Genomic DNA, 55,268 nt, shown 5'->3' with positions numbered 1-55,268 from the left:
CGATTTATGCGACCCATCTGATGCTATATTTGTATAGCACTCTGAGGAGGGATTCCATATGCCGCAAATCAATCTCCGCGTTGACGATGAAACGGATCATCGCCTGCAATATCTGTCGGAGCGCACTGGGCGGTCGAAAACGTTTTATGCGACCGAAGCATTGACCCAGTATCTGGACGAGAACGAAGACTATCTCTTGGCCAAGGATGCGCTCGAGGAATTCACTCAGTCCAACGACGACGCCATTGACCTCGCCGATGTGGTCTGGCCTGTGTGAGCTACACGATCAGATTCACCCCGAGAGCTGCAAAACAGGTCAGGAAACTCGACTCGGCCGCCGCGAAACGGATTCGTGATTTTCTTGAGCAGAAGCTTTCCGTACTAGACAATCCGCGCCAGCTCGGTAAAAAGCTCGTCAACGAAGAATTCTGGCGTTACCGGGTCGGCGATTACCGAATCCTCACAAATATTGACGACGATCAAATCCTCATCCTCATTGTCGAGGTTGCACATCGTCGCGAGGTCTACAACAGGCTCTAAACACATCAGCAGCGCCGCTCGACGCACCAAGTGCGATATGGCCAGCGAAACGAGACGTGTCCCGCAGAGCGTTCGGCTCGTGGGCGGGGAGCAAGGATTCCTCTCACGTCCGTTGGATTCAGGGCCGGTGCGCTCGTATGTCGTTTGTGAGTGGTCGGGCCACTGCTGTTCGGCTCTCAGATCGGGTCGCAAACTCTATGGACGGCGCAGGAACAGCGGGATGATCGCCAATACGAGCATCGGAAGATAGAACACTGCCATGGTCTGTGTCGGGATGAGGAAGAGCGTGAGGGGGAAGGCGAAGCTGTTCATCGCGATACTCAGGACTCCTGCGGTCACGAGAAACGCCGTCAGGGCAGTGGCGCAAATGGCCGATACGAGCAGCCAGCGTGGCCCGCGAGTGAGCAGGGGAACAAGTGTCAGCGCCAGCGGGGGAAGGGCGGACAGCAAAATGGGGACCGTCAGACTCGGCTGAGCTGAGAAGAAGCCTCCCAAGAGGACCACGAGCAGTGCGACGGCGAACGACCACACCTGCAGTTTGCGACCTCGGGTCGAGGAGGTCGGATGCGCGAATCGACCCGATTCCTCATCGAGGCCATGCATGGCCTGGGCGGCCACGACGGATGGTGTGCCGAGTTGGTCGAGGATAGCGGCTACGCCCACATCGCCGCGCTCCAGAGCGTCGCTGATGTGGGTTCGAATGCCGTCGAGGACTTCCGTACGGTACTTCTTGGGAACGCTCGCCAGCTCTTTTGCCAGTTGAGCTAAGTACCGCCTGTCCTGCGTTGCGCGTGAGCTGGTCTTCAGGTTCATGACTTCGTCTCCAAGATGTTGTCGACCGTGCTTCGGAACGGACCCCAAACCTCCGAGAACGCCCGCAGATTGTCGCGGCCGAGATCGGTCAGGGTGTAATACCGTCGGGGGCGACCAGCGTCGGATTCACTCCACTCAGTGGTGACCAAGCCCGACCGGCGAAGGCGGGACAGAAGCGGGTAGACCGTACCTTCGCCGGCCAGGAGTCCTCGCTCGCTGAGGCGGCGAGCGATGTCCAGCCCGTACCACTCCCCTTCACGCAGCAGCGCGAGCAGGCAGAATTCCAGGACGCCCTTCCGCAGGTTCGTTAGGACTTTATCTTCGGGTATACCCATGCATAGCACCATACCGGGTAATGCAAGGTTAGATCAACTGGACCGCTGCGGACAGCAGTCGTGGCCGCAATAGGGGATTGCGCCCGTAGGGGGTTCGGCTTACGGGTACGTGTGCATCCATTGGGTCGATATGGACGGGTGCAGTTGCGGTGAGTTCGTGGCCGAGGTAGCCATTCGAGGTGACACCGAGATATCATGTACATGACGTACTCAGTGTACGTTTGCACGCGCGGGTTCGCCTGCGCAGGAAGGTTGAAATGCCACTCGTCGCCGATTACAGGTCCTTTACAGACGCGCGCTCGCATCTCAAGGAGGTGTTCGATGCGACCGCTCGCGGGCGAACCGTCACCGTGCAGCGCGATGGTCAGCTCTCTGCGGTCATGCCGTTGGATCGACTCCGGGCATACTTCTCTCGAACTGTATCGCCGCGCGTTCGCGTCACTCGGGAAGATGATCGCACTATTGCGTTGATGGATGGTCGCCCCTTCGTGTCTGAGGGTACGGATGTTGACGGCGCCCTCGCTGACCTCGCTCTGTCGCTTCGTGAGTACGCCGAAGACTGGGACGACCGACTGGACCGTGCTCCGAATCACGCCGGCAACTGGGCACTCGTGCAGCTCATCAAACTTTCAACCGACGAGCAGCTCCTCGAATGGCTTGAGCGCGGCGGTGAGTAAGTACCCGGCCGCGACCCGCGAGGACCACGATGATTTCTGCGTGGTGGAGAAGTGGCAGCTCGTACGCGGCGCGTCAGGACAGCCTGTCAGGCATCACCGCACCTATGAGTTGGCGCTCTGGGACGGGCAGATCCTCCGCACTCGAATCTCCCGACCCGTCGACAGGTCTACGTACTCTGCCGGGATGTGGAACCACATTCTGCGAACCCAGCTCGCCGTTGACGCTGAGGCGTTCTGGGCCTGTGTTCGTGAGAAGAAGTTGCCGACCCGCGGGGCACCCGAAACCGTGACCCAGAGGGAGCCATTACCGCTGTATCTTGTTCGGGCGCTCAACGAACTCGGCGTTGAGGAAAGTGAGAGCCTGGCACTCACCGCGGCGGAAGCAGCGCAGCTGCTCTCCGAGAAGATGGCGGAGCGCTACGGGCATCAACGCAGTTCGTGAGTGATTCGACAGCTACTGGACGGATGAGGCTTCGGGAAGGGTCACCGTGCTGGTGACAGCGACTCTCTATGGCCTGATTTTGCTGAACTGCAGAGACGCCGGACGCCGACTGGTTCACCGTGTTGAACGTCCCGTAAGAGGTCCGTCTTACGGGCACCGCAGGAGCTGCAAAGTTGTGACCGGTCGCGGTGAGATGCTAGTTCTGTGGAATTGGACAAAAGCAGGGATACGCAGGCCGTTGCCATTCGTCCGTACGGTCATGCGGATGCCGCAGGCACATTGGCAATATTTCTTGCCGCGGTGACCGAGACCGCTGCCGCCGACTATTCGCCGGAGCAGATTCAAGCCTGGGCTCGGCCAGAAGATCGCGACCTGTCCACCTGGCATGCGGCTATGCAGGCGCGGAACAGTTACGTGGCGACCATCGATGGCGCACCGGCCGGTTTCTCTGACGTGAACCCTGCGGGGTACATCGACATGCTGTTCGTCGCCCCGCGACATCAGAGACAAGGGGTAGCGCGACAGCTGATCGGCTACGTGGAGGCTCACGCGCGTAAGGCGCACATGGCAGCGCTAACGGCCGACGTCAGCGTTACAGCCCGCCCGTTCTTCGAACGCTACGGATTCACCGTCGAGGCAGAACAGCACCCAGTGAAGGCCGGCGTGCAGCTGACCAACTACAAGATGAAAAAGAACCTACTCGGCTCTGAGGTGCGCCTGACCGGGCAGCTTGTTTGCCACACCGAGGACCAGATGGCCACTGTGCGGGATCACCTGCCACTGCATCTTTCCCTGACCCGCGATGAACCGGGATGCCGATCCTTTATCGTCACGACGACGAACAATCCGCTGATATGGCAGGTCGAGGAGCGCTTCGAGGATGCAGCCGCCTTCGAGGCTCACCGGGAACGGGGCGCCGGCAGTGCGTGGGGCCACGCGACTTCAGAAATCGAACGCCGCTACTCCGTGACCGGACGGTAGCCCCACGCCGTCTCAGCACCTGAACCTGCGATGAGAGCTGGGCTTGTCCAGGGAAGCGATCCCGCGTAGAGGGTTGGTCGACCGACACCGTGAACAGGGTTGCACGTCAGGGGACTCAATAGAGCTATCGAGCGCAGTTCTGCTCGCGTGTAATCTTCCAATGACTCACGTCTTCGGTATCGAATGGCAGTTCAATCATCCCCAACTTCGCCGCGACGCGCTTGGAGACCTCGTTCTCCGGCTCGATCGTCGCCGAGATGGAGCCCAGTGATGAGATGCGAAACACGTGGTCGAGCATGCCGATCCCGATTTCCGTTGCATAACCGTTGCCCCAAGCCTTCTGATGCAAGACATACGTGAGTTCATCGAAGTCTCGATCCGGCGCTCGAATCACGCCACAGTAGCCTACAAACTCGCCAGATCGCGCGTCGAAGACGGCCGAGGTACCGTAACCGCGATCGACGTACTTTCGCTCGCAGATTTCGATCCACTGCGATACTTCGGGGCGGCTGAGGACGGTCCCGTCCCCGACAAATCGCATCACGTTCGGGTCCGCGCAGAGGGCTGAGAAGTCGTTGAGGTCGTCGTGGCGAAACTGTCGCACCGATAGATGTTCGGTCTGGAATAGCATCGGACCAGCCTATCCACGCCCACAGGTCGTTCTTTTTGCCGGCGTTATGTACGTGCGTGGCGATCCGATCCTCTGATTCAATGACTGGATGCGCACATTCACTAACGTCCCCAAGGCCACTGTCGGCGATCGAGTCGCGATCCTATCCCCGGCGTTCGCGGCTCCGGCGGTGTCCGAGGACGTTCACGAGCAGGCGATGCGACGCCTCACAGAAGTCACTGGGCTTGTGCCGGTTGAGTATCCAACGACACGGCAGCTCGGTGCGAGCGCCGAGGCGCGAGCTGCCGATATTGAGGCGGCGTTCGCTGATCCGAGTATTCGGGCGGTTCTGGCAACGATCGGAGGGGATGATCAGATAACCGTCATCCCACATATCGACACCGACATCCTTGCCTCAAACCCCAAACCGTTCTTCGGATACAGTGACAACACGAACCTGCACAACCTTCTCTGGAACCTCGGGGTGCCCAGCTACTACGGTGGCTCAACACAAGTTCACCTCGGACCAGGCCCGCATGTCGATGACGTGCATGTGGCTTCACTTCGTGCGGCGCTTCTTGACGGAGGCATTATCGACCTCACCGATCCGGGCGAGTCCGAAGACTTCGGCGTCTCGTGGACGGATCGCCGCGCCCTGAGGGAATTCGGTATTCGTGAACCGACCGAACCGTGGGCATGGGCGGGCGCAAATACTGTGGCCGAAGGTCCGACGTGGGGTGGATGCATCGAAGTCATAGATCAAATCGCTCTCGCCAACCGGATGCCCGACGTCACCGACCTGGACGGAGCGATTCTCTTGCTCGAAACGAGCGAGGAACTCCCAAATACCGACACCGTGAAGCGTTGGGTGCGGGCCTTGGGCGAGCGAGGAGTTCTCGATGCCGTCGCCGGTGTTCTCGTCGCCCGGCCACCCGTCAGCGAACTGAATTCAGCCGTCCCGTTAGCGAACGAGCGCGCTCGACTGCGCGCAGTTCAGCGCGACACCATCATCGAGCAAGTCGCGCGATATAACTCCGGATCCGTGATCTGCGTTGGAGTGCCATTCGGACACACCAGACCGCAGTGGATCGTCCCGCACGGCAACACGATCCGGCTCGACGGCATAGCCCGCAAAGTCAGCGCCGACTACAGCTGAAGTCAACGCACTACGTTTTTAGCCGTCGGCCGCAACTGATGGTGGCGACTCCAACCTTGTTGTCGTCCGGCACAGGGTTCGCCTTTCGGGCACTGGCCCGCAGGCTGCTGCACTATGGGGCGATTGTGGTGGCCTGCGACCAGCAGACCATCCAATGGCCATCTTGATGCTCGTAAACATCAGTGTGCCAGGCGCGGAATTCAAGCTCATCGGCTATGCCGACGCTGAGGACTATTCGTGCGATGTATCTCAGAATCATAAGGTTCCCCGACGATTTAACGGAGATTTCTGATTCGGCCTCGAACACGAGGTACTCGAGTCGCTTCGATTCCACGTCGCTGAGATAGGTCGATTTTGTCCGTGTGGATCCGTTGGGCGTCACAAGTTGGTAATCGGGCGCATGGAGGCGCTCCGCAACGGCCATGTCGCGTTCGACGAGCGCGCGAAGTCTCTCTCGCTCGATATTCACCACGGTCGCAGGATCGATGTTCATAAGTCCTGTCTAACAGCAACGGCGACTGCCAGCCTGTACCGCGGGTGATTGACATACTCGACGCCGTTTAGCGTTGCCCCAGGGGGCCGACCGGGACCTTCTCAAATTCACATGGTGCATGATGAGAGGGATGTTCACTCCTACCCGAGCTGCCGGCCTCGAAACCCTCGGCCTGTTCGTCCCTCATGCAGGGTTGGATTACACGCGAGACCGCAATCACGACACTGGACCCTCCCGTGAAAACGTCTCCGGTCTCTCTCCGTACCTCCGCCACAGACTCCTGACCGAGCGCGAAGTGGTTTCGGCTGTGCTTGAACGGCATCGGTTCGGTGCATGCGAGAAATTTGTGCAGGAAGTCTTCTGGCGGACGTACTGGAAGGGATGGCTCGAGCAGAATCCCGAGGTGTGGCGACGGTATCGCCGCGATGTGGCCGAGCTCGGGCTCGCGAGTGACACACGCTCCGGAGGTTACCGCGAAGCTATCGCTGGGCACACCGGCATTGATGCGATGGATGCGTGGGTGCGTGAGCTTGTGGACACCGGATACCTGCACAACCACACCCGCATGTGGTTTGCGAGCATCTGGATCTTCACGCTCGGCCTGCCGTGGCAACTCGGTGCGGACTTCTTCTACCGACACCTTCTTGATGGCGATGCCGCCTCCAACACGCTCTCCTGGCGGTGGGTTGCCGGGCTTCAGACCGCCGGAAAGACCTACCTCGCGACGGCATCGAACATTTCTCGCTACACCGAGGGCCGGTTCTCGCCATCGGGACTCGCCACGTCGGCACGAGCGATCATCGAAGAGCCACTGCCAACGCGGGCACCGATTGCTCCCGCCGAGTCCACCCCATTGGGCGCCCGAGTGGGGCTGTTGCTGCACGAAGAGGATCTGGACGCGGCAAGCCTGCGCGCCGAGCTTTCCTGGTTGGATTCGAACAGCCGACTCGTGGCTATCGCCGGATCCACCGATCCCGACGAGCGCTCGCCCTCCGGCGCCTCGGATGCAGTGCGTCGATTCACGGCATCAGCCCTCGATGACGCTGCCAAGCGGGCCTTAGACGCCCTCGGGCGACCGGCGAGAGTGCTACCCGACGCGCTCCCCTCCACGGTTCTGAAGTGGGCGGAGTCCGAACGCCTCGATACGGTGGTTATGCCGAACGCACCGGTAGGCCCGGTGCAGAAACGGATGCTGACGCTCGGCGCCGCTCTCGCCTCGGAGGGAGTAACGGTCACGATCGTCAGGCGGCGCTGGGACGCGCTCGCTTGGCCCTACGCCGCGCGCGGGTTCTTCCCTTTCCGCGAGCGGATTCCTGAACTGCTGCGCCAGCAGGGCTTGTAGACCCGGGACCCTGACACAGGGCGACACGATCAGCAGAGTCGAGCATCCGCCGGACACATCACGCGGCACAATGCCCAGAGCGTCGGTAACTGCTTACTAGTCGGTTCAGTCAATACTGCGATGTATTTCACAACGCCGTACCCACATTGGAGGAGCACGCGGAGAGTCTCGTGATTACCTCACATCGTCGACGAAATGCCCTGTCACCAATGTTTTCAGGGGGATTTCGGCTACTGTCACCTAACCGTGCAGCAGACCCCTCAAGGGTTACGCTTGCGGGATGGGCAGCAAGACTGACCTTCATTGGGTTAGTGGCGGTCAGCGTCCGAGGCAAGAATGGGCCCACTGCGCAAATCGAGTGCCGCGGAGCGGAGCGCGACACCTACCTGTGGATAGACAAAATAGAGGGGCAGCCCATGTGTGCTGCCCCTCTTCAAAAATGGGAAGGGTCGTCAGCGCCCCTTCGGACCCGCAGGGTTCTCGCGTTTGAAGAACCAGCGGCCCAGAAGGGTAACCAAGATTCCAATAAGCACGACGTCGGCGACGATCAGAAACGCGCGCATCCCATCACTGGACGCGATCGTGGCGGCATTAACGAAGGCCAGCAACCCGCAGAACACGATCGCGACCCAGCCCACGATCTGACGGCCGCTTGGCCGCTTGGCCTGACCTTCCCGTCTTTCGGTCACGGTGTTCTCCTTCAGTTTTGTATTCATCAGTAGGCGAAATTCCCGGCCTTGTCGCGCTTCTCTTGGCTCACACTACCGAGGTAGGCCGGCATGCGGCCGCCGCCGCCCACGGGCTAGTCGCGGAAGCGATTAGAGCCCCAGAGAAGCCGCCAATCAGTCTTTCGGCCTGAGCCCAGAACGGCCCAAGATCCCGCGCAGACCGAATGGCCGTCGCAGCCGAGGCCACAGCTGAGGTCGCATGAGTCGTGACTACGGTCGAGGATGCGGAGGAAACCGAGTGGGTAGACGCCATGGCCGGGGCATCAGTTGCCACCATTGCAATGACGAGTGCCCCACCAGCGCGCGTCGTTCTGTACCCGCGGTCGATCTACTCGAGACCCGTTAAACGTTCGGCTTACGGGCAACGGCCATGGCTGTGGTGGGATAGAAGAATGATTTCCTCTGAACGTTCAGACATCGAAATCCGGACATACCCAGATTTGGCAAACCTGCCGAGAGTCGAAGTAATCGAGGAGTTGTATGCATCGGCTTCTCGCCTGCCACCACTGAGCGAGGCCCCGGAGGTCGCACATTCATTTGCTCGGCTTTATGGGTATGCGCGTCAACGGAATGACGTCGTTGGAGTGGGTGTCCTGGTCAGTGGGAATCTTGTTGGATTCGCCTATGGCCATCCGTGGTCGTGGGAATCCGAAACGGACGTTTGGTCGCAGCAACTCCGCCATAGACTTGGCCCTGATTCCGCGGCTCTGATCGACGAATCGTTTGCCGTATTGCTGCTTGCCGTACATCCGGTGGCCGGGCGTCGTGGCCTGGGGGCCGTGCTCCTTGAATCGCTCATGAATGGATCCAATGCCCAGACGCACTGGCTTCAGACGACAGACTTTGAAACGCCAGCGCTGCGGCTCTACCTGCGAATGAGATACCGCAGCTTGGGACATGGACCGGACGCGCCAAATGGGAAACCTGGGCTGGTTCTGATTCACACACAAAACGACGCCCGGTAGGGGTTCGGCTATCGGGTTGTATTTTCACACCTCCGTCAGTAGCTCGCGCAGACGGCTTCGTTCGTCCTGCGAAAGGCCAATGGTGTCGAAAACAGCGTCGGTGTTAGCTGCCGCCTCCCGAACGATCGAAGCAGTCTCGGCAATCCATTGGTCGGCTTCCGTGACCGACCACGATGCCTGCCGATCATGGGTTGGTGCGTGGGTTTTCGCGCCGGCCATTGCTCGCACCGATTCCGCATAGTCGCCTGCCACATCATCGGGCGAGACGCCCGCGTTGCCCAGGAGCAGAGCGCTGATCATCCCGGTGCGATCACGGCCTGCACTGCAATGGATGAGCACCCCCGTTTCAGCGTTCGCGATAGCTTGCATCGTTTCACGGACCAGATTTGGGAGTATTCGCCAGTTGTGTCGCCAGTATTCGGGCGAATCAAGAATTGGAAAGCAAACTTCACGGAACTCGGGGTTGTTCTGATCCTCAGTCGGTGCGCTCACTATCACCAGGCTGGAGTGTGTGAAGTTGTCGATCACGGGGTCACCCTCTCGACCTCCAACCTCATGCGTGCAGCGCAGATCCACCACTGTCGATAGCCCCCACTGGCGTGCTTCAGCCCAACCCGAATCAGTGAGCATTTCCTGACGCGGACCCCGAGCTACGCGCTTGAAGACTGTCGATCCGGTGGCCGAGAGCGGCGTGGGTAGGCCACCGAGATCGCGGGCGTTGAAGTAGCCGTTCCAGTTGAGGTTTCGCATCGTGCCAATCTAGTTGCCGAAGGGCATTCGGTCGGAAGTCGAATCCCGAGGTATTCAGTCATTCAGGGGCAGTGGGAGTCGTCCCGCAGGGGGGTCCTCTTGCTGGCTTGCAATTCTCTTGCCGGCCGTTAGGCGAAATAGCCATGATTGCGGCGTTTGCATGTGCTCGTTGTCCCTTCCCATCATCGGGAAGTTTGCGCGCGCATCCTCCGTCGTGCGCGTGACTCTGACGCCCGCACGACGCTCTCGCTCCGAATGCCCGCTGACGCGCGCTCGTCCCTGCCCCGTTGGCTCCTACAGTCTCGAGCAAGTGCGTCGAAAAGTCGTCAGCGGAGGTTTGGCATACGCCGAAGGTAGCTGTGCAACGTATGCGGGTTTCTTACCCGCGGGTAGCCTGCTCCGAGGACGAGGTGCGAAATGACATGTGAACCTAGTGCCGCGGCGAACAGAAGCGCCCCGCCACGCACGGTGTCAGACGACGACAGCGGTGAGCCGCTTCGACGGAGTTGAGCCCGCGCTACTCGTGCCCCGGGCAACATCACCAACGGCGCCGTGATGAGACCCGCTGTGTAGCTCTTGAAGGAGACCGAAGTCGCGACGTGCGTGACCACATGAACTTCCAATCCGCCTAACACCGCTCGGTAGAGACGTGATTTTCCTTGGGAGCGTGCGCCGCGAACACAGGCCGCGCCAACCAGCACTCCCATGAGCGCGATGGCGAGTACAGATTGCGCCGGAGAAACGACCACCCGGTCGCTGCCCAGACGTGCGGCGAGCAGCCTAGACGTGGCCGGGAAGGTAAACACTTCCTCGACATCGTGCACAAGCCAAGCGGCGAAGAGTGCCACCGCAGCGATCCGGGTTCCAGTTGGCTCGATCGACACAACGAAATCATAGCGGCCCCCGCCACCCGAACTTTTGCTTGCAGTGCCGGCGCAAATTTCGTGCCCGTTCGGAGCCCCGCAAGGGGTTTCCGTTGCCGGACTAGATAGTCCGGCAACGAGATTTCAATCGATGCCCTTCTCAAAGGCTAGATTCGAACTGACGTTGGATAGTGCGGTAAACGGTCGACCGCGCGACGTTGAAGAGTTCCGCAAGTTCCGCGCTGGAGTGAAGGCCGGCGTTGTGGACTTCGATCAAGTGTTTCTGCTGTGGCACCGACAGTTTGGGCTGCCTACCGCGAAGATGCCCTTTCGCTTTGGCCACCTGCATTCCTTCGCGCGTTCTGGCGCGGATCAGATCCGACTCGAATTCGGCGACCATCGCCAGGACGTTGAAGAGGAGGCGCCCGACCGGATCGTTCGGATCATGCACCGATCCGCCGATACTCAGCGTGACGTCTTTGGCTGTCAGCTCGTCAATGATGTCTTTCGCATCCCTGAGCGACCGTGCGAGTCTGTCGAGTTTGGCGACGACGAGGGTGTCTCCAGCACGGCAGGCGGCCAAAGCTTCGCGGAGCCCGGGCCGAGCTCGGTTCGTTCCGGTCAGACCATGATCGGTATAGATCAGTGACGATCTAACGCCCAATCGTTCTTGGGCATTTTGTTGGGCGGTGAGATCTTGTTCATCTGTGGAAACGCATGCGTATCCAATTAGGAATCCATTCATGGCGAAACTGTTCCGCTTTGCGGTGAGCGGGTCAATAATCGTCGCAGTCGGGGTCCGGCTTGCCGGCGGCGTTCGGCGCAGCACTCCGGGCTGCGACGTTACTCGGGGCGATTGAGCACGTCGCCATCCCCCGTCAGGTCGGCGTCGGTTCGGACCGGGAGGACCTCGAGACCCGGAGTCCGCACGAGCTCACGGATGAGCGCCGTCGTCCCGGCAACGAGCGTCGAGTCAAAGTCGATTTCGGTGGCGAGCACCCAGGAATGATCGTCAGGCCACAGGATGCTTCGCGATTGCGCCCACATCACGCCGTCGACCCAAGGCGCACGCCCGGGCCACGCAGCATCCGCGAAGGTGTTAGCGCCGGCCTCGAACAGAACGTAGTGCCGTCCAGTGCCTCCGTGTAGGTCGAAACGTGGCCCGGCTGCGGCTTCAAGAGTGAGCACGCCTGAGCCTGGTTCCGGCTCTGGGCGGGCACGGCCAGGAAGAGCGTCGATGACGGAACGCGCCCCGGCGATCCCCTGCCGGGCGGCCGTGAAAAGTCGCTCCCGAAGCGTCGGATCAGCGATATGCGCTGCATCCTCTTCGGCATTGCGGGCGGACGCGTCGTCGCTCGATTCGGGCCCGAAGTGTGCAATCCCTGCCGAGCTCACCAGACCGCCCCACCCCTCCCAGATCGCGGCGATACCCGCATCCGGAGTCGTGGTGTGACGGGCAAGAACAGTGGATGCCATCGTCAACGAGGCTGCATCACGACAACCCTCAAACGTGTCTCCATAGCGCCAACCATCTGCCCCGATCGCGCCGTCGGCAGTGCCATAATCTCGCCGCAACAGCCGCGCGTACTGTGCCTCGGCGTGCATGGTCGTGCGGAACGAAGCCGCAGATTGTGCCCACGTGCTGCGCTCCCTCTCAAGCGACGCCTCGACGTCATCGACACCCTCGAAGTACGTCGCGGCATCGACACCCTGCCACGTCTTCGTATCGCGCGGGCCATCGCGATCGACAGGATGAAACACGCGCGCGTACGCCTCGAAACCACGAGGAACAATTGACAGGATGCTGCCAAACGGCTCAGCTTCCAGAGGGCGAAGCCACTCACCCCGCCCAATGTCGGGCACCCACTCGAATTCTTCCGGCATACACCCATTCCCCCTAGACGCAACTGCCCGGCTTACTCGCTCGCACCGTACCGGGTATTGCAAGGCTTCACCGATTAGGCCTGTGCACGCCAGTCCCTTACCTGTCGCGTCGCAACCCGCAGCCTGAGTCAGCAGAAGACTGCAACGGATCATGGCCAGGCTGGTGTGGCGTAGCCGTGGGACCGTGAGGACGTCCCGTACACGGTGCCGCTTGCGGGCGCTCTCAACCTCTGTTCCGATTGAGTTCGGAAACGGCGTTTTCTGATCTTCCCAGGCGCGGCGGTCCACTGTCGTTTGCCATGAATTGGGACCGCTGTAGGCGGCTTTCTGCCAGGTTCATGGGATCACCTGAATGGCGAGTTATGGGACCACCCGGGAAGCCTTGCCGGCGGGTCCTCGGTCCGCTTGTTTGATCTTCGCGTCAGATATTTCGACGGGGAGGTCATTGACGTTGGGATTCAGGGGGGTCAGTGTGAAAGAGACCAGGGAAGTGTTGCGAGGCTGGCTCGACGCGGTCGAACTGCGCGTCGTCGCGGAGCGAGCGAGTGTGGATCGGAAGACCGCGCGTCGCTATGTGATGGCCGTGTAAGCGGCCGAATTGGAACGCACCGCGCGGCTCGCGGCGATGACGGACGAAGTCGTCGGCGGGGGGGACTTGGGCATGAGCGCATCAAAGCCGACTCGATGGAGATTTGCAGGGACCGCGATGGGTGGTTATCCCGCAGAACTCGGGCCGGTTCATCCACCGGAAAGTTCGGAGGGCTTTGTTGCTCCGGAAAGCTCGAGGAGTACATTCGGTTCATCTCCCACAACCCATGCATCGTGGCCCGGCTGGATGATTGCGAGGTCGCCTGGACCAAACTCCAGTTCTGTACCATCGTCCATGAGCACCATTTGCCGCCCGGAGAGAAAGTACTTCACATGGTATTTCTGGCAGGTCTCAGTGTTCACGACTGGCTTGACGTGTTCCGACCATTTCCACCCCGGCTCGAGCGTCTCCCGGGTCAGGTCGAGACCGCCGATGGTTACCGACTCAATGGTTCCCTTGGCGAAAGGCTTCTTCGTCTCATCCGGGGACGAAAAACTCTTCTTCACAATTGTTTTCATGATTTCCTCAGCCGCTTTGGAGGTTATGAAGTTCAGGATCTCTGCCCAGATGTCGGTTGCCAGCGATATGGGACCACGTCGTTGACAGGAGCATGAGACCACTTGGACGTGTCACCGAGCATCGCGGACTTCGCTTTCGGAGTCAAGGTCGCCGCGCATCGACTTTGAAGTCGCGGTCGATAACCGGTGAGCCTTCGGCCTACGGGCGCCGAGTTACGAGCAGGTACCCGGTCGTGTAGCAAAGACACGTCCGGGCTGGCACTATGGCAGGCATGGCTGATGATGCTCTTCTCTCAGTGGCGCTGCGAAACCGTGTGACCGTGTTCGTCAGAGAACACGTGCGGATTGCGCCGGGTCTGCTCGACCGTGTCATCGTCATCGGGTCTGCCGTCGTCGGCGACTGGTGGGAAGGAATCAGCGACATCGACCTCGTGCTGGTCACGCGACGTTCGCTCAGGCACGACGAACTCGTCGTGCTTGGTGACCTGCATCGATCTACGATTTCGGAAGGACCGATCGACGGTGTTTACCTGACCGAACAGCAGTTGGATGCGGGGCTGGAACGGATCGGGGTCGCCCCGCAGGTTATCGACGGCGAACTCGACGAGCAGGCACACGGAGCGCACCTCAGTTGGGTCACGTGGCGAGAAGTCGAATCGGGCATCGAGGGTTTCGTCGGCACCGCCGGTGCCATCGCCTGGTCACCCTCGACCCGGCGCTTCCCCCGCGTCGAGGAAGGCGTGCGAGCGTTTTCGCGGCAGAACCTCCGTGACTACTGGCGACCCCTCGGAGCTGGGGCGCGGGCTCAACTCTCGCCACGTCCTGATGGAGATCCCGTTGACGCTGTGACTCTGCGCTGGATCGCGCTTGGTCCGGCACGCCTCGTCGCGACGCTCGAAACCGGAAATATCATTTCGAAGTCGGCGAGTGGAACATTCGCGGCGCAACGCTGGCCAGAGTACGTCGAGTTGCTTTCGCGAGCAGTCGCGTCACGAACTGGGATAAACGAATCGTTCACCGCGGCGGATGAACGCGCAGCCCTCAACCTGCTGGACAAATGCGTGGCAGTGGCCGAAGTCGACAGCCGCTCACGCAAGCCTTAGCTCGGAGTGTTCGCAAGTCGTTCCGCCTCTGGGTGCTGCCCCGTCGCACAGTCGCTTCGCTGGGTGTCAGGATGAGGTCATGCACCGACTTGAAACTGTCAACGATTTCGCCGCGATCCGGGAGATTGAGCGCGAAGCGGGACAAGCGTTTCGAACAGTTGGCATGGACAGCGTCACTGACGATGATCCGGTCAGCGCCTCAACGTTCGAGGACTTTCTCGCTCGAGAAGGAGCGTGGGTGACGGTAGCTGACGACGATTCGGTGATTGCCTATTTACTGATCGAATCACTTGACGTTGCCATGCATGTCGAATAGATCACAGTGCATCCTCCGAGTGCGCGTCAAGGTGTTGGGGCGGGGCTTCTCGATGTTGCAAGTGAGTGTGCTGTGCAGAGAAATATGACCGCGGTAACTCTGACCACTTTTCGTGACGTCCCTTGGAACGCACCGTATTACGCGCGTCTCGGTTTCATTGTGATGGCCGAAGGGCGATGGGGACCGGCGTTGCGAGACAAAGTCGCGACGGAAGAGAAGAATGGCTTGGAAAAGTGGCCCCGCGTCGTCAGGCAGCGACTCGCCGGCTGAGTGCCGTACAGGGTTCCTCTACGGGCATCGGAACGCAGCCTGCTTCCCTATGGAACGATTGTGGTGGCCTGCGACCAGACGACCATCCAATGGCCATCTTGATACTCGTAAACATCCGTGTGCCAAGCGCGGAATTCAAGCTCATCGGCGGTGCCGACGCTGAGAACTATTCGTGCGATGTACTTCAGAATCGTCAGCTTTCCAGACGATCTGACGGAGATTTCTGACTCGGGCTCGAATACGAGGTACTCGAGTCGCTTCGATTCCACGTCGCTGAGATAAGCCGATTTTTTTTCCGTGTGGACCCGTTGGGCGTCACAAGTTGGTAATCGGGTGCATGGAGGCCCTCCGCAACGACCATGTCGCGTTCGACGAGCGCGCGAAGTCTCGCTCGTTCGATATTCACCACCGTCGCAGGATCTATGTTCATGTGCCCTGTCTAACAGCAGCGGCGGCCGCCGCCGGCCTGTACCGAGGGGACCAACCCGCAGGTGCTAGAAGACATACTCGGCGTCGTTTAGCGTTTCCCTATGGGCGGTCTTCGAATCTCACTTCGTTTGGGCTGCAATCCATTCGGCGAAGCGTGGTCCGAGCTGTTCAACGTCGCAGTTCGGCACTAATCCGCCATCACGGATGGCGCGCCGCGTAGCGCCGGGAATCCGCAGGGGCCCCGCACGATGCCGTTGCAAATACAGGGCTTACCAGCCTGGTCCCGGCTTGGAAGCTTAACTACTCAAGTCTCGCGTCGAAGGGCAGTGATTCCCACATAGGCGAGCAGTGCCGTCCCGAACGTTCCGAGGAGACCAGCGAGGAATGCCGCATCAACGCCGAACCCTCCACTGAAGCTGATGACGACGTACCCGACAACCGCGAGCAGCACGAGGGCGACGTAGGACAGTCGAACGAGCCAACCCACCGGTGAGCGAACGACGGACATGAGAATCACCGCCGCCAACGGTGCAAGCATCATCCCGCCGAAAAGCAGAGCCGGCGCCACCCGCACATCGCGGCCAGAGCAGGGACCCATGAGGTTGCACGCCGTGGGGAATCCTTGCGCCATCCAGAATACGAGCCAAGTAACGACCACAATGGCCACCGCGGGAAACAGTAATCCGAGGCGACTTTTCAACCAAATATGGGAAGTCATGTCACGAGTGTGGCATTTCGGCGCGCAGAATGAAGCACTACAGAGCCGTATGATGACAACTCGTTACCGCTCAGGCCGGGTGAACAACTCCACGGGTCCAAAGACGCTTTTAACCAAGGCGGACGAGCGCCAAGCTCCGGAACCTCCAGCGCCACGAGCGGAGCGGTCGTGGTGCGGCGGCTCAACATCGCTAGAAAACTCGGCGTCCCGTAGAGGGGTCGGAGAAGGCGGATTCCACTCGGCCACCCCCGGCGGAATTCTTAGGCTCCTTGACCGGTATGACGTCGCCCTTGCCGGCGTCAAGACGGTCGTGGTTGGGCGAAGCCCCATCCTTGGCCGGCCGGTTGGGATGCTCCTCCTTGCCCGCGATGCGACGGTGACGTTCTGCCATTCGAAGACAAGAGAGCTCGCAGATGCAGTTCGCGACGCGGGTATTGTGATCGCCGCAGTGGGACGACCGGAACTCATCCGTGGAGCCTGGATCAAGCCAGACGCAGTCGTTATCGATGCTGGGTACAACCCCGGCAACGTTGGAGACGTCGAGTTCGCGGGCGCAGCGTCGCGAGCCAGACTCATCACGCCCGTACCGGGCGGCGTGGGCCCAATGACAATCGCGGTTCTACTCGATCAGACTCTCGATGCCGCCCGAAGCACCGGCTGAGCTGTTGAGTCAGCTTTCACACGACTCCTTCTGGGAGCCATGAACGGGTCCTCAAACGGGCGAGTGAACCGCCGAGTCCTGCGTTGCCAGCATGCAGCATCCTGATTCCCAGGAGAGCCCCGCAGAGGGTTCCGCTTACAGCCTTTAGGTTGGAAGGATGGATGAAGAGGTGTTAGCCGGGGGAAACTCAAGCACGGTCGTGCGGGTAGGCGACACGGTTCACCGCCCAGCAGGACTATGGACTCCCGCGGTGCATCAACTCCTGACCACACTCCGCGCGGCGGGAGTGACGGAAGTACCCGAGCCCTTCGGCCTGGACGAGCAGGGCCGCGAAGTGCTCTCCTACCTCCCTGGAATCGTCGGCAACTACCCAGTGCCAAGCTGGATCTGGTCGCCGACGATGCTGCACGAGGCTGGATCTTTGCTCCGACGGGTACATGACGCCGACGCGCCACTCGCACACCGGGCCGCCACGTGGCAGCTGCCGGCGCACGAGCCAATCGAGGTGGTGTGCCTGAACGACGTCGCTCCCTACAACATGGTCTTCCAAGACGGGCACATCACGGGACTTATCGACGTCGACATGGCTTCTCCGGGGCCTCGGATTTGGGATCTCGCTTACCTCGCATATCGGCTCGTACCGCTCGGCGAGTACACAGACCATGACGTTCCGGGAGAGGATGCTCGCCCCGGTCGGCTCGATGCACTCATTCGTTCCTACGGATATGACTTCGACCAGGCCGCCGTCCTCCTTACGGCAGCGGATCGAATGGAGGATCTGGCCATTTTCACGGATCAACGTGCCGCCGACACAGGTCGCAATGACTTCATCGAACACGCCGCACTCTACCGACGCGATCGCGCCCGACTTCTCGAAATGAGCGCGAGCCTGTAGCTACGGGTTTTGAAGACCCTTTAGCCGTTTCTCCGCGGACCAGTTCGCGGGCTGCCTCCGCGTCTACGATGCCGTCTAATCTTGGGCCATGGTTGATCAATCCGTTGTGACTCTGATCACGGGCGCCGAACACCGGCTGCTACTTCCTTCGGTGCGCCGACGCGGCTCAGAGGTAGATTCCTTACCCCAGGCTGCGGCGCCGTGTTCGGCGAAACAGCTCTGTCCGCTGGCGGTAGAAACGGGCAGCGCCTACTACCCGGGCGGGAAGTGATGAGCCGGCTGGACGGGGAGACCAACGGAACCTCCACGAGATGAACGCCGGCGAGCTACTGGAGGCGATCGACGCCCACGACGAGACGCTCAGCATCGGGTTGCCGTTCGAGGACCGCGTCCGGTTGGCGGTGGAGGACGTCTACTCGTCGTTCACGGACTCCACGGTCGCGGGTCTGATCCGGCGGGCGGGGCTGCGTTACCCGAACGCTGACCTGCGCCGCATCGACTTGCTCGACGAGTGCGACCCTGAACCGGCAGCTCCTGGCCCTGCTCGGCACCTGCCCTTCCAAAGGTTCACCGGGTCGGGGAAGTCGTATCTGGGTGGCGCGCTGCCCAGGGCGGATAGGACGGCGAGGCTGGGCTCGGGCATCGCGTGGAGGCGCGGCAGGAAGTAGAGGGCGGTGCCACTGACCCCCAAGGCTGAACATTGGGCTGTATCACAGCAGCCCGCGAAGCGCAGTCCCCTCATGAGCCGACGTGTGATCATCTGCGGCAAGTCATACCTTTCAATTGCACCTGTGTTGAACGCTCAATATGGGCAAAGTCATTGGTGACTACTTGGCAATCCACTACCCACAAGGAAAAGGATTTTTCATGCTTAAAAGATTTTCGGAACAGATGCGTCTCAAGCTTTTCACCGCAGCGGCTGCCTCGTCGGCGATCCTGATCGGCATGACCGGACTGGCCCATAGCACGCCCGCTTCGGCCGCTCCCGCCCCACAAGCCAACGGTACCGCTGCTGCCGCAGTCCCCGGCGAGCTCGTCGTCGGCTACGTGGCCGGCGCCTCTGCCGACCAGCGCGAGCGTGCCCGCGGGCAAGCCTCGGCCCACTTCGCCGAGCGGATCGTCGCCGCGGCCGCCGACCGCACCGAGGTCGAGCTCGTCCGTCTGCCGCAGGGCAAGAACCTGAACCAGGCGATCGCGCAGCTGAAGAGTGACCCCGCCGTCGCCTACGTCGAGCCGAACTACGTCATGACCCACCAGGCCACCGCCACCGACCCCATCTTCACCAGCACTAATACCTCCCAGGACCTCTGGGGCATGTACGGCGACGCATCGACCCCCGCCAACGCCTACGGCAGCCAGGCCGCCGAGGCCTGGACCGCCGGCCACACGGGGTCGAAGAGCGTCTACGTCGGGATCATCGACGAGGGCATCCAGTACACCCACCCCGAGCTCTCCGGGCAGGTCTGGACCAACCCCTACGAGACCGCGGCGGACGGCGTGGACAACGACGGCAACGGCTATGTCGACGACGTCAACGGCTGGGACTTCGCCAACAGCGACAACACCATCTATGACGGTGGCTCCAGCGGCTCGCTCGACGACCACGGCACGCACGTGTCCGGGACCATCGGCGCCAAGGCCAACAACGGGCAAGGCGTAGCCGGCATGAACTGGGACGTGACCCTGATCAGCGGCAAGTTCCTCGGCCGCCAGGGCGGATCCCTGGCCGACGCGGTCAAGTCGGTCGACTACTTCACCGACCTCAAGACCCGCCACGGCCTGAACATCGTGGCGACCAACAACAGCTGGGGCGGCGGCGCCTTCTCCCAGACCCTGCTCGACGCCATCACGCGCGCCAACGCCGCGAACATCCTGTTCGTCGCGGCCGCTGGCAACAGCGGCACGAACAACGACACGACGGCGTCCTACCCGTCCAACTACGACGTCGCCAACGTCATCGCAGTCGCCGCCATCGACCGCAATGGGGCGCTGGCGTCCTTCAGCCAGTACGGCGCCGCGACCGTCGACCTCGGCGCCCCCGGAGTCGGTGTCTGGTCGACGACCGCCTTCAACAGCTACTCGTCCTACAACGGCACCTCAATGGCCACGCCACACGTCACGGGCGCGGCCGCCCTCTACGCCTCCACGCACCCCGGTGCGACAGCGGCGCAGATCAAGAGCGCGATCCTGAGCTCGGTCGTCCCGACGGCCTCCCTCAGCGGCAAGACGGTCACCGGCGGACGGCTCAACGTCAGCGGCTTCTGACCTAGAAGACGGTCAGCGGGTGTGGTCGGGGCGAGAGCCCGGACCACACCCGCTTCTCGTTGCCGAGCGCCGTCTCCAAGACTCACTGACAGTTCACGACGCCACGCTCAACAACGGGCTCGTCGTACACCACGTCCGCGGACTCAACTAGCCGTCATTGCGGCTCTTCTCAGTTTGGTGTTCGGCGCCACAGCGGCGAGTGCCAATCACTCATGGGCGGCTATCACTGGGCTCGAACCAGTAACCCTTTCACTTTGAAACTCGGCGACAATGTGACCTCTGCCTGGGACTCCTACCTGGCGACCACGTCAAGTGATTGGACCCAATCGCATGTTCTCCCTCTCTGTCAGGCTGAGATGAGACACCCCGTTCGTTGAGGGGTGACCTTTTGAGAGGGCGGGGATCGAACATAATCATGTTGAATCCACAAGCCCCAGAACCATCGCTGGTCGATGGTGTTGATCCGGCACCGAAGCTGACTCGGCAGTCCTTCACCGCGGAGTACCGGGAAGGTGTTTTGGTCTAGTGCGAGGCGGCTCCTCATGGGGGAAGTCCGCAGTGCTGCGGCGTGAGGGGATCCATCAGACCCAGGTTGCCGAGTGGGCCAGGGCCCGGGATTCGGCGGCGGCCGGCGAACCGTAACCCCGGTCGAAGGACTCGTCAGCGTCGGCCAAGTTGGTAAAGTCCGAGGCCGAGAACAAGCGCCTGGCCCGGCAGTTGGAACAGACCCAAGCACCGCTCGACGTGATCGGAAAAGCGCACAGGCTCTTGGAGCTGCTCTCGATGAGCGACGACGAGAGCCACCCGCAGGCGAGGAACCGGCGGTGAGCGGCGCGACGATTCTGGATGGGGCGTTCACCGCGTTGATCGCCCTGTCGGTCACCGCGGTGATGGCGTGCGCGTTGACCGGCCGGTCCCGGGCCACCCATTACCGGCGGGCGAATCCGCCGGCACCAAAGACGAACCCGGTGGCCCAGGCCGAGCGGGCCAAACCGCCGTCGACGCTGTCTGAGGACGAACGGGCAGGCGTGTTGGCGGTGATCAACTCGGCGCAGTATGCGGATTTGTCGATCTGTCAGACCTGGGCTCGTGAGCTCGACGAGGACCGGTATCACGGGTCAATGTCGACCATGTATCGGATCGCGTGGGCTGCCGGGCAGACCCGCGAACGCAGACGTCTGGCGACGCCTCCGGCGAAGGTCAAACCCGAACTCCTGGCCACCGGGCCCTCGCAAGTCTGGTCGTGTTATGCCGACATTGTGACTATGCCGATGTTGGTCTCCGATGCCAGGTTTCGGGCGTGACGCGTGCCGGGTGCTCGGCCTGAGCACGCCGCTCCCCGGTCTCACCGTAGGCCCGCAACAGGCGATACATCGTCGCTACCGAGCACAGGTAGGTGCCCTCGTCGAGGAGAATCGCCTGGATCTCTGCCGGAGTCTTGTCCACGAACCGGTCCGACCGCAGCACCTCCAGAACAGCGGCACGCTCAGGCTCGGTCAGCGCGCGCGGTTGCTTCATCGGCTCCGGCCGGGGCCGCGGCGAAGACCGGGGCCGCGGCGAGCGGGGGTGGTGACGGTAGTGCGTCGCCCGCGACCGTCCCACGGCCAGGCACGCGTTTCGCATGCCGACGAGGGGGACGAGCTCGGTGACGGTGGCGTCGATTATTTCTCGGTGCTCGTCGCGCTGCTGTTGGTTGAGAGTTGATCCAACAGAGCCGAGAGTTTTCCCTGGATCGCGATCACCTGCCTCGCCGTATCCAACTCGCCCGACAGTCGCAGATTCTCTTTCCGCAGCCGGGCCGCGTCCTTCTCCGCGATGCTGGCGGGTGGCGCGCCCGCCGGCCGTGCCAACGCCACCAGAACTCCCTTGTCGCGCTGATCACGCCACTTGCCAACCAAGGAGGTATACAGCTTTTCTCGGCGGAGCAGCGCGCCGCCGCCCTGCCGATCGAGGCTGTCGTACTCGGTCAGAAAGTCGCGTTTGTACTTGGCCTTATAGGTCCGCCGCCGAGCACGCTCGGGAACCTGGGGATCGGGGACATCTTCCATCCCTACGGCCTGCCCGGTCGAGCTGAGATCTGCCATATTTGCATTCGTCAAGGAAAACTCTTCCCCGACCTCTACGACACTATTCGGGACGATCCCGGTGCCCTATACAAGGTTGACAGAGAGGGGTTCGCCAAACCAGAGGCGTCGTTCCATCTCGCGTCGTTTCAGATGACTGAGCAGGACGTTGTGGAACTTGCCGACGCAGTGTTCCTCTTGACCTACTGCCTCTAGGTGGGGCCCAATTGGACGCGACGTTGCTCGGTTTGGAAGATCGTCGACGGCAAGCCGCGACTCGTATTCCACCAGGGAACCAACATCCCGTCCGGACTCTGACGTCCGCTCAAGGTTCCCCTGTGACACAACGTCGGCGCACTCGGGCGCCAGATGGTTTGGCCCCCGATCTGTCGTGGTCGACGTCCCCCTTGCGTGCGTCCAGGGCGATGGCGATAAGTCATTACGGTGGATGATATGACCCATCTAGTGATCGTTGCTCCCTTGGAATCACTCACTGTGGGCGATAGCTTCCCGGTGTCGCGGTTTCCGCTTCACTTGACTGTCCTACCGCCGTTCCTCGTGAATATTGACCTGGCGGCGCTCTGGCAGGTTGTGGCAGCGGTGTCGGAGTCAACGGAGCCCTTACTCGCCGAGGTCACGGGGCAGGGAGGATTCGGCGCAAACGGGGAAATAGCTGTTGGCCTGATTCGTCCAATCGCATCACTCTTGGAGGCACACTCGCGGCTGACCGAGGCCTTGATGCCGCTCGGCTGGGTAGCGAAGGAGCCGCAATACAGTGGCGAAGGCTATCGGCCACACATCACCGGCAACAATGAAAGAGCTGTCCGGTCCGGTGAGGTGTTCATCTTGCAGGAGTTAGCAATCGTTGAGATGCTGACCCAACCGATTATCCGTGCCAACTTTAGGCTTCTCGGATAAGGGTCGATGGATAACTTTCTCGCTTCCGAGCTCGGACTTTGCTTGACGCGAGAACTGCTCCGATAGGGCTTGGTCGACCGACACCGTGAACAGGGTCGCCCGCCAGGGGACTCAATAGAGCTATCGAGCGCAGTTCTGCTCGCGTGTAATCTTCCAATGACTCACGTCTTCGGTATCGAATGGCAGCTCAATCATCCCCAACTTCGCTGCAACGCGCTTGGAGACCTCGTTCTCCGGCTCGATCGTCGCCGAGATCGAGCCCAGCGACGAGATGCGAAACACGTGGTCGAGCATGCCGATCCCGACTTCCGTTGCATAACCGTTGCCCCAAGCCTTCTGATGAAAGATATATGTGAGTTCATCGAAGTCTCGATCCGACGCTCGAATCACGCCACAGTAGCCTACGAACTCGCCAGATCGCGCGTCGAAGACGGCCGAGGTGCCGTAACCGCGATCGACGTACTTTCGCTCGCAGATTTCGATCCACTGCGATACTTCGGGGCGGCTGAGGACGGTCCCGTCCCCGACAAATCGCATCACGTTCGGGTCCGCGCAGAGGGCTGAGAAGTCGTTGAGGTCGTCGTGGCGAAACTGTCGCACCGATAGGTGTTCGGTCCGGAATAGCATCGCATCAGCCTATCCACGCCCGCAGAGGGTTCGGCTTGCGGAACGGGCGTGGGGCCGTTGTAATACGATCAGGACCCTGCACGCCATTGGTTTTCCCTCCGAAGAAGCGCTTCCATGAGGATCCACATCAACGGGGGCAGGCCGCTGGCGTGAAGAGTCCGAGAAGACAGTGGGCACGAATCAACCAAGCGCTTCGATGCGGGGAGCTTGGCGCGCTTACGGATCTACCAGCAGGTGCAGCCGCTCGTGGGCCGTGGACGCGGTCGTCGCTGGCTCGATCACCTGGGTGGCGAAAAGTGCGTCCGCCTCCTCGACGGTCGCGAGCTGCAGCTCCTCCTTTGAGCCGAAGTGGCCGAACAGGACGCTCTTGCTCATCCCACGGCGTCGACCAGTCTCGCGATCGAGAGCCCGCCGATCCCCTCGACGGTTGCGAGACGAACGATCGTAGGGTTGATGTACGCACGAACGATCGTGCTTATTGGAATCCAGGAGGAACCATCGATGACGATTTTCCCACCCATCGCCCATGTGGCGCTCACGGTACGAGACCTTGAGGTGAGCGTCCCCTGGTACACGGAGTTGTTCGCGGACCAGCCAGTGCTCGATGAGGACACCGGGCCCTTCCGCCACGTCGTCTGGATGGTGAGCGGCACCCTCGTCGGTCTGCACCAGTTCCCCGACTCGGACGTGACGACGCCGTTCAGCGAGCGCCGTGCGGGCTTGGATCACGTCGCATTCGGCGTCGCGGACCGGTCCGAGCTGGAGCTTTGGGAGAAACGCCTGGACCAGCTCGGCGTCAGCCACGACACGATCAAGGACGCCGGATACGGGTCAGGCCTGTCCTTCCGCGATCCCGACGGGCTGCCGCTAGAGTTCTTTGCGCCGCCGGCCTGAGAAGGAGCAGCACCGCCTTGGTTGAGCGTGCGGGGATAGGACCGGACGCTCAACCAAGGGCACGCACGAGTGAAACCAGCGACTCTGTCGCTGGACGGCCGATCAGCCGGACCGGACAACGCTATCGGCCGCGCAGATCATGGCATAGAGTCCCTTTGACCGATCGTGTCACACGGTTGCTGCATCAGCTTGACAGAGTCATTTTCCTCTAGCGGATATGTTTTGGGAACAGGACCAGCGTCAGTGATCGCAGGCTCGGGTGTCTTGGTGGACGTTCCCCTAACGCTCGGCGTCGAGGTGGAACTCGGGAGGTCAGTCGAGAGCCACGCGTGGGGCATCCGCAGAATTCCACCTGAATAGCGTGAGATGCCAACGGCCAGGGCGCTTGCGAGAAGGATCGATGAGGCCATTCGCTCCGAGACCCTCTAGCCGTCGGCGAACCTTCCACGACGCGGGCTCGCCGCCGTTTTTCACAATGTCCTGCCAAGGCGCGACTGCGTCTGCAAGTTTGACACCGGCCACCAGGAGTACGGCCGGGTCTCGGAGATCGACAATGTTATGGGCCTCCACGTGAAATTTGAGCAAGACGAGCTCGTCGACACGACCCTGAGCATGGGCGATCATTGCCGCGTCGACTCCCTCAGGAGATGAGCTCAGGTACAGAGTCCGTTGATTCGGTTCCGAGTACCTGCCGGCCAGACGCGAACCAAGAAGCGCTGCGTCTTGATACGCAGGGTTCACGGCGCGATAGAACGATCCGGATACGCAGGACCAGACATCACCCACCTGTTCCACCAAGGGTTCACCCGACACTAATCACTCCCCAGAACGTCCCGACCGGTCCCTTCCGACGCTACCCGACGCACAGATCGCCATGGACCGTCCCGTTGACCGTTCCCCAGTGACACGGCATCGGCGCGGTCCGCCGCCGAGTGGTTTGGCCTCGTCTCTGTCGCGCTGGTCGTCCGGCTTGCGGGCGGTGCTCTCTGCAAGTGAATGGGCCAAGACGGGCGTGAGCGACCCGGTGTGCTGGGCACATAGGCTGTGGCTGGGGAGCGCGCGCATCCTTTCTTACAGCACCTGCTTTTCAGGCAAGAATACGGAGCGACCATGGAATACACAGGTATTCGCATGATCAAAGCAACAAGCACAACGATTGCGAACATTCTCGCCGATATTCGGCGACTACCGGAGTGGAATCCCGCGATCCTCTCTGTCACAACAGACGATCCAACTGCGGTCGCTGAGAAGGAATACTCGATACGAGCCAAACTGCCTGGTTCCCCCACGATTACCTACGACGAGGTCTCCCGCGGCCAAATCATCTGGCGTCTCGACGGATTTCAAGCCCATGAAACGGGAACGTGGAAACTCGTGCCGGTCACTGAGCAAATGACTGAGGGCACCCATATCATCACTCACCGTGGAGCCGTCTCTCGCGTTCTTGCCGGCGCTTTTCAAAGTGTCCCAGGATTGAGACTCGATCGACTGCAGCGCCGCTCAGAATACGGAGAGTAGCGCACCACCCTCAGGATTCGAGCACGCGAAACCGAATTCGAGGGCCGATCGCCGTAACGGTGGGGCCGAATGCTTATCGGGCTCGTTGGTGATTGGTGGGCGGAGCCAACGCTCTTAGCCAACTCACGGTTGGTGATTTGCTCGCCGCCAGTTCCGAGCTGCACCCTATTGAGGCGACAAGGGAGTTTTGCGGCGATCTCTGACTCAGGCAAATAGCCACTTCACGACCGCATCTAGTCGCGCACCCGCCGATCCGGCACCCAGCGTCCCGGTGACGGTTCCCATGTGACACAGCATCGGCGCCCTTGGCGATCGAGTGGAGAGGCCGCGAATTCGTCGCGTTGGAGGTCCCTCTTGCGGGGCAGTCTCTGGACAAGACGTCGTGAAGCGCCACTGTCGACCGTGTGAGCAGACGCCAGCAATCCGGACTCTTTCCCGCGATCGCGGCCGCCCTGTGGCTTTCGGGATTGGCTCTCGGTTTGTTCGCAGGAGATCCGGTCTTCCGCTTGGTCGGAGTGGTCTCTTTTGCCGCAGCGATTCCATTTGCAGTCGTTCGCGGCTGCGGTTTACGCGACCTTCGATGATGGTTCGTCATCCCGCTCGGCATCATTCCGTCGGCGCCCCATGCGCCCACCACCGAGCTGCCGGTGTAGACCCGGCCCCGCACAGAATGGAGACCCCGATGGGGACGACGCCCCGGCCGGAATCCGGTCTGACCTTCACCGCCGAGCTGCAGGTGTACCCGGACCGGGCGTAGTACTTCTTCACGGTGCCGGCGGAACAGTCCGAGGACATCCGCCACCTCACGAACGGCCGACGGGGTGGCTTCGGATCCCCGTCGAGCGCAACCAAGCAATCCTCCAACAAGACCTATCTCTACACGGCCTCCATTCAGATCTGGAACAACGGCGCCCTGCAAAAGACCTACCAGAATCGTTTATCTGTGCGAACGAGCGATTGGGTGATCGTGACGTCCTACATCAGCCGCACCTAAGGTAGAGGACTATGTCTAAGCGAGTCGACGAAGCATCGGCCTTACTCGATGAACTCTTCGCGTATCTCGAGGGGTTCGACCCGCCCATCTTCAGCACTGACGGGGCTGCAGAGACTGTCATGGTGGAGGCAGCAGAACCCGGCCCTGCTGCGAATGTTCTGATCACTCAACGCGAGTTTCAGTCGTACTACGAAGTGCTACTTGAATCGGCGGCTGACGATCCTAGTCCAGGTTCTCTTCGAAGGAGAGCCTTCTCGCTCTTCTCTGTGTTACTTCAGGAAGCCGCGTGGGACATGTCGGAGCCCGGATCGCTTGGCTACCAATTAGTGGGGCACCGATTCGTTTCTCGAGATTGAATCAGTGGTATCAGAACCATACGATCCGATACCGCCGAGCACCGGCAAGCTCCGCGGGCGCAGCCCCGAGGCGATGGATGCGAAGCGCGCCCGGGGACGGCGCCGCCGTCCGAATGGGTATCATCCCAGAAGTGCACTACCCCTGGATGGAGCTGAGCATGTCCAACGGCACCACGAACCTGGTGTCGCTGGGCGTGTATCCGACCCAGGCGGCGGGGTCATCACGATAGCAATAACGGGAAGCGAGTGCGCCGTCCCGTAGGGGGTTCGGCTTGCGGGCGCTGCACACAGATGGTCCAACACGTGTCGCGCTCCGGAAAGGGACCGTGTTTCCTCACTCTAGGGACCCGCTGGACGTGCGGCCCGAGGCGAGGTGTGGTTGATTACGCTCGGGGGATGAGAGATTCGGCCCGGCCTGAACACGAGATCGAAATCCCTCAGTCCTTTCGAGAGATGCCACGTTGGTGGAGCGACGGGACGGAATGGCTTGATTCGCTCCCTGGCCGCATTGCAGACAAGTGCGCTGATTGGCGTCTGCGGCCGGATGGCAGCGCGCTCCATGGCTCGAATGCGATCGCTCTGACGGTGACTCGTGACGGGGTCCTGCTCCCCTTGCGACTGACTCCGCCTCATTCCAGTTTCCAGCTCGAGATCGACGCGCTCCGCTTCGGGGACGGACGCGGAACAGTCCTGCTGTTCGAGCACGATTCCGATGCTGGTGCAATGCTTCTGGAACGACTTGAGACCACGGAAACTCTCGCAAGCGCCCCCTTGATAGACGCGGTGCCCGTGATCGCACGTCTCATGCGGAGACTGGCCGTTCCCGCCAACGATTCCGACGTGCCATCCACCGCAGATGTGGTTGAAGCTCGCGCCGGGATGCTCGGGGCTGACTGGGAACGGCTCGTCAAACCCTTCGACCGAACGATCCTTGCCCAGACGCTCAAAATCGCCCAGGATCTGAGAGCCACCCCTCGCAATGACGCTGTGAACGGGGACCTCCACTTCGACCAGATCCTCGCCGGAAGACGAGAGCCGTGGCTGGCCGTGGACCCCGTACTTCTTCGGGGCGACATCGAATACGACCTCGCCCGGATCCTGTGGACTCGGCTGGACGAGATGAACGATGATGATGAAATCCTGTTCCACTTCGAAACCGTCGCCCGTGAGGCACAACTCGACCGCGAACGGGCAGGGAAATGGGTGTTGTACCGCAGCGTGGACTATTGGCTGTGAGTCCTGGACAATGGCCTCACTACCGACCCCGAGCGCTGTCGACGATTGGTGACGATCTTTGCGCACCACCAGCCCAGTAGCGAGAGGGATGCTGCCGCCCGCTCAGCGTTCCCCACTAGGAGCCTCTGGCGGGGGTGCTCCCAGGTCACCGCGAGGGGAACACGATTCGCGGAAATCAAGCTCTCGACAGCCCCATCCTCCGGCGTCGGTTTCACCGGGCTTCGCACCGCCCGCACCGCAGCAATCGGCGCAGGGCTTTATTTGGTTTGGCCGTCGTGCGCTCGGCCACCGCACCACCGCCGTCTAGAAGTCAGTCACTTTCTTGGCATGCCACGCACACCTTGCGGGAATACGATCTCTCTATCGGGCTTCCCGTCACGTCGGCAGCCCGCGACGCACCGCCTCACAGCAGCGTCGAAGCATCGCTGCACCACAGATTGACGCCGCTGCGATGCGGCGGCTAATCGTTAAATTGTGACCCCGACGACACCGTTTCTCATCCAGCTAAAGCACACAGGGAGCATCAATGAGCACTGACGACCAGACCAACACATGCAGTTTCCACATGAGCGGTGCGCTGCCAGCAGGTGGCGACCACCTCGGTGGCACCTTCGGTCAGTCGCCGACCCTGGACAGTTGGTACCCGCAGCGTCTCCGGGTTGAGCTTCTCCACCGGAACGGCGTAGACGCCGACCCGCTCGGCGCGGACTTCGACTACGCGGCGGCTTTCGCCACGATCGACCTCACGACGCTCAAGTCGGACATCAAGCGACTGCTCACCACATCGGTCGACTGGTGGCCGGCGGACTACGGCAACTACGGTCCACAGATGATCCGAATGGCGTGGCATGCCGCCGGCACGTACCGAATTGCCGACGGCCGTGGCGGAGCGGGCACCGCGATGCAGCGGTTCGCACCAATCGGAAGCTGGTGGGACAACGGCAACACCGACAAATCACGACGACTCCTACAGCCGATCAAGCACCAGTACGGCAACGCTCTGTCGTGGGCCGACCTGATGGTCTTGACCGGCAACTGCTCCCTCGAGTTGATGGGCCTGCCGACGTACGGCTTCGGTGGTGGACGACTCGATGCGTGGGAACCGGACGACGGCACCTGGTGGGGCCCGGAGGTCTGGAACCCGCACGCGGTCGCGAGCCCTGACGAGATGGTGAGCCGCGACGAACGCTGGCATGGTCAGAACGGCGACGCGGGCTACGACTTGCAGAGCCCCCTGGCCGCGTCGCACCAGGCGCTCATCTACGTCAACCCTGAGGGGCCCTATTCGAACGGCGACCCGCTGGGCTCAGCACGCGACATTCGCATCACGTTCACGCGGATGGCGATGAACGACGAGGAAACGGTGGCATTGATCGCCGGTGGCCACGCGTTCGGTAAGAGCCACGGCCAGGTACCCGCATCCGACATCGGACCATCACCCGAGAAAGCCCCGATCGAGTCGATGGGGCTCGGTTGGCACAACCCGGTGGGTACCGGCAGTGCCGAGCACACTTCGACCAACGGCATCGAGGGCAGCTGGACTCCGAACCCGACACAGTGGGACAACGCCTACCTCGAGAACCTGTTCGCGTACGACTACGAGCAGACGAAAAGCCCGGCCGGCGCGCTGCAGTGGACACCGACTGACTCGGAGGCGCCGAAGACTCCGGACGCCCACGTACCCGGTCAGATGAACCCGCTCATGATGATGACCTCGGACATCGCACTCAAGGTCGACCCGGAGTATCGGGCCATATGCGAGCGTTTCCTGGCCGACTTCGATCTGTTCACCCTCGCGTTCTCGAAGGCCTGGTACAAGCTCACGCACCGCGACATGGGGCCGAAGCACCGGTACCTCGGCCCGGAGGTCACCATCGCCGACGACCTGCTCTGGCAGGACCCGCTCCCGGACGCAGCAGGATACTCACTCGACGAGGCCGACGTGGCAGCGCTCAAGGAAGCCGTCCTCGCGACCGGGCTGTCCGTGTCCGACCTCGTTTACACGGCGTTCTCCGCCGCCTCGACCTACCGCGACAGCGACAAGCGCGGAGGGGCGAACGGTGCCCGCCTGGCCTTGTCGCCGCAGAAAGACTGGGCGGTCAACCGACGCACCGTCCCAGTCATCGACGCGCTGCGGAACGTGCAGGCGGCTTTCACGGCGACTTCGGGCGGACGGAAAATATCTCTCGCCGACCTCATCGTCCTCGCCGGCAGCGCGGCCGTGGAGCAGGCGGCACGGGCGGCGAGATCTGACGCCAGCGTGCCGTTTACGCCAGGCCGTGTCGACACGACGCAGGAGTTGACCGACATCGAGATGTTTGAGTGGCTGCGACCCATTGCGGACGGGTTCCGCAACTTCGTGTCCGAGCGCTTCGAAGAGTTTGCTCCGGGCGTCGCGCCCGAGGCGGCATTCCTCGACAAGGCGAACCTGTTCACTCTCACCGCACCGGAGTGGACCGTGCTGCACGCCGGGCTCCGCGTGCTCGGCAGCAACTGGGACGGGTCCGACGTGGGTGTGCTCACGGATCACGTCGGAGCCCTGACGACCGACTTCCTCGTGAATCTGACCGACACCGACCTCATCTGGACGAAGGACGACGAGACCGCGATGACCTTCACTGGTCGGGTTCAGGCGACCGGCGAGGCTCGCTGGAGGGCCTCCCGGAATGACCTGGTATTCGGCTCGAACGCGCAACTGCGGTCGATCGCCGACGCCTACGCGGGCAGCGACGGGCAAGAGCGGTTCGTCCGCGAATTCATCCGCGTCTGGTCGAAGGTCATGATGCTCGACCGCTACGACGTCAAGGGCCACAAGCGTTACGGGGCGATGGCCGCCTGACCCCGGAGGTCGCGTCCCGGCGAGCTGACGGCGTGGAGGCACGGCGCGGTCACGCACTGAGCCTCCAAGCCGTCGAGGCCTTGACCGAACGACGCTTGAGGCCGCGAGCTGAACGTTGCACGGATTGATCAGGCTGGGGACGGCCAAGGAACCTCCGCGGGCAGCACGTGGTCGACCACACTCGCACCTCGATGGCCTGCGAGGGTGGACGGGCCGCTATGCCCTGGAAGCCGTTGCCCCCACTCGTAGAGACGCCGGCCGGATTTGCTTTGGCCTCGGGTCGCGGGAGGGTGCCGCTGATGTTCTCTGTGCCGGCTCGTAAGGCCTGAGCCTTCCGGGGTCATGTCCCGCTGAGGAATGCGCGTGACCGGTAGAGGTTCGTCATAAGGGACGACCGCGGTGTATGCCTTGGATCGGCGTTTAGCCCGAGGGCGGCGGGACCGAGGCGCCGCCGCGCAGCGCCTCCCGGAGGTTCAGCTCGTCGCCGGCCTGGAGCTGGCGGCTGGTGAGGGGGTTGAGGAAGCCGAGGTCGTCGAGCGTGATACCGAAGCGGTCGGCGATGTCGTTGAGCGTGTCGCCGGCGACCGCGCGATAGGAGGTGGGAGAACCACCGGCTGTTGCGGTGGCGCCGCCAGCGCCGAACCGAGCGCCTGTATCGACGGCGAGTAGCCCGGGGCGGGTGTCCGGTATGTCCCAGGTGATCGTGCCAACCGCCCGGGGAGTGAGCACGCAGCCGTCAGGATCGGTCGTGGCCGGGGTGCTCGCGGTGATGACGGCGGTCAGGTAGTAGCTGGGGTCGCCCCGGGAGAAGTCCCTGTCGCCCAGGCTCAGCCCGGGCTGATCGGCGTCCGTGGAGAGGTTGCCGAACGAGAAGTTGTACATGTCGGCCAGGCAGGTCGTGGTGTCCGACCAGGGACTGAAGAACAGTTGCACGCCTCCGGGAACGTCCGAGTTGAAGTCCTTCAGCGCAACGTCGAACCCGCCGCCTCCCGCAGTGACCACGACGGTTCCGGAGATGGTGTTATCCCCCGAGGCCGACGTGAGCTCGGCCGTGCCGATGACACCGTCGGGGATGACGACGTCGGGGATGACGACGTCGGCTGTGTCGTCGGACGGGGCCGGCGCAACACTATGGACAGCGGTGTCAACCGGTGGAGTCTCGGTCGTCGGGGGCGAGCATGCCACCAGCCCGAGCACCAAAGTGATGCTCCCCAGAACGGATGTCGTCAGTCGTGGCATCAGGTCCCCTCCCCACCGAACCCAGTATGGCAGTCGGCCCCATCGCCGGTCCAGCCGCGGCCTCGACCAACGAAGTAGCTCGACGCCCCGATCGCTATGAACCGTCCCGTAAGCGGTTCCCTTTGCGGGATGGCGGTAAGGCCATCTGCGGTGAAAGAACGCCGCCTCTCTTCAACAAAAAACACAAGCACATCCCGCAGAGGCGCCGGTCCGTGCCCCAACTGTCTTTAGCTAAATCCCTGTGATGGTGTAGCGACGCTCAATACCGGAGGTCGCCCGACCCCATTCACTGGATGAGACTCGTTGTTGGTGAGTGTGGAACGAGGCGGTATCCCGAAAGCGCTCATCGACCTGCCAGACGACCGGATCGTGGGTGGGCGTCACGTTAAACGAAATGCATCCGTTTTCGGCGCGGGTCAGCCCCAAGTGGACGGGAAGGTACTGCACAACGATCGCAGCTTCGCCGAGGTTGTCGCACAAGAGTTGACCAGTCAATCGCACACTTTCCATAGCGCCATTCTCGCAGCGCCAAAGGCCAACCAATGCCGCGACGGGTATCGGATCGGATCTCCGGCCACCTCCGCTGGCCCGTAGAGCGTTCTCTTGTGACCGCCCAGGAGTTCACGCCGATTTCGTGTGATCGCAGCCAGGCTCCCACCACAGGAGAGTCGTTTCAATCTCCCGGAGGACGAAACGTTCGACGTTGGCGTTTAGAGGATCAAGGGATTCTTTACGAAGGCGGAGCGAGCCGCTGCAGCACCGTCGCCGGCTCGGATTTTACGGCGCGGTCAGGCTCCGCGTAGTGCGCCTTTGTCGTCGACGTCGAGGTGTGTCCGAGCACATCGGCCGCCGCCTGCAAACCCAGTTCGTTGGCGAGCAGCGTCGCCCCCGTTCGGCGGAAGGCGTGGGGGGTGATCCCCATGCCTTCGAGGCCAGCGTTCCGGAGAATCTCGCGGAATGTGCGCCGGACGTTGTGCGGCGCGAGTGGCTTGCCGTTCCGCGTGAAGAACAGCAGATGTTCCCCGTCCTCCGCCTCGATCAGTCTTATACGTCGTCGTATTACCTCTGCCGCGAATTGCGGCACGGCGACGACCCGGTTCGACTCATGCGTTTTGGGATGCGCCGGACGAATCACGCCGGCGCCACTTTGCACGACGAGCGTTCCGCGGATGTGCACCCAAGGCGGGTCGGCGGTCATATCTGTGTCGCACTTTCGAAGCGCCAGCGTCTCCCCGATGCGCGTCGCCGTGCCGAGCATCACCTCGATCAGCGCTCGCCCCCCGCGGCCGCCCATGGACGGTACGGGCACGTGAAGACCGTCCAGCCACCGAAGAACATCGGAGACGCGGTAGCGAATCTCCCGTCCGACGCGAATGCCGGATGGGCCGCGGCCATCGGTACGCAGGTCGTAAATCGCCTGCACGTGCAGACCGAGATACTTGGCGAGCTCGCTCGTCGTGAGTACGGGCTCCAAACCGAGCCCCGAGAGATTTGTAGCATCCATAACCCGTAGGTGCCCAAGGTCACACCAGGTGAATCGAACTGGGTCGCGTACCTTCTTTCCGAGAACCCACAGGGGGCGGGCGCCGCGGAATAAACGTTGAATAAACGTTGAGTGAATCAAGTCTTGCCCCTTCAGTGAGGACAAGAAACCTTGGTCAGACGATGTTTTCGGTGCCCCCGGTAGGAATCGAACCTACGACAATCGGATTAGAAGGCCGGTGCTCTATCCACTGAGCTACGGGGGCGGGACTGTACAAGGTTACAGGCCACCGGACGTGGTCAGGTCAACGCAACGCTCAACGCATCCGCTCAGCTCAGCGCAGGGCGGCCAGGTCGTCCATGACGGAATAGCCCGGAACGGCGGAAACGGGCGCGCCGCTCTGCAGGAGTGACGCGATCTCCCGGCCCAGTTCGGCGGTCGAAAAGCCCATACCCGGCCCGGCGGTCGCCGGCAGCTGGGCCAGAACGTGCACGGCGGCGGCCTCGATGGCCCGCGCAGCGTCGCCCTCGCCGAGGTGGGCAAGGCACATCGCGGTCGAGAGTATCGCCCCCACCGGGTTCGCCCAGCCTCGGCCGGCGATGTCGGGCGCGGAGCCGTGAATCGCCTCGAACATGCTCGGGCCAGAGCCATCGAGGTTTAGATTCGCGCTCGCGGCGACTCCCAAGCCGCCCTGGATGGCCGCGCCCAGGTCGGTGATAATGTCCCCAAATAAATTGTCGGTCACGACCACGTTGAAGCGTTCCGGGGCCGTCGGCAGGTAGAAGCAGAAGGCGTCGACGTGCACGTAGTCCACGGGAACGGTGGGAAAACGCGCACTCAGCTCGTCGACTGTCGACTGCCAGAGGGTGCCGGCCTCGACCAGAATGTTCTTCTTGTGGCACAGGGTCAGTGTGCCACCCCGCCGCTCGGCCAGACGAAATGCGAACTCGACCACACGTTCAACGCCCATGCGGGTATTGACGGATTCCTGCACGGCGACGGCGTTCGGAGTTCCCGCGTGCACCGTCGACCCGCGCCCCACGTAGGAGCCCTCGGTGTTCTCGCGCACGATCACGAGGTCGCAGCGCTCCGGGGTGAGGCCGGCGATGGGCGTGGCCACACCGGGATAGAGCTTGATCGGGCGCAGATTCACGGCCTGCTGAAAGGTGCGGCGCATCTCGAGGATGAAACCGCGTTCCAGAATGCCGGGCGCGACGGCGGGGTCGCCCATCGCGCCGAACAGAATGGCGTCGTGGCTGCGCAGCTGCGCCTGCAAGGCCGGAGTCCAGAGTTCGCCGGTCGCCAGGTAATGCCGGGCGCCAGCTGAGATCTCGGTGACTTCCGTGCTGAAACCGAACATCGACTCCGCTGCCGCGAGCACATCGAGGGAGGCGTCGATGACTTCGGGCCCGATGCCGTCACCACGAATCACGGCCAGCCGATGGACTCTAGCTGTGCTGATCATCCTTCTCCTCCTGGATAAATGAGTGCCGCGGCAGGTCATTGACCTGAGGATCGGCGCTCGATACTCTAGTTAGGTTACTGGTCAGACCAGTAGAAAGACCAGCACTTCCCCCTGTGAATGACAGAAAGCGGTCCCGTGACTTTGTTCTCGATTCCCTACCCGGCCGGGCTCCCCATCGGCGAGCGCTGGCTGGACTGCCCCGAGCAGGCGGAAATCGTGTTCCCGTTCGACGGTTCCCCGGTGGCGCAGTCGCCGGTCGGCACCGTGGCGCAAGCCTCGCTTGCAGTGGATGCCGCCGCCTCGGTACGCGCGGAACTGGCCGGGCTGAGCACGGGCATCCGTCGTACCCTGCTGGTCGGCATTCACGACGCCCTCGCCGAGCAGACGGCACAGTTCGAGCAGCTGCTCGTACTGGAGACCGGGAAACCGCTCGTGGACTGCCGCACGGAGGTGGCCCGCGCCCTCACCACTTGGTCGGCCAGTGCCGAGGAAGTCGCCCACCAGCACGGTGAAACCGTGCCCCTCGACCTGCAGCCGAGCGGTGTGGGCATGATCGGATACTGGACGCGCCGGCCCGCTGGCATCGTCGTGGGCATCACCGGTTTCAACTATCCACTACTGCTGGCCAGCCACAAGCTGGCCCCCGCGATCGCGGCCGGCTGCCCGATCATCATCAAGCCGGCGCCGAACACTCCGCTGTCTACGCTGTGGGCGGTCGATCTGATTCGCGGCGTGCTGCGCGAACACGGGGTGTCGCCCGCTGCCGTTCAGCTCGTCACCGGGGGCATCGACGTCGGTGACGCGCTCGTGCGTGACCCCCGGGTGGCGGTGGTCTCCTTCACCGGTTCCGCCGCCGTCGGGCACCAGATCGCGCGCTCGGCTGCACCACGAAAGGTCGTGTTGGAGCTGGGCGCCAATACCGCCCTGATCGTCGCGAGCGACGCCGACGTCGAGAAAGCCGTCGACGCGGTGATTCGCGGCGGCTTCTACGCCAACGGCCAGGCCTGCATCTCGGTGCAGCGCATTCTCGTGCACGATGCGATCGCCGACGAATTCGAGCGGATGCTGCTGGCCCGCCTCCCCGAGGTGAGCGTCGGCGACCCGCGCGATGACAGCACGCGGGTGGCGCCGGTCATCAACGAGGCCGCCACCCGGCGCATTCTGGCCTGGATCGCCGCCGCCCGGGCCGGTGGGGCCCGGGTTCTGGCCGGCGGCCATCTGGTCGAGCGCAGCATTGCGCCGACCGTGCTGGCCGACGTTCCGCCGGAGGCCCAGGCCTGGTGCGAGGAAATCTTTGGACCGGTCGTCATTCTGCAGCGCGTCTCCGACCTCGGGTCGGCGATCGAGCTGGTCAACCGCTCGCGTTACGGCCTGCAGGCCGCGATCTACACGAGTTCACTGCAGCGAGCGTTTCGCGCCATCAATGAGCTCGATGTCGGCGGCGTCGTAGTCAACGAGATCCCCGGATTTCGCTCCGACATCATGCCCTACGGCGGCGTGAAGGATTCCGGCACGGGCCGGGAAGGTCCCCGGTTTGCCATCGAGGAGTTCACCGTGACCCGCATGGCCATGATCCGCCCGTAACCCATTCAGAAAGAAATACCGTGGACTACACCCAACTGTTCCAGTTTTCCGGTCGCCGCGTTCTCGTGATCGGGGCCGGCAGCGGCATCGGCCGGGAGAGCGCCCGCGCCCTGCACGCCCACGGAGCCACGGTCATCTGTGCCGACCGCGATGCGGCCAGCGCGGCGGCCACCGCTTCCGGGCTCGGTGCCGGAGCGACCTCGCTGCAGGTTGACGTGCTCGACCAGGCGGCCGTGCGGGCCGTTGCCGGCGACCTGCCGGATCTCGCCGCACTCGTCTTCACGGCCGCGACCAACGTGCGCAAACGCATCGCGGACTACACCCTCGACGAATTCGACCGCGTGGTGAATCTCAACCTGCGGGCCGCTTTCGTGCTCATTCAGGCCTTTGCGCCGGCCATGGCCGCTAACAACGGCGGCAGCATCATTGGCTTCGCCTCCATTCGGGCGGTCACGGTTGAGCCCGGCCAGGGCGTCTACGCCGCGACCAAGGCCGGGCTGGTGCAGCTGTTGCGCACGGCGGCCGCCGAATACGGGCCGGCCGGTGTTCGAGTCAACGCAATCTCCCCCGGCGTCGTGGAAACCCCGCTGACGGCGCAGATCAAGAACAATCCCGACTGGTACAACGCCTACGCCGCCAAGAGCGCTCTCGGCCGCTGGTCGACCCCGAGCGAGCTCGCCGGTGCCGTGGTCTACCTCGCCTCGGACGCGTCGCGGTTTGTCACCGGGTCGGTGCTCACCGTCGACGGCGGCTGGACCGCGGTCGACGGCCGCTTCGACCCGCCGAACAGCTAGCCGCTCGGGGCGGCTGACGCACGGCCACCCGAATCAGTGCGCCCGTGGAGGAGGGCTGTGCCGCACTGCGGCCGGCACAGGGGGATTGTTCGCGCCGAAAGCCTCGCCACAGCGGCGTTGAGGCATTCGTGACTTCGCGTCCCTCTATTGACAGGCGCCAGCACATCCACTATTTTTCTTACATGTGCGAATGTTGCACAGGGTGTGCGACGAACGCTCACTCCTGAATAAGTCAAGGAGGACTTATGCGGAACAAGCGGATAGCGACAGCAGTGGCCACGGCGCTTATCGCGGTGTCGATGACGGCGTGCACTCCCGCGCCGGCCGATGCAGAGCGGGAGGCCACGATTCGGGTATGGAACCCTCAGGACCAGTGGCGCAAGACGACGTCCTTTTACCAGGACAACGTCGCCGACTTTGAGAAGAAGTACCCGAACGTGACCGTCGAGTACGTCGATATCCCCTACGGACAGTACGAGGCCCGGTATAACGCTGGCTTTGCCAGCGGACGGGACGCACCCGATATTTTCATGGGGCAAGTGTCGTACTACGGCGGCGCCCTGGGCATCGCCGCCGAAGCCCCCGACGACCTTCAAACGCTGTGGGACGACAAGCTCACTCCCGTCACGAGCAAGAACTTTCAGATCGACGGAGCCTGGCACGGCTACCCAGTCAGCACCGACTTGGGCATGCAGCTCTACTACAACCAGAACCAGTTCGTCGAGGTAGGGCTGGACCCGGCCGATCCGCCCCAGACTTTTGAGGAACTGCGCGAGTATGCGCAGGCGCTGGCCATCCGGGACGGCGACAAGGTCACACGCAACGGCATGGCGCTGCGTTATTCGGGCAACCCGACCGGAATCGTTGACAAAGCCCTCCCGTACATTCACGCTTTTGGAGGCCGCCTCTATGCCGAGGACCAGTCAACCGCAGAAGGCTTCCTCAACAGCGATGAGACCGTCGCCGGAATCCAGTACATGCAAGACCTCGTTGAGAAGGATCAGGTGTCCAGCCTTGAACTCGGCGTGCCGGACGACACCTTCGCCCAGGGGCTCTCGTCCATGACCTTTCGCGAAGGGTGGTACGAGGGCTGGCTGGAACAAAATGCGCCGCAGGTGAACTTTGCCGTCGTTCCCTATCCGGATGGTGAAGCAGGCTACCCGCAGGTGAGCCTGCTCTTCAACTGGGCCTGGATGGTCAACGATAACAGCCCCAACAAAGACATCGCCTGGGACTGGATGCGCACAGTCTCCGATCCGGAGCTCGACCTGGAGCTCGCCCAACTCGAGGGCTACATGCCGGTGTGGACTGAAAATTTCTCCGACCCGTGGGTGACGGAGCGCAGTGATTTCAATGCGGTCGAAAGACAGATCAGTGAGGGCGCCGGCCCGACCTACGATGCCCCGTACACAAACCAGATCGCCGTGACGATCGGAGCCGCCATCGAAGCCGCTCTGCAGGGGGCCGACGTGCGAGAGAGCCTCGACGGTGCCGTAGCCGAGGTGGATTCACTTCTGGAACGCGGCGAGCGGTAGGGTGCGTCGTGGTCACGACGATCTCCCCCACGACAGAACCCTCCGTGGCACCGCCTTCGACCCGTCCAGCGGTGAAGTCAAGATCAGCCAAGTCACGTCGAAGTACTATCCGTGCCTATGTCTTCTTGGCGCCGACTCTCTTCTTCGTCGTCTTGTTGTTCATCATCCCGCTCGGTTACAACATTTTGATCAGCTTCTACGACTGGTCGGTTATCGGCCGGCGCGATTTCATCTGGCTGGACAATTACACGTCCGTCCTCACGAGTGATCGTTTTCTCAACGCAGCCGGGAACACCGTCTACTTCACATTTCTGACGGTACCGATCGGAATAGTCCTCTCGCTCGTCGTCGCGTTGGGTTTCAACGCCCTGACGATCACGAGGGGAGCAAGCCTGGTGCGCGCGCTCTACTTTGCTCCGGTCGTCGCCTCCCTCACCGCCGTCGCCTTCGTCTGGCTGTGGATCTTCAATCCCGCCTACGGCCTGGCAAACGACATCCTGGGCGGTCTGGGTATTTCCGGGCAGGAATGGCTCACGTCAGAAGCCCAATCTATCCCCTCCCTCGCCGTCATGTATGTGTGGGCACGGCTTGGATTCAACGTCATCATTCTGCTTGCCGGGTTGAACGCGATTGATCGTTCGTACTACGAAGCAGCCCGCCTGGATGGCGCGGGACCCATCAGATTGCTGTGGTCCGTGACCCTGCCACTGCTCAACCGGCAGCTGGTCCTGGTCGCGAGCGTTGAGGTGATGAATGCGTTAAAGCTGTTCGAACTTCCTTTCGTAGCGACGAGCGGTGGGCCGGTCGGCTCCAGCCGGTCCATGGTGATGGAAATTTACGAGCTCGCCTTTCGTCTCGATCGTTGGGGTGAGTCGGCCGTCTACGTTGTCGCGCTGTTCGTCTTCCTCGTGCTCGTCACCGGCATCATCCGCAAGGTCTTCACGAAGGACATCTCAGAGTGACCACCCAGACCGATCCCGCATCCGCTTCTCCGACCACAGAACGGCGCAGCACTGGTGCCGGCACAGACCAGCGCGCCGTCACGGCTCGCCGTCGGCCTCGGCGCCGCACCACCGGATCCATCAAACAAGTCGGGCTCTTTGTGGCCCTGCTCCTCGGCAGCCTCATCATGCTCCTGCCTCTGGCCTGGGTGGCCCTGTCATCGCTCAAGGCTCCCGAGGAGATCCTTCAGCTCCCGGTGAAGTGGCTGCCGGACAACTTCTTCAATTTCAGCAATTACGTGCAGCTCTTCGCGCAATACGACTTCGGTCGATACATCGTCAACTCGTTCGTGGTCACCGGGATCGGAATCGTCACGAGCTTGGTTATCGCGCTCCTCGGAGCATATGCCTTCGCCTACTTCACCTTTCCATTCAAAGAACCGCTGTTTCTCGTGGTGCTCGCGCTGTTCATGGTTCCGCAGGAAGCACTCGTGATTCCGATGTACCTGATGATCTCCGGCGCAGGCCTGACCAACACCTATGTCGGGTTGGCCTTTCCCGATCTGTTCACTGTTCTCGGACTCTACCTTCTGCGCCAATTCATGGAGGGTATTCCCTACAGCTATGTCGAGGCGGCACGGGTTGACGGTGCGAGCGACCTACGAATTCTGATCCGGATCATCACACCGATGGTGGCGCCAGCAATCGTGGTGTTCATCATCATCAAGTTCATGTTCACCTGGAACACCTTTCTCTGGCCGATGCTCGTGGCCCAGAACGAGTCGATGTATACCGTCACTGTTGGACTCGTCAACTTTGCCGGGGGCGAGTTCAACCAGTGGAACCTGATCAACGCCGCGACCATGATCAGCATGATTCCGACGATCATTCTGTTCATCACCCTGCAGCGGTACCTCGTCAAGGGCGTCGCGATGAGCGGCATGAAATAGCCACCCACATTTTCCAACCAACAGACAAAAGGAACACTATGACGCAGCTTCTCGAAAACAAGACCGCCCTGATCACCGGTGGGGGTGTCGGAATCGGTCGAGAGATCGCCCTACAGTTTGCCGATTCCGGTGCCCGAATCGCCGTAACATACCGTACGCACGCGCCAGACGATGATTTCGTCAACCGGATCGAGGCAGCGACCGGCTCGCCGCTCGTGGCCGTCGGCCTCGAGGCAACCGATGAAAGCGCGGTGCAGGCAGCACTCGGTTTAATTAATCGCGATCTGGGTGGCCTCGATATTCTCGTGAATAATGTCGGCGGTCTCGTCCAGCGTTCCAGCATTGGCGAGATGAGCTTCGAACTGTGGCGAACGGTCATGGCAACCAACCTCGACAGCACATTTCTGGCCACCCACTACGCGATGCCGTTCATCCGAGATGGCGGACGCATCATCAACGTCGCCTCTCTCGCCGGAATCAACGGTGCACACAGCGGCGCAACGGCTTATGCAGCGTCCAAGGCAGCCATGTTCGGATTCACCCGCGGATTAGCCAAGGAAGTGGCGCCACGGAACATCACTGTCAACGCACTGGCCCCCGGCTTCATCGAGGCGACCCCCTTCCACGACACGTTCACGACCGCGGAATCGAAACGGGTCACCCTCAGCACAATTCCGCTGCAGCGCGCCGGCATTCCAGCGGATGTGGCTGGTCCAGCTCTTTGGCTCGCGTCTGAGCTGTCGGCGTTCGTGACTGGCACGACCGTGAACATCAACGGCGGAGCGTACTTCGCCTAGGCGACGGCCTGATGATCACGTCGCGACTTATTCATCCACAGATTCTTGGCGCGCTGGCTGGAGCAGGCCACGGATCAACCGTGCTGATCACGGACGGGCATTATCCGGCGCGCACGGCCGTCGGTCCCAACGCCAAGACGGTCCACCTCAATCTGGAGGCGGGAGTGCCCACCGTTCCCGATGTCCTATGCCTGATTCTAGAGTCGATCCCGGTGGAGAAAATCACCATGATTCGTCCGGCGCCCGACGCCATTCCGAGCCAGGTCCAGGACGAGGTCGTCGAAACCATCGCGGGGATGGTCACCGCCGATTTCGTGGATCGCTTCGCGTTCTACACTGTTGCGCGATCACCCGACCTGGCCCTGTGCATCGTCACCGGCGACGTCCGACGGTTCGCGAACGTGCTCCTGACGGTGGGCGTACTGGGATCGACTCCCCGGTGGCGGCCCGAAACAGGGGCACCGACGCGGTGACGGTGAATCGGTAACATGAGATGGAGCGACACGATCGTCGTACCCGCACCGGGCACGCCCGGTGAAGGCAATAGCCATCAGTGTTCCGGGCTGTCGGCGGAGTTGAATCGGGAGATGGACGGATGAGCCAAACAGTCAGGCGCGCTATCGAAATTCTCGAATTCTGCAGCGTGCGCCCACGTGAACTCAAAGAGGTCGCTGCGGAAATGGGTGTTCATCGCACCACGGCGCTGCGTTTAGTGCAAACCCTGACCGCGGGCGGTTTCGTGCGCCGTGATGAACTCGGGCGGTACGGCGTGGGCTTTCGATTGGCAGGACTCGCACAACGTGCCCTCGACCAATTCGATCTGCGCAGCGTCGTTCATCCGCACATTGTTGCACTGGGCGATCGGCTCGGTCACACCATCCAATTCGCCGTCCCGCAAGGCGACCACATCATCTACGTCGACAAGATCGAACCGGCGCAGGCCATCAGTCTCAACACGCGGATTGGCGATTTCGTCGTCATTCACACCGCAGGCGTGAGTAAGGCAACACTGGCCAATCTCCCGCCCGAACGGCGTGACGCAATCATCGCTCAAGCGACCTTTGAGAAGTTCACCCCGACCACCATCACCGCCAAGAAGGATTTCCTGGCTCTATTGGCAACCGTGCGGGAGCAGGGTTGGGCAACGGACGACGGCGAGTTTGAATCCTTCACCAATTGCATCGCAGCGCCGGTCTGGGACCACGCGAACGCCGTCGTTGGAGGCATTTCCGTCACGGCGTTCAAGAACAAGGCGGATCTGACTCAGCTCAGAGAGCTGCTGCCAGAACTACTGGCGACAACAACAACAATCTCCATGGAACTCGGGTGGCGCCCGCCCGGTGGGAACCACGAGGCCAGCGACGAGCCCCTGACCGACGAGTAGTCCACGTGGGCGGGGGCTGCTCGAGGCCCGCCGAACGCTTAGCGCGCCAGCTGACCCACGGTATGAAACGGCCAGACCGGTTTGGCCGCCGCCGGACGCGCCTGCTCGTACCAGTGGGTGGCCCGCAGAACCGCCAGATCTTCGAACCGGCGCCCGGCAATGTGCAGCCCGATCGGACGACCGTCGGCCGTGAACCCGCAGTTCACCGAGCTGGCCGGCTGCTCCGAGAAGTTGTACGGCGCGGTAAACGCGATGTGGTCGAGCGAGGTGGCCGCATCATTGGTCGGCATTGGCCACTCCGCCGGAAACGCGGCGACCGGTGACACCGGCGACAGCACGACGTCATACGGCGCCGTGGCCGCGACGGTCGCCGCGCGCAGGTCCTGAATGCTCTGGTAACACCGCACCACCTCGGTGCCCGACACGCCAGCGCCACCCAGCACCCAGTCCCGAATGAAGTCGAGAACCATCGCCTGCCGGGCCGGTTGGAGCACCTCATAGTCGGCGAGGGAACGCACCCGCAGAAACAGGTCGAGGTCGGCGAGGTACTTCTCGGTCATCGGCGGGGCGATCTCCTCCACGATCGCGCCGGCCGCTGCGAAGCGTTCCACCGCCTGCAAAACGGATGCCGCCACTTCCGGGTCGGTCGCCATACCCGCTCCGCCGGCCAGGTGGTACCCGACCCGCAGTCCCGCGACCCCGTCACCGCCGCAGTGCACGTCGGTCCAGTCCAGGTTCTGCTGGCCGAGACTGGTGTAGTCGCGCGGGTCTGACTTGGTGAGCACGCCCATGAGCAGGGCGGCGTCATCCACTGTTCTGGTCAGCGGCCCGGCCACCCGGCCCATGTACGGCGGGTCAACAGCGATACGGCCGAAACTCGGTTTCAGGGTCACGAGCCCCAGCCAGGTGGCCGGCAGTCGCAGGGAGCCGCCGATGTCGGAGCCGGTGTGTAGCGGACCGATTCCGGCGGCGGCAGCAGCGCCCGCGCCAGCGCTCGATCCGCCGACGGTCCAGGCCGGGTTCCAGGGGCTGCGGGTGATTCCGTGCAGGCTCGACACGCCGGAGGAGAGCATGCCGTAGTCGGGCATGACCGTGACGCCGAAGATGACTCCGCCCGCCTCGCGGATGCGCGCGGCGCTCGGCCCGTCTTCGGTCGCGATCGCGGCATCGAACTTGGCGGCGGTGCCGGACGGACGGCTGAAGCCGCGCACAGCCACGTTCTCCTTGATACTGGTCGGCACCCCGTCGATGGTGCCGAGCGGATGCCCCGCCGCCCACCGCCGTTCGCTGGCCGCGGCCGCATCGAGCGCTCCGATCCGATCGAGGCCCCAAAAGCAGTTCAACTCGGGCTGCAGTCGCTCGGCTTTGTCAAGTACCGCAAGCGTCACCTCCACCGGGGAGAGGTCGCCGCTGCGGTAGCGCGCTACGAGCTCGGTCGCCGGCAGGCATTCGATGGGCGCGGTCTCGATCATGGCATCTCCAATGGGTCAGGTGCGGCTTCAGGGGGCGACGCGGCGGGCCAGCTCGTCCATGGACGGCGTAGCGCTGACCAGTTGGCGCGTGTACGGGTGCAGCGGAACGTCGTAGACATCGGCGGTGGGCCCGCATTCGACGATGCGTCCGTCGGAGATGACAGCTACGGTGTCGCAGAGGTGGCGGATGACGCCGAGGTCGTGCGAGACGAACACGAGAGTGAGCTGATATTCGTCGACCAGGTCGGCGAGCAGGTTCAGTACCTGGGCGCGCACCGACACGTCGAGGGCGCTGACCGCCTCGTCGGCCACCAAAACCCGGGGCCTGGTGATGAGGGCCCGTGCAATGGAGATGCGTTGCCGCTGGCCGCCGGAGAACTGGTGCGGATGCCGGTGCATCACGTCGGCGTCGAGCCCGACCGCATTGAGCTGGGCTTCGACCCGGGCGAGGGCCTCGGCCCGATTGACATTGCGCAGGGGTTCGGCGACGATGTCACGCACCTTCATGCGCGGATCGAGGGACCCCATCGGGTCCTGGAACACGATCTGCACCTGGCTGCGAAAGTCGCGCAGGTGCCGTTCGGAGGCGCCCGCGATGGGTTGCCCGAGCACGTCGACCGTGCCGGTCGTCGGTTGGTCGAGGGCGCAGAGGATGCGCATGAGGGTGGATTTGCCGGAGCCGGACTCCCCCACGATGCCGAACCGCTGACCCTCGACCACGTCGAAGGACACGTCGCGCAGACCATGCACGATGGGTGCCGGTGCGAACAGTCCGCCGCCGCGTCGTCGGTACTGCCGGCTGAGGTCGCGCACCGAGATGGCGGACGCACCGGTCACCTCGTTGAAGATCACCGGCGGGCCGCCCGGCTCGAGGCGCTGGTGGGCGGCGCGGTGCGGCGGCCGGATTACCGCGGCGGCGGCATCCGTGTGAATCTGGCGGGGCGCGGATACTGCCGCGGGTGGCCTGCCGACGACCGGCATCGACATGGTGTGCAGGCGGCCGCGATCGTCGACCGAGGAGAGGTCGGAGGCCGCGATCAGTTTCTGTGTGTACGGATGCTGCGGCGCGGTCAACACACGCCCCACCGGCCCGTCTTCGACGATCTCGCCCCGGTACATCACGAGCACCCGCTGGCAGACTTCGGCGACCACGGCGATGTCGTGGGTGATCAGCAGCAGCGCGGTGCCGCGCTCGGTGACGAGGTTGCCGATGAGCTTCAGAACCTCGGCCTGCACCGTGACGTCGAGGGCCGTGGTCGGTTCGTCGCAGAGCAACAAAAGCGGGTCGTTGGCCATGGCCATCGCCAGCATCACCCGTTGGCGTTGCCCGCCGGAGAGCTGGTGCGGAAAGGCGAGTGCCGCCTCGGCAGGGTTGGGTAGTTTGACCAGGGCCAGAAGCTCAACGGCCCGCTGCCGAGCCTGGCGCCGCCCGGTTTCGGTATGGTGCACCGTCATAATCTCGGCAACCTGGGCGCCAACCCGCATGAGCGGGTTCAGGGCGGTCATCGGTTCCTGAAAAACCATGGCCATGGTGGTGCCGCGCAATTGGTTCAGGCGGCGTTCGGGCGCGGTGAGCAGGTCGGCGTCGACCCCGTTCAGCCGGATCGTGCCGGTGGCCGTGAGGGTTTCCGGCAGCAGCCCCATAACGGAGGTCGCGGTGAGCGACTTTCCCGACCCAGATTCCCCGATCAGGCCGACCCGTTCGCCGGCGGAGATATCGAAGCTGACGCCGTGCAGCAGCTCGGCGAATGGCGAAGCAACCTTCAGGCCGCTCACGCTGAGGGTAGGCACGGTCATCGATTCACCTGCATTCTGGGGTCGAAGCGATCGCGGAGGCCATCCCCGAGCAGGTTGAAGCCGAGCACCGCGATGGCGATGGCGATTCCCGGCCAGACGATGAGCAGCGGTTCAATGAACAGATAACCCTGGGCATCCTGCAGCATGCGGCCCCACGACGGGGTCGGCGGCGGCGTGCCGAGCCCCAAATAGGAGAGGGCGGCTTCGGCGAGAACGGCGATGCCGAAGGAGACCGACGCCTGCACGATGAGCATGCCGCTGATATTGGGCAGAATGTGCCGCATGCCGATGAAAAGGCCGCTCTTGCCCGAGGCGCGGGCGGCCTGCACGTATTCGCGGCTCATGATCTGCATGGTGCCGCTGCGGGCGATCAGGGCGAACGCCGGTGCCGTGCCGATGCCGAGGGCCACCATGGCCGTGACGGTGCCGGCGCCGAAGATGGCACCGAAGATGATTGCGAGCAGCAGGGCCGGGAAGGCGAGCGAGATGTCGTTGCCGCGCATCATGAACTGGTCGAGTCGGCCGGGATTCATGCCGGCCACGATGCCGAACGGCACGCCGAGCACGGCCGCGATCCCGACCGCCACGGTGCCCACGAGCAGTGAGATCTGTGCGCCGCGCAGAATGGAGCTGAAGACGTCTCGCCCGAAACTGTCGGTGCCCAGCAGATGTTCGGCGCCGGGCGGGCGCAGGATGGAATCGGAGAAGACGCCTTCCGGGTCGAACGGGGTCCAGAAAGCCGAGACGACGGCGGCCAGCACGACGAGGCCGATGAGCACGAGTCCGGCCCAGAGCGTGGCTCGGCCGCTGTGACCGGCAGCACGTCGCGTCGGCGTCCCTGGCTTGATGGCGGTCATGTGGCGCTCCGGAGTCGGGGATCGATCACCGTGAAGGCGAGGTCGACCAGAAAGTTCAGCGCCAGCACGAACACGACCAGTACGAGCACGATGCCCTGCACGGCGGGTAGGTCGCGCAGGGCGACCTTGTCGAGCAGCAGGCTGCCGAGGCCGGGAATGCTGAACACCCGCTCGATCACGACGGCGCCGACCAAAAGGGTGGCGATCTGCAGGCCGAGCACGGTCATCACCGGAACGGCGGCGTTCCGCAGCCCGTGCCGAAACAGTGCCCGCCCCGCGCCGAGGCCTTTGGCCCTGGCGGTGCGGATGAAGTCTTCCCGCATGACCTCCAAAACGGATGAGCGCACGTAGCGGCTGAGCACGGCGCCCTGCACGCTGCCGAGGGCGATCGCGGGGAGGATCAGGTGCTCGAGAAATCCGCCGACGTCCTCGCCGGGGTCGACCCAGCCGCCCGCCGGTAACCAGCGGAGCGTCACGGCGAAGACGGTGACGAGCAGCATCCCGGCCAGAAAACCGGGCACGGCAACGCCGATCTGGCTGATGCCGGAGAGGATCGCTCCGTCGGGCTTTCGCTGCCTGACTGCGGTCAGGATTCCGAACGGAATAGCAAACAGCAGGGCGAGCACGACGCTGGTCAGCACCAGGATCACGGTGATGCCGAGGGCATCCGTTATTTCGGGCCCGATCGGCTGACGCGACACAGTGGAGGTGCCGAAGTCGCCGATGAGCACGTGCCCGAACCAGTCCAGGTAGCGCACGATCGCGGGGCGGTCGAGACCCATGAGTGTGGCTTGCGCTGCGACATCCGCTTCACTCGCCTGCACGCCCAGGGCGATGCGTGCGGCGTTGCCGGGCAGAATTGACAGCATCAGGAACGTCACGATTGAGGCCACGACGACCGTGGTGGCGAACACGCTGATGCGGCGCAGAACCACAAGAACCATAACTTTCCTCTGACTGTTTCTTGGAACACCAACCGTACGCGTTCCGGCAACCTCGCCCTATCGTGCGATGGTCGACAGGTCCAGCGCGAGGCTCGGCGTGTTCTTGGGCACCCCGAGCAGGTCAGCGTCGGCGAGGGAGATGGCCGGCTGCAGATAGAGCCAATCAGCGGCGGCTTCCTCAGCCATGCTGGTCGTGGCCTCCTTCATCAGTTCGATGTAGGTGGCCGGGTCGGCGGCATCCGCTTCGGCAAATTTGGTCATCACCTCGGGCGAGTTGTACCCCGCGTAGTAAGTGGGGGCGGCGAAGACCGTCACGTCACGCGGTTCACTGTGCATGATGAGCGACATGTCGTAGTCGTGGCCCGAGAAGACGTCATCGAGCCACACGGCGGGAAATTCGAGGGCCGTCACGTTGGCGGTGATGCCCACCTTGGCGAGTTGGTCCTTGACGACCTGCGCCCCGGCCACGGCGTACGGAAGGTTGGGAATCTTGAAGGCCACAGTCAGGTCGCTGACTCCGGCTTCGTCGAGCAGTTCGGTGGCTTTCTCGGGGTCGTAGGGGTACAGATCGGCCAGGCTCTTGTCGTACCAGGGGTCGGTCGGCGGCACCATGGAGCCGATCAGCAGGCCGTAACCGCTGTTCGCCGTGTCCATGACGGCCTGACGGTCGATCGCATACATGACCGCCTGCCGCACCCGAACGTCACTGAATGCGTCGCTCGCGTTGTTCATCGACAGGGTAACCTCGCCCGTGCTGGCGCCCTCGAGCACCTGGAAGTCGGCGTTGGACTTGAACTGGTCGACCAGCTGAAACTGCGAGATGCCCGAGATGAGGTTGATGTCGCCGCTCAGCAGGGCATTGGTCTGCGCTGTTGCGTCGGTGAAGTAACGCAGGGTGACGTCGGTCATATAGGGGGCCTCGCCCCAGTAGTCGGTGTTGGCGGCAAGCACGAGGCTGTCCCCGGTTTTGAACGAGCTGACCGTGTACGGCCCGGTGCCCACCGGGGCCGTGGCCAGGTCAGCGATTCCGGATTCGGTGAACATCGTGCCGACCGGACCACTCATATTGAAGAGCCAGCTGTTGCTCGGCTTTGACAGGGTGATGCGAGCCTCGGTGTCGCTGACGGCCTCGATGCTGGCGATCGGATCAAGGTAGGCCGGCCCGTTGGCGGTCCAGTTGTCCTTGACCCGTTCCAGGCTGAACTTGACGCTCTCGGCCGTGAACGGCGACCCGTCGGAAAAGGTCACGCCCTCGTGCAGCAGAAAGTCATAGACCAAGCCGTCGTCGCTGACGGTCCAGGATGTGGCGAGCAAGGGGATGATGGTGCCGTCGTTGTCGAGTTTCACCAGTCCCTCGTAGACGTTGTAGAGCAGTGCTTGTGGAATGGCGGCACCGGCGGTTGTGGTGTAGTCGAGGTTGCCGGGCGTGGCCAGCAGACCAACGGTCAACGATGTGTCCGGCTCCCCCTCGGCGGTCGTCGAACCGGTGGAACAACCGACCAGGGCCATCGACGCAACCATGACCGTGGCAATGCTGGCGAACAGGCTTCGCCGGGTGTGTGCCCTCATTCGAACGTGCCCCTCTGGTTCGGCTGGCCCGAAAACGAGCGGCCAGAAATACTGTGGAAATGTGCTGTCCATACCGGAGAAATACATGGTCAGACCAGTACACTCTGTACCAAAGTCAGCTTTACATGTAGATCTCAGATCGTCAAGATCGACCCCGATATTGACACCGCTTCAATTGGCGCCAGTTCTATGACACCGGTCGCAACCTCGAGGGAGTGCCAATGACTCACAAAGCCGCATTTACCGCCGTGAAAACTGTCAAAGCCTACGAACGCGTCGTCGAGCAGATCGAGTCAGCCATCAGCACACGCGACCTCCGCCCCGGCGATCGCCTGCCAAGCGAGCGCGAGCTGATGCTCACCTTCGAAGTGAGCCGGTCGACCATCCGGGAGGCGCTGCGCGTACTCGAGAGCACAGGGCTGGTGCGCTCGCGGCCCGGCGACCCGCGCGGACCCGAGGTTCTGCAAGCGTCTCCGGCCATCCTCACCAAGACCGTGAACCGTCTGGTGCGCCTGGAAACCATCGCACTGTCGGAGCTCGTGGAGTTTCGCATCATGCTGGAGGACGCCGCCTGTACCCTGGCCGCGCAGCACCGCACCGAGGAGCAGCTGGAGGCGATGCGCGCCGCCATAGACGCCATGCAGGCAGAGATCGCGCACGGTCCGGTCGCCTTCAGCCGAGCGGATGTCGCGTTCCACGCCAGCGTGTGGGCCGCCAGTGACAACCAGCTCATGCAGATCTGCGGGGAGGCAACCCGCGGAGCGCTCATCGACATGGTCACCGGCGGACTCGATCGTTCACCCGACTCGGCGGCCAAGATGGAATTGTCGCTGGCCCACGACCGGGAAATTCTGGCCGCGATCTCCGCGGGCGACGGGCCCACGGCCGGACGGCTGGCGCGGTCATTCGTGATCGAGTACTACGGCGATGTCATCTCTCCGTTGGGCCGGGCAGTGCAGGGCGGCGTAGCGGGAGCGTGACCCAGAGCCGTAAACGTCAGAGCGCCTTGGCGGCCGCGACGAGCACCTGCGCGAGGGTGGGAACACCCGCCGCACGAAAAACCTCGGCACCGGCACCGTTGGTGATGATGACCGTGGGAGTGTTGCGAATGAGCAGCGCCTCGGCCTGCTCGGGTTCACCGGCCACGTCGATCTCGCGCACCGTCGCGCCGGGAACCAGCCGTTTCGCCTCGGCGAGAACCGCGCGCGTTTGCATGCACGGTTCGCAAAATGACGACGAATACAGTGTGAATTCCATCAGGGCCTCGCAGGTGGTGCGTTGAACATCGGTAGCCCTCAAGTTTACAGGCCCTGTCGCAGGCCACCGGTAGACTCGACGCATGACGAACAGCACGACTGGTACAGCACCGACAACATCCCCCGCGACCTCCCCGACGTCGAAAAGCCCCGACCGACTGGTTTGGATCGATTGCGAGATGACCGGGCTCGACCTGGACCGCGACGAACTCGTCGAGATTGCCGTCGTCATCACCGACTACGACCTCAATGTGCTTGACCCCGGCCTTGACATCATAATCAAGCCCAATGACTCCGCCCTCGAAAACATGGGCGACTTCGTGCGCAATATGCACACCTCCTCTGGTCTGATCACCGAAATTCCGGGCGGCGTCAGCGCCGCCGAGGCCGAGTTCCAGGTTCTCGAATATGTCTTGAAGTTCATCCCGTCCGAGCAAAAGGCCCCGCTGGCCGGCAACTCCATTGGCACCGACCGGGCCTTCCTCACCCGCTACATGCCGCGCCTTGACAACCAGCTGCACTACCGCAACGTCGACGTGTCCTCAATCAAGGAGCTCGCCCGACGCTGGTACCCGCGGGTGTACTTCAACGCCCCGGCGAAAGACGGCGGCCACCGCGCCCTCGCCGACATTCTTGAGTCCATTCGCGAGCTCGCGTACTACCGTCAGACGGTGTTCGTGGCCGACCCGGGCCCGACCAGTGACGAGGCCAAGTCGCACGCGGCCGAAGTTGTGCACTTATTCGCCTCCGAGGTGTAATAGGATTGCTGAGTTGCCCCGCGTGAAAACGTGGGGACGCATGGTGGGTATAGCTCAGTTGGCAGAGCGCCTGGTTGTGGTCCAGGAGGTCGCGGGTTCAATCCCCGTTACTCACCCCAATGAAACACTGGCTTGTCGGGCGTCGAAGGCAGGCCGCGATGTTACAACTTGACGCGTCCGAATTCGAGCGCCTCGTCGTTGACGAACTCGATCTTCTGCCCGACGACATGGTCGACGGGCTCGACAACGTGATCTTCGTGGTCGAAGACCGTCCCGAAGACGGCAGCCTCGACATCCTGGGCCTGTATGACGGGGTCGCCCTCACCGAGCGCGGCCAGTACGGCTTTGGTGAGATGCCCGATCGTATTGTGCTGTATCGTGAGCCGCTGTTGGCGATCTGCGAAACCCTGGACGACCTGCACGATGAAATTCACATCACCCTGGTGCATGAAATCGCCCATTTCTATGGCATTGATGACGACAGGCTGCACGAACTCGGCTGGGGCTGACTCCGAGCGGTCTAGCCTTGAAGAATGAGCTCCTTCCGTCCCGGCCGTCTCGTTGGCATTCTGGTCGGAACCGTGGTGATCCTCGGCATCGGCGTCTACGGCCCCGCGACGCTGCTGGGGCCCCTGCCACCGGTCACCGCCACCATGGTCACGCCCGCCGTCACGGCCACGGCACCCACTCCCCCGGTGCTTCCCGCCAACGGCGCGAGCGCAATCACCGTGCTCGCCGCCACGACCAGCGACGCGTCCGGCACGACGTCAACCAGCGCGGAGGGTTCGCAACCTTCGGCACCGATCGCGGTCGCGGGCACGGCCGAGGCGCTTCCCATGGCCTCCATTGCCAAAGTGGTGACCGCCCTCGTCGTTCTCGACGCGAAACCGATTGTGGCGGGCGAGTCTGGCCCGATCGTGACGCTCACGGCCGCCGATTTTCAGAGCTACCTCGACTACGACAAGGCCGGAGCGCGCTCGGTCGCTGTCTTCGCCGACGAGCAGTGGACCGAACTCGAGCTACTGCAGGCGCTGCTGCTCGGATCGAGCAACAATCACGCCGATACCGTGGCCCGCTGGGCGTTCGGTTCGGTCGACGCCTACGTGGTGGCTGCCAACGCCTGGCTGTCCGACAACGGGCTGACCGGCACCGCCGTCGTCGACGCCACCGGGCTGCACGATGCGAGCGCCGGAACCGCCACTGATCTGGCCCACCTCGCCGGCCTGGCCGCGACCGACCCGATCGTGTCTTCGATGCTGGCCAGTCCTGCAACCGCTTTGGCGAACCGTCGCGGAGTGCAGAATACGACGTCGTACTTGCCCGAGGAGGGCATCACGGGCGTTTCGCGCAGCTATACGGATGCCGCCGGGGTCTGTTTTCTGTTCACCGCCACGGTCAGTGACGGCGCCTCAAGTTTCACGTTCTCCGGTGCGTTTATCGGTGAGCCGACTTATGATGCGCTCACGGCAGACCTGACCGCCCTCATGGCGAGCGCGCGGGCTGGCGTGGGGCCGCTGCCGGTTCTGGCCGCCGGCGATGCCTATGCCACGTTCGAATCGGCGTGGGGCGATGAGGCCTCGGCCGTGGTCGGGGTGTCGCGCACCCGCTACGCCTGGCAGGCCGCGACTCCCGAGGCCGCAACGGTCGAGCTCAAGGACTTCGCCACGGCCCGCACCGGCGCGAACGTGGGCCAGGTGCGGCTCACCGTTGCCGGGGAGAAACTCTCGGCGGCGCTGAAACTGGACCAGGGCATCGCCGACCCGGGGCCGGGCTGGCGGCTGCTGCATCCGATCGTGATGATCACGGCCCTGCTCGACCAGTAGTTCTACAGCGGCTCAACCTCGGTGTCGATGGGGTCGCTGTCGCCCTGGTCGAAGGCGTACCGTACGCGGAGTTGCCCGCTCACGTCACGTTCGTCGACCTCGTCGTACCAGAACACCGACTCGAGGCCGCCGACGGCGGCAACCATGCTGATGCGGGGCGCGTGTTTTCCACGCACGAGCGCGCGGGAATCGATCTGACCCTCAAGCGGCCCGTCGATGAACTCGGCGATGTACAGGGTCGGGGTGTCACTGTCTGGGCTCATGGAACCCAATCTAGTCCCGTGTGGCCTGCAGGCGAACCGTTGCCCGAATCTCGGGCGTTTCCCGCGAGAGGTAGCTGGCCCATTCCTGCTGCCACTGGTCCCAGTGGCTTCGAAAGGCTTCGCCGTCGCGACCCAGCGCGCGCCGTTTGCGCAGCTCGTCGTCCGCCGCAAGCCAGACACGCACGTCGCTGAGCGCTTCGTGCCGGGCGGCGAGGGTTCCGCAGCCCTCCACGATCAGCGGTCGGGCGGCGTGAAGCGGATGCCACTCCGCCGGCTCGTTCACGGCCCAGTCGTAACGCTGCCAGGCCGCGGGGCTACCACTGTATCGGGGATGGAGAATGCACCGGTGCAGGTGCTCGACCGCCGCGTCGAGGCCGTCCCAGCCTGGGTAGATGTCGTCCATCCGCACCAGCTGCGGCGTGTTCGCGCCCGGCCAGTGGGCCACGAGAGCGTCAGCGAGGGTACTCTTGCCGGCGCCGCTCGGTCCGTCGATGAGCACGACCGGATTCGGTCCGGCCGCGGCCAGGGCTCGCAGCAGCGGTGCCAACAACGAGTTGATATTGGGGCTG

At 62.9% G+C, this 55,268-nt stretch carries 62 protein-coding genes and 2 tRNA genes (1 of these 64 only partly in view); 35 read left to right on the top strand and 29 right to left on the bottom strand.

The features are described from left to right. Window positions 1-58 precede the first annotated feature (58 nt). Window positions 59-277: a TraY domain-containing protein gene (locus tag E3T35_RS09005; protein WP_092448772.1), complete on the top strand. Its 219-nt coding sequence runs from the start codon at window positions 59-61 to the stop codon at window positions 275-277. After that, window positions 274-540: a type II toxin-antitoxin system RelE/ParE family toxin gene (locus E3T35_RS09000; protein ID WP_134344178.1), complete on the top strand. Its 267-nt coding sequence runs from the start codon at window positions 274-276 to the stop codon at window positions 538-540. The genes E3T35_RS09005 and E3T35_RS09000 overlap by 4 nt, the downstream gene beginning before the upstream one ends. Before the next feature lie 195 nt (window positions 541-735). On the opposite strand, the gene E3T35_RS08995 is transcribed toward E3T35_RS09000, so the two are convergent. Both E3T35_RS08995 and E3T35_RS08990 read right to left on the bottom strand, forming a co-directional pair. Then, window positions 736-1,353 (bottom strand): hypothetical protein, encoded by a 618-nt coding sequence (locus E3T35_RS08995; protein ID WP_134378601.1) that lies wholly within the window; start codon window positions 1,351-1,353, stop codon window positions 736-738. Further along, a complete protein-coding gene (locus E3T35_RS08990) occupies window positions 1,350-1,688 on the bottom strand; it encodes a PadR family transcriptional regulator (protein ID WP_134344181.1) in 339 nt (112 codons plus the stop codon). Before E3T35_RS08990 ends, E3T35_RS08995 begins: the two co-directional genes overlap by 4 nt. Before the next feature lie 257 nt (window positions 1,689-1,945). Between E3T35_RS08990 and E3T35_RS08985 the strand changes: the two genes are divergently transcribed. The 3 genes from E3T35_RS08985 (at window position 1,946) to E3T35_RS19770 (ending at window position 3,788) form a co-directional block, all read left to right on the top strand. Next, window positions 1,946-2,365, top strand: a complete 420-nt coding sequence (locus E3T35_RS08985; RefSeq protein ID WP_134378599.1) for a prevent-host-death protein — start codon at window positions 1,946-1,948, stop codon at window positions 2,363-2,365. Continuing rightward, window positions 2,358-2,807: a cytotoxic translational repressor of toxin-antitoxin stability system gene (locus E3T35_RS08980; protein ID WP_134378597.1), complete on the top strand. Its 450-nt coding sequence runs from the start codon at window positions 2,358-2,360 to the stop codon at window positions 2,805-2,807. Before E3T35_RS08985 ends, E3T35_RS08980 begins: the two co-directional genes overlap by 8 nt. Before the next feature lie 204 nt (window positions 2,808-3,011). Next, the gene (locus E3T35_RS19770) at window positions 3,012-3,788 is read left to right on the top strand and encodes a GNAT family N-acetyltransferase (protein ID WP_241988786.1); all 777 of its coding nucleotides are present in this window, start codon (window positions 3,012-3,014) and stop codon (window positions 3,786-3,788) included. A 124-nt stretch (window positions 3,789-3,912) separates the two neighbouring features. On the opposite strand, the gene E3T35_RS08970 is transcribed toward E3T35_RS19770, so the two are convergent. After that, a complete protein-coding gene (locus E3T35_RS08970; RefSeq protein WP_134378595.1) occupies window positions 3,913-4,419 on the bottom strand; it encodes a GNAT family N-acetyltransferase in 507 nt (168 codons plus the stop codon). Window positions 4,420-4,507: 88 nt separating this feature from the next. Between E3T35_RS08970 and E3T35_RS08965 the strand changes: the two genes are divergently transcribed. Continuing rightward, complete coding sequence (locus tag E3T35_RS08965) at window positions 4,508-5,554, top strand: S66 peptidase family protein (RefSeq protein ID WP_134378593.1); 1,047 nt, start codon at window positions 4,508-4,510, stop codon at window positions 5,552-5,554. A 112-nt stretch (window positions 5,555-5,666) separates the two neighbouring features. Here E3T35_RS08965 and E3T35_RS08960 read toward each other — a convergent pair whose 3' ends face one another. Continuing rightward, the gene (locus E3T35_RS08960) at window positions 5,667-6,047 is read right to left on the bottom strand and encodes a nuclear transport factor 2 family protein (RefSeq protein ID WP_134378591.1); all 381 of its coding nucleotides are present in this window, start codon (window positions 6,045-6,047) and stop codon (window positions 5,667-5,669) included. 130 nt (window positions 6,048-6,177) lie between these two features. On the opposite strand from E3T35_RS08960, the gene E3T35_RS08955 reads away from it, so the two are divergent. Continuing rightward, a complete protein-coding gene (locus tag E3T35_RS08955; protein WP_134344188.1) occupies window positions 6,178-7,389 on the top strand; it encodes an FAD-binding domain-containing protein in 1,212 nt (403 codons plus the stop codon). Window positions 7,390-7,841: 452 nt separating this feature from the next. On the opposite strand, the gene E3T35_RS08950 is transcribed toward E3T35_RS08955, so the two are convergent. Then, window positions 7,842-8,078 carry a hypothetical protein gene (locus E3T35_RS08950; protein ID WP_134344190.1) on the bottom strand — a complete coding sequence of 79 codons (237 nt, stop codon included), beginning with the start codon at window positions 8,076-8,078 and terminating at the stop codon, window positions 7,842-7,844. A gap of 431 nt (window positions 8,079-8,509) precedes the next feature. Here E3T35_RS08950 and E3T35_RS08945 point away from each other — a divergent pair, with 431 nt between their 5' ends. After that, window positions 8,510-9,082, top strand: a complete 573-nt coding sequence (locus E3T35_RS08945) for a GNAT family N-acetyltransferase (RefSeq protein ID WP_134378589.1) — start codon at window positions 8,510-8,512, stop codon at window positions 9,080-9,082. Between the two features lie 24 nt (window positions 9,083-9,106). Here E3T35_RS08945 and E3T35_RS08940 read toward each other — a convergent pair whose 3' ends face one another. The 5 genes from E3T35_RS08940 to E3T35_RS08920 form a co-directional block, all read right to left on the bottom strand. Beyond that, entirely contained in the window at window positions 9,107-9,832 is a 726-nt protein-coding gene (locus tag E3T35_RS08940) for a tyrosine-protein phosphatase (protein WP_134378587.1), read from the bottom strand. Between the two features lie 326 nt (window positions 9,833-10,158). Then, window positions 10,159-10,680: an HXXEE domain-containing protein gene (locus E3T35_RS20200; protein ID WP_370449317.1), complete on the bottom strand. Its 522-nt coding sequence runs from the start codon at window positions 10,678-10,680 to the stop codon at window positions 10,159-10,161. 175 nt (window positions 10,681-10,855) lie between these two features. Next, window positions 10,856-11,440 carry a recombinase family protein gene (locus E3T35_RS08930; protein ID WP_134378585.1) on the bottom strand — a complete coding sequence of 195 codons (585 nt, stop codon included), beginning with the start codon at window positions 11,438-11,440 and terminating at the stop codon, window positions 10,856-10,858. A gap of 98 nt (window positions 11,441-11,538) precedes the next feature. Next, window positions 11,539-12,171, bottom strand: coding sequence for a hypothetical protein (locus E3T35_RS19765; protein ID WP_241988785.1), 633 nt, complete (start codon window positions 12,169-12,171; stop codon window positions 11,539-11,541). Between the two features lie 1,146 nt (window positions 12,172-13,317). Then, a complete protein-coding gene (locus tag E3T35_RS08920; RefSeq protein ID WP_134378581.1) occupies window positions 13,318-13,686 on the bottom strand; it encodes a cupin domain-containing protein in 369 nt (122 codons plus the stop codon). Window positions 13,687-14,006: 320 nt separating this feature from the next. On the opposite strand from E3T35_RS08920, the gene E3T35_RS08915 reads away from it, so the two are divergent. The 3 genes from E3T35_RS08915 (at window position 14,007) to E3T35_RS20195 (ending at window position 15,375) form a co-directional block, all read left to right on the top strand. Then, complete coding sequence (locus E3T35_RS08915) at window positions 14,007-14,789, top strand: aminoglycoside adenylyltransferase domain-containing protein (protein WP_241988784.1); 783 nt, start codon at window positions 14,007-14,009, stop codon at window positions 14,787-14,789. 79 nt (window positions 14,790-14,868) lie between these two features. Beyond that, window positions 14,869-15,105 carry a hypothetical protein gene (locus E3T35_RS08910; RefSeq protein ID WP_134344202.1) on the top strand — a complete coding sequence of 79 codons (237 nt, stop codon included), beginning with the start codon at window positions 14,869-14,871 and terminating at the stop codon, window positions 15,103-15,105. Between the two features lie 6 nt (window positions 15,106-15,111). Further along, window positions 15,112-15,375 (top strand): hypothetical protein, encoded by a 264-nt coding sequence (locus E3T35_RS20195; protein WP_370449314.1) that lies wholly within the window; start codon window positions 15,112-15,114, stop codon window positions 15,373-15,375. 733 nt (window positions 15,376-16,108) lie between these two features. On the opposite strand, the gene E3T35_RS19560 is transcribed toward E3T35_RS20195, so the two are convergent. Continuing rightward, entirely contained in the window at window positions 16,109-16,522 is a 414-nt protein-coding gene (locus E3T35_RS19560; RefSeq protein WP_198421014.1) for a hypothetical protein, read from the bottom strand. Here E3T35_RS19560 and E3T35_RS20190 point away from each other — a divergent pair. The 5 genes from E3T35_RS20190 (at window position 16,464) to E3T35_RS08880 (ending at window position 21,647) form a co-directional block, all read left to right on the top strand. Further along, complete coding sequence (locus E3T35_RS20190) at window positions 16,464-17,183, top strand: hypothetical protein (protein WP_370449316.1); 720 nt, start codon at window positions 16,464-16,466, stop codon at window positions 17,181-17,183. The two genes, E3T35_RS19560 and E3T35_RS20190, sit on opposite strands and share 59 nt — an antisense overlap. A 250-nt stretch (window positions 17,184-17,433) precedes the next feature. Then, window positions 17,434-18,078 carry a phosphotransferase gene (locus E3T35_RS08895; protein ID WP_241988782.1) on the top strand — a complete coding sequence of 215 codons (645 nt, stop codon included), beginning with the start codon at window positions 17,434-17,436 and terminating at the stop codon, window positions 18,076-18,078. Window positions 18,079-18,389: 311 nt separating this feature from the next. Beyond that, complete coding sequence (locus tag E3T35_RS08890; protein WP_134378573.1) at window positions 18,390-18,746, top strand: hypothetical protein; 357 nt, start codon at window positions 18,390-18,392, stop codon at window positions 18,744-18,746. 199 nt (window positions 18,747-18,945) lie between these two features. After that, window positions 18,946-20,343, top strand: a complete 1,398-nt coding sequence (locus tag E3T35_RS08885; RefSeq protein WP_198421012.1) for a S8 family peptidase — start codon at window positions 18,946-18,948, stop codon at window positions 20,341-20,343. Between the two features lie 824 nt (window positions 20,344-21,167). After that, window positions 21,168-21,647 (top strand): hypothetical protein, encoded by a 480-nt coding sequence (locus tag E3T35_RS08880; RefSeq protein ID WP_134378571.1) that lies wholly within the window; start codon window positions 21,168-21,170, stop codon window positions 21,645-21,647. Here the strand turns inward: E3T35_RS08880 and E3T35_RS08875 are convergent. Both E3T35_RS08875 and E3T35_RS08870 read right to left on the bottom strand, forming a co-directional pair. After that, the gene (locus E3T35_RS08875) at window positions 21,607-21,861 is read right to left on the bottom strand and encodes a helix-turn-helix domain-containing protein (protein WP_134378569.1); all 255 of its coding nucleotides are present in this window, start codon (window positions 21,859-21,861) and stop codon (window positions 21,607-21,609) included. The genes E3T35_RS08880 and E3T35_RS08875 overlap by 41 nt on opposite strands. A 143-nt stretch (window positions 21,862-22,004) precedes the next feature. After that, window positions 22,005-22,427 (bottom strand): hypothetical protein, encoded by a 423-nt coding sequence (locus E3T35_RS08870; RefSeq protein ID WP_134378567.1) that lies wholly within the window; start codon window positions 22,425-22,427, stop codon window positions 22,005-22,007. A 432-nt stretch (window positions 22,428-22,859) separates the two neighbouring features. Between E3T35_RS08870 and E3T35_RS08865 the strand changes: the two genes are divergently transcribed. Continuing rightward, window positions 22,860-23,324, top strand: coding sequence for a 2'-5' RNA ligase family protein (locus E3T35_RS08865; RefSeq protein ID WP_134378565.1), 465 nt, complete (start codon window positions 22,860-22,862; stop codon window positions 23,322-23,324). A 120-nt stretch (window positions 23,325-23,444) separates the two neighbouring features. Here E3T35_RS08865 and E3T35_RS08860 read toward each other — a convergent pair whose 3' ends face one another. Continuing rightward, window positions 23,445-23,951, bottom strand: coding sequence for a GNAT family N-acetyltransferase (locus E3T35_RS08860; protein WP_134378563.1), 507 nt, complete (start codon window positions 23,949-23,951; stop codon window positions 23,445-23,447). A 216-nt stretch (window positions 23,952-24,167) separates the two neighbouring features. Beyond that, window positions 24,168-24,326, bottom strand: a complete 159-nt coding sequence (locus E3T35_RS19245) for a hypothetical protein (RefSeq protein ID WP_166789886.1) — start codon at window positions 24,324-24,326, stop codon at window positions 24,168-24,170. A 126-nt stretch (window positions 24,327-24,452) separates the two neighbouring features. Between E3T35_RS19245 and E3T35_RS08855 the strand changes: the two genes are divergently transcribed. Further along, window positions 24,453-24,845 (top strand): VOC family protein, encoded by a 393-nt coding sequence (locus E3T35_RS08855; RefSeq protein ID WP_134344221.1) that lies wholly within the window; start codon window positions 24,453-24,455, stop codon window positions 24,843-24,845. Between the two features lie 312 nt (window positions 24,846-25,157). Here E3T35_RS08855 and E3T35_RS08850 read toward each other — a convergent pair whose 3' ends face one another. After that, on the bottom strand, window positions 25,158-25,586 hold the full coding sequence (locus tag E3T35_RS08850; RefSeq protein ID WP_198421015.1) for an RES family NAD+ phosphorylase: 429 nt from the start codon (window positions 25,584-25,586) through the stop codon (window positions 25,158-25,160). A gap of 369 nt (window positions 25,587-25,955) precedes the next feature. On the opposite strand from E3T35_RS08850, the gene E3T35_RS08845 reads away from it, so the two are divergent. The 4 genes from E3T35_RS08845 to katG all read left to right on the top strand — a co-directional run bounded on the left by E3T35_RS08845 (window position 25,956) and on the right by katG (window position 31,788). Next, the gene (locus E3T35_RS08845) at window positions 25,956-26,363 is read left to right on the top strand and encodes an SRPBCC family protein (RefSeq protein ID WP_134378561.1); all 408 of its coding nucleotides are present in this window, start codon (window positions 25,956-25,958) and stop codon (window positions 26,361-26,363) included. A gap of 769 nt (window positions 26,364-27,132) precedes the next feature. Next, a complete protein-coding gene (locus tag E3T35_RS08840) occupies window positions 27,133-27,357 on the top strand; it encodes a hypothetical protein (protein WP_134344225.1) in 225 nt (74 codons plus the stop codon). Between the two features lie 752 nt (window positions 27,358-28,109). Then, a complete protein-coding gene (locus tag E3T35_RS08835; protein WP_134378559.1) occupies window positions 28,110-28,949 on the top strand; it encodes an aminoglycoside phosphotransferase family protein in 840 nt (279 codons plus the stop codon). 526 nt (window positions 28,950-29,475) lie between these two features. Further along, entirely contained in the window at window positions 29,476-31,788 is a 2,313-nt protein-coding gene (gene katG / locus E3T35_RS08830; RefSeq protein WP_134378557.1) for a catalase/peroxidase HPI, read from the top strand. A gap of 420 nt (window positions 31,789-32,208) precedes the next feature. Here the strand turns inward: katG and E3T35_RS08825 are convergent, their stop codons facing one another. The 5 genes from E3T35_RS08825 to E3T35_RS08805 form a co-directional block, all read right to left on the bottom strand. Next, window positions 32,209-33,027: a LysM domain-containing protein gene (locus tag E3T35_RS08825; protein WP_134378555.1), complete on the bottom strand. Its 819-nt coding sequence runs from the start codon at window positions 33,025-33,027 to the stop codon at window positions 32,209-32,211. A gap of 231 nt (window positions 33,028-33,258) precedes the next feature. Further along, complete coding sequence (locus E3T35_RS08820; RefSeq protein ID WP_134378553.1) at window positions 33,259-33,537, bottom strand: putative quinol monooxygenase; 279 nt, start codon at window positions 33,535-33,537, stop codon at window positions 33,259-33,261. Between the two features lie 220 nt (window positions 33,538-33,757). Then, window positions 33,758-34,501: a tyrosine-type recombinase/integrase gene (locus E3T35_RS08815; protein WP_241988781.1), complete on the bottom strand. Its 744-nt coding sequence runs from the start codon at window positions 34,499-34,501 to the stop codon at window positions 33,758-33,760. A 201-nt stretch (window positions 34,502-34,702) separates the two neighbouring features. Then, window positions 34,703-34,775 (bottom strand) — tRNA-Arg (locus tag E3T35_RS08810). 69 nt (window positions 34,776-34,844) lie between these two features. Beyond that, window positions 34,845-35,975, bottom strand: coding sequence for a 3-isopropylmalate dehydrogenase (locus E3T35_RS08805; RefSeq protein WP_134378549.1), 1,131 nt, complete (start codon window positions 35,973-35,975; stop codon window positions 34,845-34,847). A gap of 135 nt (window positions 35,976-36,110) precedes the next feature. On the opposite strand from E3T35_RS08805, the gene E3T35_RS08800 reads away from it, so the two are divergent. The 8 genes from E3T35_RS08800 (at window position 36,111) to E3T35_RS08765 (ending at window position 43,960) form a co-directional block, all read left to right on the top strand. Next, window positions 36,111-37,559, top strand: a complete 1,449-nt coding sequence (locus E3T35_RS08800) for an aldehyde dehydrogenase family protein (protein WP_241987633.1) — start codon at window positions 36,111-36,113, stop codon at window positions 37,557-37,559. 20 nt (window positions 37,560-37,579) lie between these two features. Then, window positions 37,580-38,353, top strand: coding sequence for an SDR family NAD(P)-dependent oxidoreductase (locus E3T35_RS08795; protein WP_134378547.1), 774 nt, complete (start codon window positions 37,580-37,582; stop codon window positions 38,351-38,353). 245 nt (window positions 38,354-38,598) lie between these two features. Beyond that, the gene (locus tag E3T35_RS08790; RefSeq protein ID WP_134344237.1) at window positions 38,599-39,888 is read left to right on the top strand and encodes an ABC transporter substrate-binding protein; all 1,290 of its coding nucleotides are present in this window, start codon (window positions 38,599-38,601) and stop codon (window positions 39,886-39,888) included. A 125-nt stretch (window positions 39,889-40,013) separates the two neighbouring features. Further along, window positions 40,014-40,850, top strand: coding sequence for a carbohydrate ABC transporter permease (locus E3T35_RS08785; RefSeq protein ID WP_166789885.1), 837 nt, complete (start codon window positions 40,014-40,016; stop codon window positions 40,848-40,850). Next, window positions 40,847-41,779, top strand: a complete 933-nt coding sequence (locus E3T35_RS08780; RefSeq protein ID WP_134378543.1) for a carbohydrate ABC transporter permease — start codon at window positions 40,847-40,849, stop codon at window positions 41,777-41,779. The genes E3T35_RS08785 and E3T35_RS08780 overlap by 4 nt, the downstream gene beginning before the upstream one ends. Before the next feature lie 38 nt (window positions 41,780-41,817). After that, a complete protein-coding gene (locus tag E3T35_RS08775) occupies window positions 41,818-42,576 on the top strand; it encodes an SDR family NAD(P)-dependent oxidoreductase (protein ID WP_134344242.1) in 759 nt (252 codons plus the stop codon). A gap of 11 nt (window positions 42,577-42,587) precedes the next feature. Then, a complete protein-coding gene (locus E3T35_RS08770) occupies window positions 42,588-43,049 on the top strand; it encodes an RbsD/FucU family protein (protein ID WP_134344244.1) in 462 nt (153 codons plus the stop codon). A 122-nt stretch (window positions 43,050-43,171) separates the two neighbouring features. Beyond that, the gene (locus E3T35_RS08765; RefSeq protein WP_134344245.1) at window positions 43,172-43,960 is read left to right on the top strand and encodes an IclR family transcriptional regulator; all 789 of its coding nucleotides are present in this window, start codon (window positions 43,172-43,174) and stop codon (window positions 43,958-43,960) included. 38 nt (window positions 43,961-43,998) lie between these two features. Here the strand turns inward: E3T35_RS08765 and E3T35_RS08760 are convergent, their stop codons facing one another. Genes E3T35_RS08760 through E3T35_RS08740 form a run of 5 tightly spaced genes read right to left on the bottom strand, consistent with a single transcriptional unit; the run spans window position 43,999 to window position 50,599 of the window. Next, window positions 43,999-45,432 (bottom strand): amidase, encoded by a 1,434-nt coding sequence (locus E3T35_RS08760; RefSeq protein ID WP_134378541.1) that lies wholly within the window; start codon window positions 45,430-45,432, stop codon window positions 43,999-44,001. 27 nt (window positions 45,433-45,459) lie between these two features. Next, window positions 45,460-47,229 carry an ABC transporter ATP-binding protein gene (locus E3T35_RS08755; RefSeq protein ID WP_134378539.1) on the bottom strand — a complete coding sequence of 590 codons (1,770 nt, stop codon included), beginning with the start codon at window positions 47,227-47,229 and terminating at the stop codon, window positions 45,460-45,462. Beyond that, window positions 47,226-48,086: an ABC transporter permease gene (locus tag E3T35_RS08750; protein ID WP_134378537.1), complete on the bottom strand. Its 861-nt coding sequence runs from the start codon at window positions 48,084-48,086 to the stop codon at window positions 47,226-47,228. The genes E3T35_RS08755 and E3T35_RS08750 overlap by 4 nt, the downstream gene beginning before the upstream one ends. Continuing rightward, on the bottom strand, window positions 48,083-49,030 hold the full coding sequence (locus E3T35_RS08745; RefSeq protein ID WP_134378535.1) for an ABC transporter permease: 948 nt from the start codon (window positions 49,028-49,030) through the stop codon (window positions 48,083-48,085). Before E3T35_RS08745 ends, E3T35_RS08750 begins: the two co-directional genes overlap by 4 nt. A gap of 57 nt (window positions 49,031-49,087) precedes the next feature. After that, window positions 49,088-50,599 (bottom strand): ABC transporter substrate-binding protein, encoded by a 1,512-nt coding sequence (locus E3T35_RS08740; protein WP_134378533.1) that lies wholly within the window; start codon window positions 50,597-50,599, stop codon window positions 49,088-49,090. A gap of 221 nt (window positions 50,600-50,820) precedes the next feature. Between E3T35_RS08740 and E3T35_RS08735 the strand changes: the two genes are divergently transcribed. After that, entirely contained in the window at window positions 50,821-51,579 is a 759-nt protein-coding gene (locus E3T35_RS08735) for a FadR/GntR family transcriptional regulator (protein ID WP_134378531.1), read from the top strand. A 16-nt stretch (window positions 51,580-51,595) separates the two neighbouring features. On the opposite strand, the gene E3T35_RS08730 is transcribed toward E3T35_RS08735, so the two are convergent. Continuing rightward, window positions 51,596-51,814, bottom strand: coding sequence for a thioredoxin (locus E3T35_RS08730; RefSeq protein ID WP_240607393.1), 219 nt, complete (start codon window positions 51,812-51,814; stop codon window positions 51,596-51,598). A 124-nt stretch (window positions 51,815-51,938) separates the two neighbouring features. Here E3T35_RS08730 and orn point away from each other — a divergent pair, with 124 nt between their 5' ends. The 4 genes from orn to E3T35_RS08710 all read left to right on the top strand — a co-directional run bounded on the left by orn (window position 51,939) and on the right by E3T35_RS08710 (window position 54,436). Next, entirely contained in the window at window positions 51,939-52,613 is a 675-nt protein-coding gene (gene orn / locus E3T35_RS08725) for an oligoribonuclease (RefSeq protein WP_092341137.1), read from the top strand. A gap of 43 nt (window positions 52,614-52,656) precedes the next feature. Further along, window positions 52,657-52,732, top strand: a tRNA-His gene (locus tag E3T35_RS08720). A gap of 39 nt (window positions 52,733-52,771) precedes the next feature. Then, window positions 52,772-53,122 (top strand): metallopeptidase family protein, encoded by a 351-nt coding sequence (locus tag E3T35_RS08715; RefSeq protein WP_134344258.1) that lies wholly within the window; start codon window positions 52,772-52,774, stop codon window positions 53,120-53,122. Window positions 53,123-53,146: 24 nt separating this feature from the next. Continuing rightward, window positions 53,147-54,436, top strand: coding sequence for a hypothetical protein (locus E3T35_RS08710; RefSeq protein ID WP_134344259.1), 1,290 nt, complete (start codon window positions 53,147-53,149; stop codon window positions 54,434-54,436). A gap of 2 nt (window positions 54,437-54,438) precedes the next feature. On the opposite strand, the gene E3T35_RS08705 is transcribed toward E3T35_RS08710, so the two are convergent. Together E3T35_RS08705 and E3T35_RS08700 are read right to left on the bottom strand one after the other, a co-directional pair. Then, entirely contained in the window at window positions 54,439-54,699 is a 261-nt protein-coding gene (locus tag E3T35_RS08705) for a hypothetical protein (RefSeq protein ID WP_092341140.1), read from the bottom strand. Window positions 54,700-54,709: 10 nt separating this feature from the next. Further along, window positions 54,710-55,268: the 3' portion of an AAA family ATPase gene (locus tag E3T35_RS08700; RefSeq protein WP_241988780.1), read on the bottom strand. It continues 11 nt past the right edge of the window; only the last 559 of its 570 coding nucleotides appear in the window; its start codon lies off the right edge, out of view; it ends in the stop codon at window positions 54,710-54,712.

Origin of the sequence: Cryobacterium sp. TMT1-2-2, from assembly GCF_004403505.1 — a bacterium.
Lineage (GTDB): Bacteria > Actinomycetota > Actinomycetes > Actinomycetales > Microbacteriaceae > Cryobacterium > Cryobacterium flavum.
Note: the sequence above shows the minus strand (reverse complement) of the source record. Positions and strands in the feature narration are given on the sequence as shown.

Bases quoted from the DNA above. Each gene is read 5' to 3' on its own strand.
- E3T35_RS08995 (WP_134378601.1), bottom strand. From the start codon at position 1,353: ATGAACCTGAAGACCAGCTCACGCGCAACGCAGGACAGGCGGTACTTA.
- E3T35_RS08970 (WP_134378595.1), bottom strand. From the start codon at position 4,419: ATGCTATTCCAGACCGAACATCTATCGGTGCGACAGTTTCGCCACGAC.
- E3T35_RS08985 (WP_134378599.1), top strand. From the start codon at position 1,946: ATGCCACTCGTCGCCGATTACAGGTCCTTTACAGACGCGCGCTCGCAT.
- E3T35_RS08705 (WP_092341140.1), bottom strand. From the start codon at position 54,699: ATGAGCCCAGACAGTGACACCCCGACCCTGTACATCGCCGAGTTCATC.
- E3T35_RS08965 (WP_134378593.1), top strand. From the start codon at position 4,508: ATGCGCACATTCACTAACGTCCCCAAGGCCACTGTCGGCGATCGAGTC.
- E3T35_RS08930 (WP_134378585.1), bottom strand. From the start codon at position 11,440: ATGAATGGATTCCTAATTGGATACGCATGCGTTTCCACAGATGAACAA.
- E3T35_RS08890 (WP_134378573.1), top strand. From the start codon at position 18,390: ATGAACGCCGGCGAGCTACTGGAGGCGATCGACGCCCACGACGAGACG.
- E3T35_RS08790 (WP_134344237.1), top strand. From the start codon at position 38,599: ATGCGGAACAAGCGGATAGCGACAGCAGTGGCCACGGCGCTTATCGCG.
- E3T35_RS19560 (WP_198421014.1), bottom strand. From the start codon at position 16,522: ATGACTTCCCATATTTGGTTGAAAAGTCGCCTCGGATTACTGTTTCCC.
- E3T35_RS08750 (WP_134378537.1), bottom strand. From the start codon at position 48,086: ATGACCGCCATCAAGCCAGGGACGCCGACGCGACGTGCTGCCGGTCAC.
- E3T35_RS09005 (WP_092448772.1), top strand. From the start codon at position 59: ATGCCGCAAATCAATCTCCGCGTTGACGATGAAACGGATCATCGCCTG.
- E3T35_RS08990 (WP_134344181.1), bottom strand. From the start codon at position 1,688: ATGGGTATACCCGAAGATAAAGTCCTAACGAACCTGCGGAAGGGCGTC.
- E3T35_RS08870 (WP_134378567.1), bottom strand. From the start codon at position 22,427: ATGGCAGATCTCAGCTCGACCGGGCAGGCCGTAGGGATGGAAGATGTC.
- E3T35_RS08955 (WP_134344188.1), top strand. From the start codon at position 6,178: ATGTTCACTCCTACCCGAGCTGCCGGCCTCGAAACCCTCGGCCTGTTC.
- E3T35_RS19245 (WP_166789886.1), bottom strand. From the start codon at position 24,326: ATGAGCAAGAGCGTCCTGTTCGGCCACTTCGGCTCAAAGGAGGAGCTG.
- E3T35_RS08820 (WP_134378553.1), bottom strand. From the start codon at position 33,537: ATGGAAAGTGTGCGATTGACTGGTCAACTCTTGTGCGACAACCTCGGC.
- orn (WP_092341137.1), top strand. From the start codon at position 51,939: ATGACGAACAGCACGACTGGTACAGCACCGACAACATCCCCCGCGACC.
- E3T35_RS08825 (WP_134378555.1), bottom strand. From the start codon at position 33,027: ATGCCACGACTGACGACATCCGTTCTGGGGAGCATCACTTTGGTGCTC.
- E3T35_RS20190 (WP_370449316.1), top strand. From the start codon at position 16,464: ATGGCCACCGCGGGAAACAGTAATCCGAGGCGACTTTTCAACCAAATA.
- E3T35_RS08775 (WP_134344242.1), top strand. From the start codon at position 41,818: ATGACGCAGCTTCTCGAAAACAAGACCGCCCTGATCACCGGTGGGGGT.
- E3T35_RS08910 (WP_134344202.1), top strand. From the start codon at position 14,869: ATGCACCGACTTGAAACTGTCAACGATTTCGCCGCGATCCGGGAGATT.
- E3T35_RS19765 (WP_241988785.1), bottom strand. From the start codon at position 12,171: ATGGCATCCACTGTTCTTGCCCGTCACACCACGACTCCGGATGCGGGT.
- E3T35_RS08945 (WP_134378589.1), top strand. From the start codon at position 8,510: ATGATTTCCTCTGAACGTTCAGACATCGAAATCCGGACATACCCAGAT.
- E3T35_RS08740 (WP_134378533.1), bottom strand. From the start codon at position 50,599: ATGAGGGCACACACCCGGCGAAGCCTGTTCGCCAGCATTGCCACGGTC.
- E3T35_RS08885 (WP_198421012.1), top strand. From the start codon at position 18,946: ATGCTTAAAAGATTTTCGGAACAGATGCGTCTCAAGCTTTTCACCGCA.
- E3T35_RS08710 (WP_134344259.1), top strand. From the start codon at position 53,147: ATGAGCTCCTTCCGTCCCGGCCGTCTCGTTGGCATTCTGGTCGGAACC.
- E3T35_RS08920 (WP_134378581.1), bottom strand. From the start codon at position 13,686: ATGAAAACAATTGTGAAGAAGAGTTTTTCGTCCCCGGATGAGACGAAG.
- E3T35_RS08715 (WP_134344258.1), top strand. From the start codon at position 52,772: ATGTTACAACTTGACGCGTCCGAATTCGAGCGCCTCGTCGTTGACGAA.
- E3T35_RS08760 (WP_134378541.1), bottom strand. From the start codon at position 45,432: ATGATCGAGACCGCGCCCATCGAATGCCTGCCGGCGACCGAGCTCGTA.
- E3T35_RS08755 (WP_134378539.1), bottom strand. From the start codon at position 47,229: ATGACCGTGCCTACCCTCAGCGTGAGCGGCCTGAAGGTTGCTTCGCCA.
- E3T35_RS08735 (WP_134378531.1), top strand. From the start codon at position 50,821: ATGACTCACAAAGCCGCATTTACCGCCGTGAAAACTGTCAAAGCCTAC.
- E3T35_RS08745 (WP_134378535.1), bottom strand. From the start codon at position 49,030: ATGGTTCTTGTGGTTCTGCGCCGCATCAGCGTGTTCGCCACCACGGTC.
- E3T35_RS08770 (WP_134344244.1), top strand. From the start codon at position 42,588: ATGATCACGTCGCGACTTATTCATCCACAGATTCTTGGCGCGCTGGCT.
- E3T35_RS08860 (WP_134378563.1), bottom strand. From the start codon at position 23,951: ATGCTATTCCGGACCGAACACCTATCGGTGCGACAGTTTCGCCACGAC.
- E3T35_RS08960 (WP_134378591.1), bottom strand. From the start codon at position 6,047: ATGAACATCGATCCTGCGACCGTGGTGAATATCGAGCGAGAGAGACTT.
- E3T35_RS08835 (WP_134378559.1), top strand. From the start codon at position 28,110: ATGAGAGATTCGGCCCGGCCTGAACACGAGATCGAAATCCCTCAGTCC.
- E3T35_RS08765 (WP_134344245.1), top strand. From the start codon at position 43,172: ATGAGCCAAACAGTCAGGCGCGCTATCGAAATTCTCGAATTCTGCAGC.
- E3T35_RS08875 (WP_134378569.1), bottom strand. From the start codon at position 21,861: ATGAAGCAACCGCGCGCGCTGACCGAGCCTGAGCGTGCCGCTGTTCTG.
- E3T35_RS08940 (WP_134378587.1), bottom strand. From the start codon at position 9,832: ATGCGAAACCTCAACTGGAACGGCTACTTCAACGCCCGCGATCTCGGT.
- E3T35_RS08845 (WP_134378561.1), top strand. From the start codon at position 25,956: ATGGAATACACAGGTATTCGCATGATCAAAGCAACAAGCACAACGATT.
- katG (WP_134378557.1), top strand. From the start codon at position 29,476: ATGAGCACTGACGACCAGACCAACACATGCAGTTTCCACATGAGCGGT.
- E3T35_RS08855 (WP_134344221.1), top strand. From the start codon at position 24,453: ATGACGATTTTCCCACCCATCGCCCATGTGGCGCTCACGGTACGAGAC.
- E3T35_RS08865 (WP_134378565.1), top strand. From the start codon at position 22,860: ATGACCCATCTAGTGATCGTTGCTCCCTTGGAATCACTCACTGTGGGC.
- E3T35_RS08730 (WP_240607393.1), bottom strand. From the start codon at position 51,814: ATGCAAACGCGCGCGGTTCTCGCCGAGGCGAAACGGCTGGTTCCCGGC.
- E3T35_RS08805 (WP_134378549.1), bottom strand. From the start codon at position 35,975: ATGATCAGCACAGCTAGAGTCCATCGGCTGGCCGTGATTCGTGGTGAC.